Raw genomic sequence first — 55,749 nt, forward strand, 5'->3', positions numbered from 1 at the left:
TCCTAGCCATCCCTTGGATTCTCGCTTCCCCAGCATCGTGCTGGAATCAGCGTGTCCAAGATCAGGGGTCAAGCGCCGGTCGCGGGCCTCCTCGTCTTCACGTGGATCATCCTCTTCATCCGAAACGCCGCTGCCCTCGAGACTGACATCAACGCGGCGTGACAGGTATCACCGCGCGGCGGTAGACACTCGATCCGCCGGGTGATCCTCGATGATCATCTCCGGCGCCCGCGCCACGACCAGCCACGTCGGCAGGATCGCCACGCACATGATCGCGAGGATGCCGATGTCGCCGACCATGGCGACGGCGACGAACAGCGCGATCCAGCCGTCGCGGGCGATCGCGAGCGTGAACCCGAGCACGCCGCTGGCGATCGCGAGGCCGAACGGGATCGATGGCACGAGAGTCTGGGCAAGCATCCCGAACGCGACGCCGAGGAAGATCGCCGGGAACACGCGCCCACCGCGGAAACCGAAGGATGCCGCCACCACGAGAGCGGCAAGCTTGATGCCGACGACCGCGAGAAGTCCTGCCCAGCCGATCGTGCCATTCAGGGCGATCAGCTGAGCGCTCTGCTCCAGACCCTTGAAGAGCGTGAGGGGGCCGCCGAGCGCGCCGAGTCCGCCGAGCAGCAGTCCGCCGGCGATGCTCAGGAGCAGCGGGTTCGGCATCCGTCGGCGCAGGAACGGGTGTAGGGCCTTGAACGCGATGATTCCGATGAGGGCAATCGCGGCGCCGACCGCGGCGATGACGGATGCCCAGACGAGGTCGATGGCCTGCGGATCGGTGTACGGCGCGATGCTCGCGACCGCGCCGAGTCCGCCGCCGAGGACAAGCGATGTGACGGTTCCCGTCGCGGCTGCCACGAGCGGGAGGAACAGCTTGTCCCACAGCGCACCGCCGCCGGAGGCAAGGGCTCCCGTGAAGACGAGCGCTGCAGCCACCGGCGTGCCGAACAGCGCGCCGATCGTGCCGGCAGCCGTGAGGATCACGACGAGCTGCGCGGGGATCGCGGGCCACAACCGCGTCACGATCCACACCGCCAGGGCCGTGTTGATGGCGATGATGGGGCTCTCGGGGCCGAGACTCACGCCACCGATCAGCGTCAGCAGGATGACGACGATGATGCTCGGGACCGCACGCACGGGCTGGGGCGGCGCGATGAGCTCGACGGTCGCGGAGTCCTGGCCACCGTGCCCGGGCATCTTCCAGACGACGAGTCCCACGAGGAATCCGGTCAGGGCGAGGACGCCGAAGATCCACCAGGGAGATTCGCCGCTCGCGCCCAGTGACTCCGGCAGCGACTCCCACACCCACTGGGTACCGAGGTGTGCGACTTCATCCAGCGCCCAGAGCATGACCCCCGAGAGGATGCCGATGAGCGCGGCGGGGATCGAGAGGGCGACGAGCGTGCGCGAGCTTGCAGCGAATGCCCACGGGTTCGGAGTGGAATCCATGACGCTCACCCTAGGCGGAAGGCTCGCCGGTGGCCGACGGCGCCGCCCCGGTCGAAAGCGCGTCGGCGGCGTCACGGTTGGTGGCAAAAACGGGCTCTGCCGAGATGATCCCGAGCCGACGGAACCGGGGGAGCAGGTGTTCTCTGGGCCGACTGAAGGCGAGCTGGATATCTCGCGCTGCCAACCAGTCCCGCAGTCCCGTCATCGCCTCGGCGGCTGTCACGTCGGCATCCGTGACCGATTCCAGATCGATCACGACGTGGTGGACGGGCGTGCCGGCGGCGCCGACGCTTGCCTTGACGGCCCCGACGAAGCTCGCGGCGTTCGCGAAGAACAAGGGTGCCGCAAGCCGCAGGATCACCACGCCAGGAGCCGTGGTCGTGCCCGGCTCCGCCGTCTCGAGGATCGCGCCGCCGTCCTCGGCCCCGGCGAGAACATCGACCGGTGCGGATGCCGCGCGTCGCGTGACATTGATCAGGGCGAGAACGAACGCAACGGCGATTCCGGCAATCGTGCCGACCAGGAGCGTGACCGGCTGCTGTCACGAGCGAGGGCAGCTGGGACCGGGCACCGGCCTGCTCCATTGCGGCGCTGCGCGAGGTTGAAGACCCGATGGCGAAGCTACCGCTTGCCCCGCCCGCAATGTTGGTGAGACCGAAGGCGAGCAGGTCCCGATTGGGGTCGGTGCGATAGCGATGCCGCTCGCCATACGAACGCGACAGCAGCAACCCCTCGGCCACCGTGACCAGGGTGAGCGCGAGAGCCGACGGAACGAGGGCTATCCAGGTCCCCCAATCCAGGATCGGCCAGGTCAGGGTGGGCAGGCCACCGGTCACCTCGCCCAGCACATCGACCCCCGCCTGGTCGGCGTCGGTGATGGATACGACGACCGTCGAGACCACGATCACCACGAGCGCCCACGGTGCCACCCGGAGCCAGCGCCTGCCCACCAGCAGGATCACCAGCGACCCCGCCGAGATGCACAGCGCCCACACGTTCAGCTGGGGAAGCCCCTCGACCAGTTGCACGAGCTTTTCGATGAACTCGGATCCGGACGCGATCGGCACCCCCAGCATCTTCGCGATCTGCGACACCAGGATGTCGAGGGCAAGCCCCGCGACGAAGCCGACGAGGATCGGCGCCGAGAGGAAGTTCGCGAGGAACCCCAGCCGGAACACCGCCATGACGACGAAGGCGATGCCGGAGATGATCGCCTGCGCCATAGCCATGACCAGGTACTGATCAGACCCGGCGACCGCGAGCCCCCCGACGGATGAGGCGACCAGCGCAGCCGCCGCAGCGTCCGGGGAGGCGACGACGTGGCGTGAGGAGGTCACGGCAACGAAGATGATCGTCGGCACGATCAGTGCGTAGAGTCCGGCCGTCGGAGGCAGCCCCGCGATCTGGGCGTATCCGATGTTCAAGGGCACGGCGATCGCAAGCAGGGTTACTCCCGCGAGCAGTTCCCGACCGACGGAGCGGGCGGTGAGGCCGGCGAGAGGTCTGATGGTCACGTCGCGAGAGTCTACGAGCGAGCGCCACTTCGCGATTCACCCCGGAAGGGTGATGTGCCTCATTCCCCGCGGCCCGAAGGTTGTTCAGGCGCGATCGTCGCGCCGACCATGGAAGGACCCCACCCGATGAACTTTTGGGAATTCATCATCTGGATGCTCTGGGCGTACGTCTTCGTCGCTTACCTGTTCCTGCTCTTCTCGATCCTCGCCGACCTCGTGCGCGACCAGAACCTGGGCGGTTTCGCCAAGGCGGTCTGGATCATCTTCCTGATCTTCGTTCCCATCCTCACCGCGCTGATCTACCTCATCGCGCGTGGAAAGGGAATGGCTCAGCGGAGCGTCGCACAGGCTGAGGCAGCGCGTCGGGAGACCGACGCCTACATCCGGTCTGCGGCAGGCGCGAGCGCGACCGATGAGATCGCGAAGGCCGCGCAGCTGCGCGACGCCGGCACGATCACGGCGGACGACTTCGAGAAGATCAAGGCGAAGGCACTCGCCTGAGCTCGATCCAGCGGCGCCCCGCGGCATCCTCACCTCTGCTGGTGGGGAACTGTCGCGGCGGCGCCGTTGGACGCGTGGCCTGTCAACCTCAGCCCACACCGTGAGTCTCACTACTCTCAGATCATGACCGAAGAACGCTGGCAACGACTGACCTACTGGCCCCTGGTCGTCGCATCCCTCGCTTTCATCGTCGCCTACTCGTGGCAGGTGATCGCCAATCTCCAGGGGCCGGACTACGCCATCATGCGGGCCATCATGGCCGTGACCTGGCTTATGTTCGCGATCGACTATCTGGTCCGGCTCGGGCTGGCAGCGAAGAAGGGCGTCTGGTTCCGGAGTCATCTCTTCGACCTCGCGGTCGTGGTCCTGCCAGTACTCAAGCCTCTGCGGCTGGTTCGCGCGATCACCGAGATCCAGAAGATGTCCAAGGGTGACCAGCTTCGTACTCAGGCCGCCGTCTTGGCTGGCGGTACTGTCGCCATCCTGATCTGGATCTGCTCGCTCGCGGTCCTGGACGTCGAGCGCCCCGCGCCCGGGGCGAACATCCTCAACTTCGGTGACGCGATCTGGTGGGCATTCGTCACGGTCACGACCGTGGGCTACGGGGACCTGTACCCCATCACGGCCTGGGGCCGGGTCGTCGCCGTCGTGCTGATGTCAGTGGGAATCGGCGTCGTCGGTGTCGTCACCGCAACAACCGCGTCCTGGTTCGTCGAGCGGGCCGCGACGGTATCGGGAAGCGACGATCAGGAAACCGCGACCCGTGGCCAGGTTCGTGCTCTCTCGCGGCAGGTCGAGGCTCTGGTGAAGGCTCTTCCACAGGATGCCGAGAAGACCCTTCCGCACCACCGCGAGGCCGAGCCGCCTCAGACCCCCTCATGACGGCCGGTTCCGAGGGCGGCGCGGTAACCTGACGCCGTGAGTTCCGCCCCGCCCTCCGAAGTGCCCTCGAGCTCGTCGCCGATGCTGCGGGTGCTGATCGGCCTGGCGGCGGCTGTGGTCGTCCTCGTCGGGCTTTCCTGGGCCCGGGAGATCGTCGGCCCGCTGGCGCTCGCGGCAGTGATCGTGATCATCTGCCATCCCCTGCAGGGGCTGTTGCGCCGGCGCGGATGGCCGATGTGGACCGCCACGACCGCCGTCATCCTGCTCGCGTACGTGATCCTGACCGCGATGGCGCTTCTCCTTCTGTTCGCGGGAACGCAGTTCGCGCGCCTCGTCGTCAACTACGTCGCGCAGCTGCAGACCACGGTCGATGGGATCGAGCAGTGGCTCGCCGATATGGGCTGGGACCGGCAGGCTGCCGACACCCTCGCGTCCTTCCTCGAACCCTCGCGCCTGCTCAGCGTGGCGACATCGGTGTCGGGGATGGTCGTCGGGGTCGCGATCGGGTTGTTCTTCGTGCTCGCCTACGTCATCTTCATGGCCGCAGACGCTGCCCGGTACAACCGACTCCGGGCTGTCTTCGGTTCCGCGGTCGACGGGACACTCGCCCGGGTTCGCACCTTCACGGTCGGAACCCGGCGCTACTACATCGTCAACGCCATCTTCGGTGCGATCGTCGCCATCATCGACGGCATCGCGCTCGCCGCAATCGGAGTACCGGCGCCGGTGGTCTGGGCGATCCTGGCGTTCGTCACCAACTTCATCCCCAACATCGGGTTCATCCTCGGCCTCATTCCGCCAGCTGTTCTCGCGCTGGTCGTCGGGGGGTGGCCGCTGTTTCTGGCCGTCATCGCGATCTACTGCATCGTGAACGTCGTGCTGCAGGTGCTCGTCCAGCCGAAGTTCGTTGCGGATGCCGTCAGCCTCAGCCTCACGCTGAGTTTCTTCTCGGTGATCTTCTGGACGTTTGTGATCGGTCCGCTCGGGGCGATCCTGTCGATTCCGCTGACCCTGCTCGTGCGTGCGCTGATTCTGGAGGCCGACCCGAACGCGCGGGTCTTGCGGTGGCTGAGTGGAGATCGGGATGCTGCGCCGGTTGATGACTCAACAGAAGCTCCCCGCGACGACACAGGCGTCGACGCCGCCACGGAGAATGACGAAGGGTCGCCGGCCGAGTCCGCAGACGCTGCCGGCGACCCTCCCGTGTGATCTCAGGAGAGGAGCTTGGCCTTTGCCGCAGCGAACTCGTCGTCCGAGAGCACGCCTGCGTCCTTGAGCGCCGCGAGCTTCTGGAGCTCGGCAACGACATCGACAGCGGGCGCCGCCGGCGCGGCGGGAGCCGGTGCGGGAGCTGCCGCCATCTGCGCAGCGACGGCCTGCTGGGCAGCCTGCTGCATCGCAGCCTGCTGCTGAGCTGCCTGGTACTGCTCCTGCTCGTACTGCGCCTGGGCCTTCTTCTGCTGGTTGTTCGACATCGCGCCCGATACCGCACTGGCGGTGCCCGCGACGACGGCGGTGCGTGCGGCGAGGCCGATGAGGCCGGGACGGCCGACTCGTCTGATCATGTTGGATCTCCTCTTTCTCAGGCCTGTTCGGCCAGGTCCATGACGGCGTTGACAATGGGGGCGGGGATGCGTTCGGCGCTGAGGACGACGCCACCGGAGGCGGCGAGTCGGTCGGCGAGTCGGCGTGCGTAGAGCAGCTCGAGAGCGACGATTGCCGCGGACGAGCCCGGCTCGACCAGCTCGACGAGCTCGGCGATGTCCTCTTCGCCGGTGATGCCGATCTCAGCGAGCTCGATACCGCCGAAGCCATACTCCTCGGTCTGGTCTTCGATCTCGATGACCTCGACATCGCCCGACTCGGACTTCGACACGATCACGAAGTCGAGAAGGCGTACGAGACCGCCTTCCAGGAGCTCCGCGAGCGCGGAGATGGTGTCAGGGCTCGGGCGGTCGCCGTCGAAACCGACGAGGTAGAGCTCGACCGGTCCATAGCGGAACTCAGTCATGGTGGGTCCTTTCGGGTGGGTGTGAGGAATGAGGAGGAACAGGTCAGAAGTAGGTGATGCCCTTTGATAGCACGACGACACCGAGGATCAGCAGGACGAAGCCCATGATTACGGTGTGCTCTCGTTCGAGCCACGCCCGCAGCGCGTCGAGGGGCTGGTGTGCCCGATCACCCGCGACGAGGACGCCGATGATCGGGACCAGGATCGTCGATGCTGCAACGAGGACGTACACCGGGATGGCGACGGCTGCATCGCTCACGCGAACCCCGGATGAGCCGAGTGCGACTCCTGCTGCAGCGCCGAGCAGGAGATTCTTCGGATTCACCGCGGCCAGCAGGACGCCCAGCCCCACCGCGTCCCAGAACCCGAGACTGTCGATGGCGCGCATCCAGGCCGGGAGTTCTCTGTCTCCATTGCGCGTCCGGGCAGCCGAGCGGAATTGGCGAACCGACAGACCGATCAGCACGATGCCCACAACCAGGTGAATGGTTCCCGGCACGGGGCGAGTTCCACCGACGGTCGGTGAGGGGATCACCGCCGCGAAGACCAAAAAGAGCACGACGACGGTCAGGATGCCGACAATCCATCCGAGGGCGAACCCGGCGCCGGCCGTACGAGCCTTCGGGGAAACCAGCAGGAGGATGGCGGCGATGATCGGGATCGGGCTGATGGCGATGCCCACCGCGAGCGGAAGTACCGCTCCGATCGCGTCTCCCATGCTTTTCTCCCGGAACCGGCTGTCGACGCATCCGTCATGCGCCGTGGTGAGTGAATCGTCCGGGATCACCATAAGGCCGCACCCGCCCGCGGTGAAGCGCCTGCGGCCCAGAAATCCGCGGCAGCCCGATCCCCCTCGCTCATGGGTGTCATCGACTCATTCCTGACGCTGATCTCGGTCGTCGGATCGGTCCGGCTCGGTGGAGCGCCTCCCGGGACCGTTCGGGTCGCTCAGGTACAGTTGTGACGCCGCATCCCGCGGTGCGACCGCCGTTCAGCAAAGGCAGCCCCCTCTGTGACTTCCCTCGACGCGTCCGACGGCTCGCCGACCGGCGACCATACCGGTGGCGACGGCCGCCTCACCGTGCTCATCGGTGCCGATACCTTCTTTCCTGACGTCAACGGTGCCGCGCGATTTGCGGAGCGGCTCGCTGCCGGCCTCGTCGCCCGCGGGCACGACGTTCACGTCATGGCCCCGAGCAAGACCTGGGCGCAGCATGGCGTCTTCCGTGAGGTGATCGAGGGTCAGGAGATGACCGTTCACCGCATCCACTCCTACCGGTGGTACCCACACGACTGGCTGCGGTTCGTCTGGCCGTGGCGCGCGAAGCACTACTCCCGCATCGTGCTGGACGAGGTGAAGCCGGATGTCGTTCACATTCAGTCGCACATCGTGATCGGTCGTGCCCTCACCCGGATCGCGTGCGAGCGTGGGATCCCCGTCGTCGCGACCAACCACGTCATGCCCGAGAACATCCTCGACTACTCGGCGATGCCGAAGTCGTGGAACGACACGATCATCCGGTGGGCGTGGGCCGATGCGAACCGGACGTTCCAACTCACCCGCGTGATCACGACTCCCACGCGCCGCGCCGCCGACTACCTTGAGCGGGCAACGGGAATCACGGGGGTCATCCCCATCTCCTGCGGCATCGACATGAACAACTACACGCCTGACTTCACCGCTCGCCCCGACAAGCGCGTGCTGTTCGTCGGTCGACTCACCAACGAGAAGCAGATCGATGTCCTGCTGAGAGCCATGACAAAGCTCGATCCCGCCCTCGGGGCGACGCTCGACATCGTCGGTGGCGGCGACCAGCGCAAGAGCCTCGAAGCGCTAGCCAGTGATCTGGGTCTCGCGGATCGTGTGACCTTCCACGGTCACACCTCTGAGGAGGAGCTGCGGGCGCTGTACTCGCGGGCGACTGTCTTCGCGATCGCCTCGATCGCCGAACTCCAGTCGATTGCCACGATGGAGGCCATGGCCTCGGGTCTCCCGATCGTCGCGGCCAACGCCGTCGCGCTGCCACACCTCGTCCAGGACGGCGAGAACGGATACCTCTTCACCCCGGGCGACGCCGACGAGCTGGCGGCGCGCCTCACGGATGTGCTCACCGCCGAGCCCGACGAGCGCCGCCGGATGCAGCAGGCCTCCCTTGACGCGGTCGCGATCCATGACATCAACCGCACGCTCGACACCTTCGAAGCGTTGTACCGCGGCGAACCCGTTCCGGAGTAGCCATGCACGTCGTGATGTTCGGCGACCAGCACGCCGAGACGCTCGGCGGCGCACAGGTTTCGATGCGACTACAGCGCCGATTTCTCGAGAAGGCCGGTCACACCGTCACGATCGTCGCCCCGCGTCGGCACGGACCGCGTTCAGGGTTGCGCGCTGACGATCCGGGCTACGCCGATCTGCCGTCCATCCCGGTGACGCTCGATCGCGAGTACGCGATGACGTGGCCGAATGCGCGCGCCGATCGCGCCGTCGACGCGGTCATGGCCGGACGTCCACCTGTTGACATCGTGCACGTACAGGGCGATTTTTGGGGAGCTTTCCTCGGCCTGCGCTTTGCCCGCCGCAACGATCTTCCCGTGGTGTTCACGTTCCACAACCGGGTCGATGTCGGCATCCGTGCCGTTGCTCCCTTCCCGAACCTTGTGCTGCGCGTCCTGAACCGTTGGGGTCGCCGGGCGCTGTCGGAACCTGCCGATGCGGGCGCCGACGGTTGGGCGTACCTGCGGATGCTGGCATCGTCGGCCGATGCCGTCACGGCGCCCTCGGCCCACTTCGCGCGCCGCCTCGAGGCCCATCGCGTCGCTCCCCATGTCGATGTCGTGTGGAACGGCATCGACGACGACGAGCTGGCCCTGGCCCTCTCATCCCCGCGCGGGCGTGCCGAGTCCCGGCCTCCGCGCCTGGTGTGGGTGGGACGGATGAGTCCCGAGAAGCGTCTGATTCCGTTCCTGGAGGCAGTGGTTGCGTCGGGGATCGAGGCCGACATCGAAGTGATCGGCAACGGCGCGCAGCGGGCTGCCGCTCAGCGGGTGGCCGAGCGTGCCCGTGCGTCGGTGTTCTTCCTCGGATCGTTGCCGTACCGCGAAACGCTGCGACGCATCCGGTCGGCCGACGCGCTCGTCCAGACGTCCATTGGGTTTGAGACGCAGGGCATGACGATCTTCGAGGCTGCGACGCTGGGAACCCCATCGATCGTTTGCGATCCAGACCTCGTGGCAGAGCTCGGGTCGGGGGTGTGGGCGGTTCCGGATGGCGCGACCGAGAGCCTTGCTGATGTCTTGCGAACCGCCGTCGCTGATATCCGCAGCGGCGCAGCACCCGTGCCCGACCCGTCGATCGCCGAGAGATTCCGCCAGTCGTCGCGGACCGCGGCCATGCTCGAGGTGTACGAGGCAGCGAAGGTCCGGCACGCCGAGCGGTGAACCGTCGCCGTCGCCGTCACGGTACGCGGCGGGTGTCGGTCGGCTGGCGGCGAAAGCCGTCGGTGCGGACGGCGCGAATCGTTGCGAGCAAGCCCCATACGGCAAGGGCTGACACGAGAAGCAGAGTCATCATGTCAGAAACGCTATGATCAACTCATTCCGGCCACGAGTGGCGGAATGACCATACTTCGAAGGATTCATGCCACCGCAGGGTGGACTGTCGAGAGTCGAGTCATCATGATCCGCACCGTTGCAACGATCGTTCAGCCGGGGTTCGCGCCCTTCGAGTTCGGCCTGGCGTGCGAGGCGTTCGGTCTCGACCGCTCCGCCGACGGGATCCGAGGGTTCGACTTCCGCATCGTGGCGGCCGAACCGGGCCTCGTGCCGAGCAACCTCGGCTTCTCCATCACGGTCGACGAAGGCCTGGAGTTCGCACAGACCGCCGACCTCGTGATCGTGACACCGGTACCGCGCGACAGATGGCAGGAGGCTGACACTCGCGTGTCGGAGGTTGTTCGGCGCGCAGCGGAGCGCGGAGCGTGGCTCATGAGCGTGTGCAGTGGCTCGTTCGTGCTCGCGGCGGCGGGAGTTCTCGACGGTCGACGCGCGACCACCCACTGGATGTATTCCGACACCATGGCGCAGATGTATCCGCAGATCGAGGTCGACCCCGATGTTCTGTACGTGCAGGACGGTCGCATCATCACGAGTGCCGGGACGGCTGCGGGGCTGGATGCCTGCCTTCACCTGCTCCGACAGGAGCTCGGCGCGGAGGCGACCAACCGCATCGCGCGCAGGATGGTCGTCGCCCCGCAGCGCGATGGTGGACAGGCTCAGTTCATCGACAAGCCCTTGCCTGTCGCGGCATCCCATTCCTTGGCTCCTGTCACGGACTGGATGCTCGCGAACCTGCGTTCCGATCTCTCCGTGGAGCAGCTCGCTGCGCGGGCGCACATGTCGCCACGGACGTTTGCGCGACGCTTCAAGGCGGATCTCGGCGCGACGCCGGCGGCGTGGCTTGCCCGCCAGCGCATCATCCACGCGCAGCGGCTGCTCGAGCGCACCGACCTGGGGCTCGACCGCATCGCGTGGGAGAGCGGGTTCGGTTCCGCGGCGGTGCTGCGGCAGAACTTCGCGCGAGTCCTCGGCATCACGCCCACTGCGTATCGCGCTCGCTTCCCCTCGGGTTCACGGGATCTCGCACCGACGGGCTGAGGCCGTCCTCGTGGGCGGGGCAACGATCGGGCAACGAGGCCGGATGGGTCGCTGTGCCTCCGATACACTCTGGCCATGTCGAGGGGTGGGGGACACGTGGCAGCATCGCGGATGTCGGTATGGGCTGGCGTTGCCGCGCTGAGCGTTGCTCTGGTCGGGTGCGCCCCCGCGAGTGAGACCGACCCGACGCCTTCGGCATCCGTCTCGACCGCGCCGTCCCCGGATGCCACCTCCGACGGGCCACCGGTGACCGACCCGCCCGTGGACGAGATCGATCTCGACGCTCTCGTGTGCACCGATCTGCTCGATCTCGCCGTCGCACAGGCGCAGTTTGGTGCTGATGCGCAGTTCATCGCCGAGCTCGGGCCGGGGGAGTTCGCCGGCATCATGGCGGGCCCGATCGCCGAGAACGCGCTGAGCGAGGCGACACAGCAGATCGGGTGCATCTGGGGTATTCCGCAGAGCGACGGCGCCTTCACCGTCGTCGTCGCTGCGCTGCCGCAGGCATCCCGAGATACTCTCACCACTGCCCTCGGCTCCAGCGTCTTCACGGGCACGCTGATCGGTACCGCGCCGGCGTACACATGGGAGCGCGACGACGCCCTCGGTATGGTCACGACCGTCTACGCTTTTGCGTCGCCGCTCTGGGTGACGGTCACCGGTTCGGGTACAACGAGCTCGCAGACCGAGATCACCGGGGATGTGCTCAACCACCTCCGAACGATCTACCCCAGTCTCGGCAACTGAGCACTGACCGTTGCCGCCCCTGAGTGGCGGCCGCCGTCATCGGCATGACGCGGTGCAGCGGAAGCCGGCGGTAGGGCGACCGCGGCGGTACCGGAGCGCACCCGTGATGGAGGGCTCCGCAGGCGAACCCGGCCATCCCGAGCTCCCGCCCGCAGGCGAAGCCCTTCCCGAATCGACCGGGCGGTGATAAACTTGAGTCAGAACGGCTCAAGTTTGAGCCCACACAGATTTCGGCGGTCGGACCGCCACCACGTCGCCGCACAGGAGGCATCATGCAGACCACACCGATGGCTGACCAGGACGAGCAGCAGACTGCGCTCGAACAGTTCGGCATCAACCTCACCGACCGTGCCCGCCAGGGCAAACTCGACCCCGTCATCGGGCGGGATGCCGAGATCCGGCGTATCAGCCAGGTCCTGACCCGCCGCACCAAGAACAATCCCGTCCTCATCGGCGAACCGGGCGTCGGCAAGACTGCCGTCGTCGAGGGTCTCGCTCAACGCATTGTGGCGGGGGATGTTGCCGAGAGCCTCCGGGGCAAGGAGCTCATCGCGCTCGATATCTCGGCGCTGGTCGCCGGCGCCATGTACCGCGGGCAGTTCGAAGACCGTCTCAAGAAGGTGCTTAAGGAGATCACCGACTCCGAAGGTCAGATCATCACCTTCATCGACGAACTCCACGTGCTCATGGGCGCGGGCGGTGGCGAAGGATCGGTCGCGGCATCCAACATGCTCAAGCCGATGCTCGCTCGCGGTGAACTTCACATGATCGGGGCGACGACCCTCAACGAGTATCGCGAGTTCATCGAGAAGGATGCCGCGCTCGAGCGCCGCTTCCAGCAGGTCTACGTCGGCGAACCCAACGTCGAAGACACCGTCGCGATCCTCCGCGGCCTCAAGGAGCGCTATGAGGCACACCACAAGGTCGCGATCTCGGATAGCGCGCTGATCGCCGCGGCGGCGCTCTCGCACCGCTACATCCCGAGCAGGCAGCTGCCCGACAAGGCCATCGACCTCATCGACGAAGCGGCATCCCGGCTGCGGATGGAGATCGACTCGGCGCCGCTGGAGATCGACGAGCTGCGACGCCACGTCGACCGGCTGAAGCTCGAAGAGCTCGCGCTCAAGAAGGAGAAAGATGACGCGTCGCGCGAGCGCCTTGAGAAGCTGCGCGCGGACCTGAAGCGTGAGCAGGACAAGCTCTCGGAGCTGCAGGCGAAGTGGGAGACCGAACGGTCGATCCTCAACCGCGTCGGTGAGTTGAAGACGCGCCTGGATGCCGCGCGCATCGAAGCCGAGCGTGCACAGCGTGAGGGTGACCTCGAACGCGCATCGCGCTTGCTCTACGCCGAGATCCCGGCGCTGGAGCGCGGGATCATCGAAGCCGAGAGCATGGAGCCGAGCGAGGACCGCATGGTGAACGAGCAGGTCACCGAGGAGGACATCGCGGCTGTCATCGCCGGATGGACCGGTATTCCGGTAGGGCGTCTGTTGCAGGGCGAGAGTGAGAAGCTCGTGCATCTCGAGGCCGAGCTCGGCAAGCGCCTGATCGGGCAGAAGGAGGCGGTGAAGGCTGTCGCGGATGCCGTGCGCCGATCGCGCGCCGGGATCAGCGACCCTAACCGTCCGACCGGCTCGTTCCTGTTCCTCGGCCCCACGGGTGTCGGCAAGACGGAGCTCGCGAAGGCGCTCGCCGCGTTCCTCTTCGACGATGAGCACGCCATGGTGCGGATCGACATGTCGGAATACGGCGAGAAGCACTCGGTCTCACGCCTGGTCGGTGCCCCTCCCGGATACGTCGGGTACGAACAGGGCGGCCAGCTGACGGAGGCCGTGCGGCGCCGTCCGTACAGCGTCGTGCTGCTCGACGAGGTCGAGAAGGCGCACCCCGAGGTGTTCGACATCCTGCTGCAGGTGATGGATGACGGACGTCTCACCGATGGTCAGGGGCGCACCGTCGACTTCACGAACGTCATCCTGATTCTGACCTCCAACCTCGGATCGCCGATTCTCATCGACCCGACGATGCCGTTGGAGCAGAAGCGGTCACAGGTGCTGGCTCTGGTGCGCCAGGCGTTCAAGCCCGAGTTCATCAACCGGCTCGATGACATCGTCATCTTCCAGGCGCTCTCGCAGGATGACCTGGCCCAGATCGTCGAACTCACGGTCGACCGACTGCAGCAGCGCCTTCAGGAGCGTCGACTCACCCTCGCGGTCACCCCGGACGCGCGAGGGTGGCTCGCCGAGCGGGGCTACGATCCGGTGTTCGGTGCTCGTCCGCTGCGCCGTCTCATCCAGTCCGAGATTCAGGATCGCCTGGCGATGGCGCTGCTGTCGGGCGGCGTGCGCGACGGAGACATCGTCCGGGTGGATGTCGCGGTCGACGGGGACTCGTTGGTCCTGACCAGTGACGGACCGGCTGCCGCCCCGGCGCCGCGTCCGGGCGAGGATGACGACATCATCGAAGCCGAACTGATGGACGACTGAACCCAGAAACACCGCGGGGCTCGAGGTCAACTGATGACCTCGAGCCCCGCGTCTGTCTCGGACGAAATCAGGCGTCGACCAGCACAGTCTCCGACAGCGGACGACGGATGCGCGGCGCGGCCTCACGTTCGCGGACCGCGTCGTCTGCGGCGTCAAGATCGCCCAGGTTCCCGACAGCCATGACGGTGAGCGGGCGAACGGTCTCGGGAAGGGAGAACGCGGCAGCGATCGCGGCGCGATCGAACCCTCCCATCTGGTGTGTCATCAGGCCGTCGGCATGTGCCTGCACGGTGAAGTGCGCAGCGGCCTGGCCCGCGTCATACTCGGCCCACGGCAACTCCACGCCGTCATGCTCGGTGTCGGCAAGAAAGACCACGAGTGCTCCCGCATTGACAGCCCAGACCTGGTTGAAACCGGTGAGCGCATTCGAGATCTGCGAGAACGCGTCGGTGCCGCGCCGTGCGACGATCAGTCGCCACGGCTGAGTGTTTGCTGCCGACGGCGCCCAGCGCGCAGCTTCGAGAGCTGCCGACAGTGCTGACTCGTCAATCGGGCGCTCGGCATCGAAGACCCGAGTGCTGCGGCGGTTCGCGAGGACGTCGAGCAGGGCATTGGACGGGGCGATGGTGGTCATGACTTCTCCCGGTGTTGAGGATTATCGGAACGGACCCCGTCGTCCTCTTCGGTCAACACCCAATTTCGCTTGGTATTCCCCGCGCCGCGTCAGGCTCCGTTCATCCGGTCTCGCCACTCCAGCAGCGGCTTCACGGGGGAGAGGTCGTAGTCCGGCCCGTCGATCGAGGGGATGATGAAGCGCACCCCGAGCGGATGCAGCCGCTCCAGGGCATCCTGTTCCAGCAGCGGCCCGAACCCGCGCGGAGTGAAACCCGTCGCGATCTCGATGTCGGCGGGATCCCGGCCGACGCGCGCGCACCAGTCGTGAAGCACGTCGAGCTTGTGGGGGATCTTCTCAATCGGCGTGAACGTGTGCCAGATAGCGGCGTGCTCGGCCACGAGCCGGAGCGTCTTCTGCTCGCCCTGCCCGCCGATGAGGATCGGAATGTCTCGCGTCGGCGCCGGATCCAGCAGCTCCCATCGGCGACGGATACGCCCGAGGTCGTCGCGCAGATCGTTCAGGCGTGATCCGACGGTGCCGAACTCGTAGCCGTACTCGAGGTAGTCCTTCTCGGCCCAGCCCGAGCCCGTGCCGAAGATCAGCCGACCCGTCCCGCCTTTGCGCTGATGTGGTCGACGGTGCGGGCCATGTCGGCCTGCAGGTCGGGGTTGCGGTACGAACTGCAGTTGACGAGCGGGCCGAACTCCACCCGCTCGGTGAGTTCGGCGATGGAGGCGAGCATCGTCCACGCCTCGTAGTGCTCAGCCTCGAGCGGCTCAGTGAGCGGGAAGAAGTGGTCCCAGTTGAAGATCGCGTCGACCCCCAGATCTTCTGCGCGAAGGATGGCGTCGCGGATCTGAGAATAGGAAGAGTGCTGGGGTGCGAGCTGCACACCGACGCGCACGGGACGATGCTCTGCGGGGTGGGTCGTCATCCTTCGAGTATTGCCCGTACCGGTCGCGACCGGGACGCTTGCGGGACTCGGAAGTCTGCCGGTTCTTTCCGGTTACCGGTCCGCGGACGCAGCGGTACGCACGGATAGCGTCAGAGCATGACGATTGCGACGGCAGACCTGTTCGACGAACGCGGTGATGAGCTCGATTCGCTGGGCATCCAGCTGCAGGATATCGGTGGCCGGGTCGCCTTCGACGGCTCGATCCGTACGGTGCGCTGCTTTCGCGACAACGCCCTGGTGAAGGCGACCCTGGCAACTCCGGGACGCGGTGGCGTGCTCGTGATCGACGGGGGTGGCTCGCTCGATTCGGCGCTGGTCGGAGATCTCATCGCGGGATCCGCGGTCGAGAACGGTTGGTCAGGCATCCTCGTGTACGGCGCGATTCGCGACCGCGAAGCGATCGGGCGACTCGACCTCGGGGTCAAGGCTCTCGGTTCGAACCCGCGCAAGAGCGCCAAGGACGGCGTCGGCGACCTGGACGTCCCCGTGACGATCGGCGGCGTCGTGTTCACTCCGGGCAGGCACGTCTGGGCGGATGCCGACGGGGTGGTCGTGGAGCGCTGATCCCCGTCCTCGAGGCTGACGGTCCGGCTCAGTAGTCGCGGTCGGGCCAGTCGGCGGGTCCATGCGATCCCGCCGGGTAGTCCTGAAGGGGAACCTCGTCGGCTTTCCAGGCATCCAGCACGGGCTGCACGATGCGCCAGCACTGCTCGGCAGCATCACCGCGCACCGACAGGGTCGGGTCGCCGTCGAGGATCTCGGAGAGTACTTCGGCGTACGCCAGGAGCGCACCCTCACCGAGGTCGGCGCTGAGCTTTGCCCAGGTGAGCGCGAAGGGGTCGTCGGCGCCGTTGACATTCAAGCCGAGCGACATCCGGTCGGGGCCCAGGGTGAACCGCAGGCGCGAACCGTGGGTCGCACCGGTGAATCCGTCGGGCAGGTGCCGAACCGGGCGGAACCGGATGAGGATCTCCTTGACCGGATCGCCGACCGCCTTGCCCGAGCGCATCGTGATGGGAACACCCGCCCAGCGGTTGTTGCGCACTTCGAGCACGACCTCGGCGAGGGTCTCGGTCTCACGGTCGGGATCCACCCCCGGCTCGTCGACGTAGTTCGGCAGCTCACGGCCGTCGATCGTTCCGGCCGTGTATCGCCCGCGGCGCGAGGAAGCTACCGGGTCGTCGTCCCAGATGCGGGTGGCCAGCAGAGCCGACGTCGTCGCGCCTCGGAGGTCCTGCTCACCGAGGGTTGCCGGCGGCTCCATCGTCACGAGCGCCATCAGCTGCAGGAGGTGGCTCTGGATCATGTCGCGCAGTGCCCCGGCTTTGTCGTAGTAGCCGGCCCGCCCCTCGAGCCCGAGCTTCTCGTCGTAGGTGATGTCGATCGACTCGATGTGCTCAGCTGACCAGATCGGCTCGAGGACGCGGTTGGCAAAGCGCGCGCCGATGATGTTCAGCGACATCGAGCGGCCGAGGAAGTGATCGACGCGGAATACCTGGCTCTCGGGGACGAGCGCTGCGAGCTTCTCGTTGAGCGCGTGGGCGCTCTCGGCATCCGTCCCGAACGGCTTCTCAAGAGCCAGGATGAGTCCGTCGGGAAGGTCGACCGACGACAGTGATTCGCAGGCTTTGGCGGCGATTGCCGGCGGAACCGCGAAGTACAGGGCGATTCGGCCGTGCGTCTCGGAGAGCAGCGAAGTGAGGTCGTCGGGTGCGGTGATGTCGGCCTTCGTGTAGGTCGTGTCGGCGACCTTCTGGAACGCGTCCTCGGCATCCATCGACGCAAAGGCGGTGCGGACGGTCTCGCGCCAGTGCTCGTCGGTCCAGTCATCCATCCCCGCGCCGCGCAGGCGCACCTGGCGACCGGGCTGCCGCGAGAGCAGCTGGCCGAGAGCAGGCAGCAGCAACCGGGAGGTGAGGTCCCCCGATGCGCCGAGAATCATGAGCGTCGTCGTCTGGTCGGCCATGTCGCCACCTTATCGACGCTGTGTGTCCGGCAGGCAGATTCGTCGGGAAGTCGTGGGGACGAGAGGTAAGCGACACCAGCTGGGATGCCGCGTGTGCGGTCGATCTACCGCGAACCTTGCCGGGGACTGACACAATCGGGACATGGCCGCGCCGATCGAGGACTACGCGATTTTGAGCAACTGCCGCACGGCTGCTCTCGTCTCCCGCGAGGGAAGCATTGACTGGCTGTGCCTACCGAGATACGACTCTCCGTCGATCTTCGGCGCGCTGCTCGGTGAGAAGAAGCACGGTCACTGGACCATCCGCGCTGCCGACCCCGATGCCACGGTGGCGCGGTACTACGAGGACGACACGTTCGTGCTCGTCACCCGCTGGGAGACATCGACGGGTGTCGCGGAGGTGCGCGAGTTCATGCCGATCGACGGCGGTCGGGTAGAGCTCGTGCGGCGCGTCGAGGGGGTCTCGGGACACGTCGATTTCACAACTGAGTTGCGGATGCGCTTCGACTACGCTCGCGCGCTCCCGTGGGTGCGTCAGGTAGGCAGCCACGTTGAACCGGCGTTGCTGGCCATCGCGGGGCCGGATGCCGTACTGGTGCGTGGTGTCGAGATGAACCCCGACGACCATGTGCACCGCGGATCGTTCACGGTCAAAGCGCGCAGCGGGGTGGATCTGACCCTGACCTGGTTCCCGTCTCACCGGGAGGCACCGGACCCCGCCGATGTCGATCGAATGCTCACCCACACGCTGCACTGGTGGCGTGAGTGGGCGGGACGTGTCGACCACGATGGCCCGTTCGAAGATGAGGTCGTGCGCTCGCTCATGGTGCTTCGCGCACTGACGCACGAAGACACCGGCGGTATCGTCGCGGCGGCTACCACCTCCCTTCCCGAAGACTTCGGTGGAGTGCGCAACTGGGACTACCGCTACGTGTGGCTGCGCGATGCCGCGCTGACGATCGAGGCGCTCATCTCCCACGGCTTCCTGCGTGTGACGGCGCGCTGGCGGCAGTGGCTGCTGCGCGCTATCGCGGGCGACCCCAAGGATCTGCAGATCATGTACGGGCTTGCGGGAGAGCGCGATCTGGTCGAGCGCGAACTCGCGTCGCTGCCCGGATATGAGGGGTCGGCGCCGGTGCGGATCGGAAACGGTGCCTCCGACCAGTACCAGGGCGATGTCATCGGCGAAGTGATGGTGGCCCTTGAGGCGGCCCGTGTGGCTGGGGTCGAAGAGACCGACTTCTCGTGGGCACTGCAGCGGGCGATGCTCGCGTTCGTCGAGCGCCACTTCGACAAGCCTGACAACGGCATCTGGGAGATTCGTGGCGAGCCGCAGAAGTTCACGCACTCTCGAGCGATGATCTGGGCTGCGTTCGACCGCGGTGCGCGGGCGGTGCGCGACTATGGTCTTCCCGGCGACGCGCAGAAGTGGGAGAAGCTGCGTGACCAGGTGCGGGCGGAGATCGACGCGCACGGTTTCGACGCCGAGCGCGGCCACTTCGTGCAGCACTACGGGTCGACCGAAGTGGATGCCTCACTGCTGTTGCTTGCGCAGGTGGGGTTCGTCGCGCACGATGACCCGCGGATGCTGGGCACCGTCGCCGAGATGGAACGCACGCTCATGGTGGACGGACTCCTGCACCGCTATCGCACCGAGAGCGGGGTGGACGGTCTCGCGGGCACCGAGCATCCGTTCCTCGCCTGCTCGTTCTGGCTCGTGGAGCAGTATGCGAACAGCGGTCGTGTGGATGACGCGATGGCGCTCATGACCCGTCTCTGCGGCTTCGCCAACGACGTCGGCTTGCTCTCAGAGGAGTACGACGTCGAGGGCGCCCGTCAGGCGGGGAACACGCCTCAAGCTCTCTCGCACCTTGCCCTCGTCCGGGCCGCCGACGCGCTGGCTGGACACCATGGCCGCGCCGCCGACCGGGAGTAGCGCGCAACAGTCGTGATCCCCGCGACGGTCCCGCGCTCCGAGGCGGAGACGGGACCGACGCGGGATAGCCGGGGCATTCAGATCACGGGGTCTTGAGTGCCTCGCGCCATGAGACGCGTGCACCCATGCGCAGGATCGAGCGTTCGTAGATCTTTGCCGCCAGCACGATCGCAGCGACACAGGTGGCGATGAGGATGACGAGGGACAGGATCGGCTCCCACCACTGCGCCTCTCCGAGGTACAGCCGAAGCGGCATCCCGACTGGCGCCGAGAACGGCACGTACGACATCACGGTGAGCACGACAGGGTTGTCGCCTGCGAAGATCACCAGGAAGTACGGCGCCATGATGAGCATCGTCAGCGGCGCGGTCGTTGAGCCGATGTCCTCCATGCGCGAGACGAGCGAACCCGCCGCCGCGAACAGCGACGCCAGCAGCACGAACCCGAACAGGAAGAAGATCGCGAACCAGGCGATCGGGGCACCGAGCCCCTGAAGCACCTCGCTTTGCCCGGTGACGATCAGCCCAACCACGGCGATCGTGGCAAGGAGCAGGATCTGCGCCATTGCCAGGATGGTGTTCCCGATGATCTTGCCCGCCAGGAGCGTTCGCGCCGGCATTGCCGACAGGAGCAACTCGACGACGCGGGTCTGCTTCTCTTCGACGACGCTCTGGGCGATGGTCCCGCCGAAGAGGGATGCCGCCAACAGGAACACGATCCCGAACCCCAGGGAGACGAAGTACCGCAAGGCAAAGTCGACGGATGCCGGGTCCAGGAGCTCGACCGACGGCGACTCCGACAGTCCCATCAGGAGCGATGTCGGTGGCGAGTCCTCGGCGATGACGACCACACCGGTGGGCGAGGATGCGTCATCGACAACAGCCGCGCTGACCTCACCGCTGCGGACGAGAGCTTCCGCGGCATCCTGGTCGGCGACCTGCGTCACCTCGACCCCGGGGACCTTCTGCACCGCGGCTGCCGTCGATGAGGTGACCGCGACCCGCGTGGCAGACGGATTGCCGGCAGAGAACCCGCCCCAGATGACGGCGGCGAGCGCGATGAGCAGGGTGATGATTGTCGAGATCACGAAGGCGCGGCTGCGCAGCTTGGAGCCCACCTCACGTTCGGCAACGAGCCAGACATTCTGGAAGCCGCGGGGCGTGGATGTCGGAGCGGCGGTAGTCACTGGATGACCTCCTTGAAAATCTGTGCGAGCGTCGGGCGAACGGGGGCGAAGCGCTCGATGCTCGACTCGCTTGCCGCGCGCTGCAGGACGCGCTGGGCGGCGGCGTCCTCGGCCGCATCGAAAAGGGCGTTTCCGCCGTCGAACTCGACCACCGTGATACCAGGTTCCTCGCGCAGCCAGCCGAGGTCGCCGGCAGTGCGCAGTTCGTAGCGGTGCCCCGAGTGCTGCTGGCGCAGGTGCTCGCTGCTGCCGGCGGCGCGGATCTCTCCGCCGGCGATGATGACGATGTCATCGCAGAGGCGCTCGACGACGTCGAGCTGGTGCGACGAGAACAAGACGGAGACGCCGGCAGCCGCGCGGCGGTGCAAGACGTCTGCGACCACGTCGACAGCGAGGGGATCGAGCCCCGAGAAGGGCTCATCGAGGATGAGCACGTCGGGCTCGTGCACCAGCGCAGCGGCGATCTGCGCCCGCTGCTGGTTACCGAGTGAGAGTTTCTCGACGGTGTCGTTCAGGCGCTCCCCGAGCCCGAGCTGCTCGAGGAGGGCGATAGACCTCGCCTCCGCCTCGCCCTTGTCGAACCCGTGCAGCCGGGCGAGATAGGTGATGTGCTCGCCGACCTTCATCTTCGGGTAGAGCCCGCGTTCTTCGGGCATGTAGCCGAAGCGGCGCCTGTCCGCCGAGGTCAGCGCGGCACCATTGATGGTGACCGACCCGTCATCCTTGGCAAGCACCCCGAGGATGATGCGCATCGTCGTGGTCTTTCCCGCACCGTTCCCTCCGACGAAGCCGGTCAACCGGCCGGGCCTGACAGTGAACGACAGATCGTTCAGAACACGGTGCGCGCCATAACTCTTGGTCACGTGCGACAACTCGAGCATGTTGCTCCTCTCACTCGGTACCTCCAGGCTAGGAAGCCGCGCCTCGCCGCGCATCCGCCTCGAGGCGGGTCATGTCCTCCCTCGCGCGGGGGAGGCGGGTTCCCGGGTCAGGCCAGCCCGTGACGGTATGCATAGACGACAGCGGCGACGCGGTCGCGGACGCCGAGTTTGAGCAACACGTTGGAGACGTGGGTCTTCACCGTTGCCTCGCCGATGATCAGGTGCGCCGCGATCTCAGCGTTGCTCATCGCCTGCGCCATCAGACGCAGAACCTCCGACTCGCGCTCGGTGAGGTCGGCCGCTGCCGGTGGTGTCGGCGTCGGCGGTGCAGCCGCGAACCGTGCGATGACGCGGCGAGTCACCTCGGGGGCCAGCAGCGCGTCGCCGGCCGCAGCTACCCGCACGGCAGACTGCAGATCCTCGGGCGCTGCGTTCTTCAGCAAAAAGCCGCTCGCCCCAGCCTCGAGGGCCTCGAAGAGGTAGTCATCCCGATCGAAGGTGGTGACGATCACGACGGCGCACTCGAGCCCGGGGTCGGCGACGATCTGGCGCGTCGCGGCGAGCCCTCCCATCCCGGGCATTTGCACATCCATGCAGACGACGTCGGGCGCGAGCTCGGATGCCGCGCGCACAGCCTCCTCGCCGGTAGCGGCCTCCCCGACGACCTCCAGGTCGGGAGCGCTGTCGAGGATGAGGCGGAAGCCAGCGCGCATGAGCGCATGATCGTCGACCAGCAGGACCCGAGTACTCACGCGCTCACCGCCTCAGGACGGGGGATCGTCAGGCGAACCCGGAAGCCTCCGTCACGGCGTGGTGAGATCTCGAGCGAGCCGCCGGACGCGGCTGCCCGCTCGCGCATGCCGAGAAGTCCGAGCCCGCTCTGGGAGGAGAGTGAGGGTCTTCCGGAGTTCACGATCTCGACCTCGAGCGCCGCGGGTAGATACCGCACGCGGACGTCGGCCGCGGCATCCGGGCCGCCGTGACGACGGGCGTTGGTCAGGGCTTCTTGCGTGATTCGGAAGGCGTTGACCTGTACCGTGGGCGCTACTGGCGCCGGCTCACCGATGATCGTCAGAGTCGTCGGGAGCCCGTTTTCGTTGGCATGCGCGACAAGGGCAGGCAGTGCGTCCAGTCCCACTGTCGATGCGTCGCTGGGGTCGTCGTCGACGGGCGTGCGAAGTGTCTCGAGCAACTGGCGCAACTCCACGAGGGCATCACGCGCTGCCTGCTCGATGTCGATGAGGGCGCGCCGCGCGGCATCCGGATCGGCATCCCACACCGTCCGCGCCGCGGCAGCCTGCACGCCCATGGCAGAGACATGGTGGGCCACCACATCGTGCAGTTCGCGAGCGATGCGGACGCGGTCGAGGGCGACGGCTTGCGCGGCGGTCGTCTCGCGCTCCCCGTTCGAGCTCGACGGTCCGCTCGGCAAGGACCTCGCGCTGGCGGCGCGACTCGAACGTGCGGTTGCCGAAATAGTACGCACCGCCGAAGAAGGCGACGTTCACGAGGAACTGGATGAGCATGAACGCCACGTAGGGCGAGAAAAGCCCTGCGCGCGACAGTCCCTCGTCGGTGGGGGCTGTCGCATCGATGAACATCGTCACCAGCAGCCAGATGAACATCCCCACGATGATCACCATGCGCACGATGAAGGCGCGGCGCCGATCGTCTACCCACGCCCCGACCGTGTAGAAGGCGATGAAGACGGCAACGTTTCCCACGTAGAGCTCCGGGATGCGCGCCATCATGCCGAGGAAGAACGCGATCGACACCGCGACCGCGACCGTGCTGGGTAGGCGGCGCCGCCATGCGAGTGGTGCTGTGACGCCGAAGGCATACAGGAGGGCGAAACGGAGGTCGACCTCGGTCTGGCTGTAGATCCCGGCGACCGAGCCGAGGGCCGTACTCAGCACCGCCGTGACGAACAGTGCCACTGCTAGCCAGACATCGCCTCGCAGCGGAACCCACCACGAGGTGGCACGCGTCGGATCACTCACCCATCCACGCTACGTCGATCCCATGCCACGTCACATCCGTCTCATGGGGGAGGCCTCGCGCCTGCTGGAAGCGGCCAGCCACGGTCCCGATCGCAGGATCAGACGGGTGAGACGAGTCGCCAGGGGTCGGCAGTGCGGATTGATCCTGCGTTCGGCGTGCCGGGCGCGGTGTGCTGACGCGTACTGTGAGGGCATGGCGAGCCGGCAGACCTCCCCGGTCACGACAGGATTCGGGGGCCGGGTGCTCGCGTTGCTGGCGTGCTCGCATCCTGGGCCGACGGTGGTCGTCACGACGCTCGCCGGATTGCTCGCCGTCGGCGCAGGCATCGGAGTGGAGCGCATCGCCCTGACCGTCGCGGCTGTGCTCTTCGGCCAACTGTCTGTGGGATGGTCCAACGACGCCATCGACGCCCCGCGCGATATCGCCGTCGGGCGTCGCGACAAGCCGATCGCGGCGGGCGTGATCTCGCGCAGAGCGGTCGCTGCTGCAGCGGGCGTCGCGCTCGTGCTCGCGCTGGGTGTCTCCGGCGTTATCGGGTGGCAGTTCTGCCTCGCCCATGGCATCGCTCTGGCCTCGGCGTGGGCGTACAACGCCTGGCTGAAGTTCACATGGGCATCGGTGATCCCGTTCGCGGTGAGTTTCGGCATCCTGCCCTCGCTCGCAACCCTGGCAGCTGCCCTGCCTGCGGTGGCTCCGTGGTGGCAGGGAGCCGCCGGTGCGCTGCTGGGTGTGGCGGTTCACCTGACCAACGTGCTGCCGGATCTCGCCGACGACGAGGCGACGGGTGTGCGCGGACTCGGTCACCGGATCGGTGCCACGCCGAGTGCGATAGCCGCGTTCGCCGCCGTCATCGCGGGGACCGTTGTCGTGCTGGTCGGATCGTTCGGCGAGGCGCCCCCCGCCGTGGCGCTCGCTGCGTCAGCGAGCGTTGTGGCCTGCGCGGTTGCGGGCCTGCTCCGCGCTCTCCGGAAGCCGGACCGCCTGGTCTTCCGCCTCGTGATGGCGGCGGGTCTGATCCTTGCTGCTCAGCTGGTCGTCACCGCGTTCGTGGCCTGAAGTGGGGTGCCCGGGCATCCGGATCGAATCCCATCCCGTAGGCGTGTGCGAGGAGCCGCGCGGGCGCGAGACGGATGCCGGCGAGCCGCGTCGCGGCGCCCAAGCTGCCGTGGCCGCGACCGGCCACGGTGTTCAGCGCCGCAATCCGGGCTGCAGTCCTCGCGGCGGATCTTCGCCTGCGTTCCCACGCGGCAAGCTCGGCAGGAGGCTCGCCGGTTCTGCCCCACTCCGCGAGCAGCGGGGCGAGCGTCGCCGCATCGATGAGTCCGAGGTTGAGCCCTGCCCGCCGATGGGGCTCACCTCGTGGGCCGCGTCACCGATCGCGAGAACCCGTCCGCGCAGCATCCGGCGTGCGACGAATCGGCCGACCCCGAAGGTCGTCGCGGTCGTGATCATGTCGGCAGAGGATCCCGCACGCCGGCTGACGGCGTCGCGCAGGGTGGCCGCGTCGTCAGTTGCGGTAGCTGTGGAGCCCGGGCGGTGCCAGGCGACATATCGCCGCAGGCCGCCGGGCAGGGGGAAGGACTCCAGGACGCCGTCTGGATGCAGGTGAACGATGGCGCGAGGCCCGTCGTCGGTGTCATCGGGAGCATCGGCCATGACGTACCGGTCGGGGTACGCGCGGCGCTTCCCGTCCCGGGTGAGGCTACTGATGCGGCGGGAGCGAGACCCCGCCGCGATCACGACCGCATCGCCGCGCACCTCGCCGCGGTCGGTGATCACCCGACACGACGATCCCTCGTCGATCACCTCGAGCACCCGGATTCCGCGCTGTGGGGCGGCGGCGCCGTGGTCGGCCGCCGCGCCGGCGATCGCGGCCTCGGTGGCGGCCTGCGGAAGGGTTGCCACGAACGGAAAGGATGCGAGGGAGCCGGTGCGCACCGCTCCGAAGCGGATCGTGGTCACGGTCCGGCCGCCGACCCTGGCCTCGCCTTCGCGGACCTGCAGGCACGCGGCGAGGATGCGATCGGTCACCCCCGAGGCTGACATCGCCGACAGCGCAGCCGAATGGATGCCGATCGCACGGGATCCGGCGCCGGGGGCCTCACGCGCTTCGAGCGTGACGTGTTCCACTCCCAGGCGGGCAAGCTCGGCGCCCAGCAGCGTGCCCACCGGACCGGCGCCAACGATCACGACACGCATGGATCACACCCCGCCGGTGGTGCGCGAGCTTCGAGTGGCGATAACGCGGAACGGGGCCGGCGACGTCACCGTCCATCCCGGCGGGATCTCTCGCTGGAGCTCGGCGAGAGTGTATGAGCGGCGGATCGAGCGCAGTCCGTCGGTGAACAAGAAGGTCCCGGGCGCGAACGGCAGGATGCCGAGGCTGTAGAGGCCCCATGCCGTTCTGCTGCGGGCGATGTCGTTGTGCAGCGCGAGCTCGGCACCCAGCGCGTCGGTGTGCGCGAACAGCTCGTGAAGCTGGTCCCGGCTGAGGTGATGAAGGACGTGGTTCGAGACGACGACATCGAACTCTTCGCCCGCCTCGACGAGGTCTGCGGCGTACGCGCCGCGGAAGGTCACGCCGGGCTCGGATGGACGCGACCTCGCGACAGACAGGCACCGCGTGTCGGGATCGATTCCGCACACCTCCACCGCGAAGCCGTCTGCTCGGGCGCGTCGTGCGAGGGTCAGAGTGACATCGCCGCCGCCGCATCCGACGTCGAGAATCCGGACCGGTGCCTCACGCAGTTCGTCAGCTCGGGAGCGAAGGTAGGGGCGCAGACGGGATCGGTAGATCGCGCCCCACCCCGACACCGCCCGGTTGACCAGACCGAACCGGCGGACCGTGCGCAGAAGCATCCGCTCGTCGCAGCGCGGATCGTCCATCAGTTCGCGAAGGTCCGCCTCACGAACGCGCACTGGCCGCCTGTTCTTCGAGCACGCTTGCCGCTGACTCGTGAGGTTCGCGCGCAGTAACCCTGGCCGTCGCGCTCTCGACGGCCAGGCCGGGTCCGAACGCCGTGATGAGCACCTGCTGGCCCGTCTCCGCCGTGGGATCTCCGAGAAGGTCGGCGAGGATGAACAGCACGGTGGCAGAGGACATGTTCCCGTTGTCGCGCAGGATCGCTCGGGATCGCTGGAGAGCTGATTCGTCGAGATCCATCGCCTGCTCGAACCTGTCCAGGATGCTGCGCCCGCCCGGGTGCACCACCCACTGATCAATCGCGCCGGTGCGCTCGAGCACCGGCGCGAGCGCTGCGCGGACCTCGCGTCCGACGATGCGAGGAACATTGCCGGTGAGTGTCATCTCGAAGCCGTGGTCGCCGATGATCCACGCCATGTCCTGCTCGCCGTCGGTGGTGAGGGCGGTGGTGAAGCCCGTGAGTTCCAGCGCCCGGGACGGTGCGGGTAGCTCGCGAGGTTCGCCGCGTTCTGGAGGCCGGGCGGTCACGACCGCCGCTGCTGCGCCGTCGGCGAAAACAGCAGAGGCGACGATCTGATCGGGGTCGGGCGATGACCGCATGTGGATCGAGCACACTTCGGTGCACGAAACCAAGACCGTTGCCGTCGGCTCGGTGAGGCAGATGCGCCACGCCGAACGCAGCGCTGGGATCGCTGCGGCGCATCCCATGAAACCGATGTGTTCGCGCTCGACGGTGGGATCGAGTCCGAGGTCGCGGACCAGTCGGTACTCGGGTCCGGGGGCGTAGAAGCCGGTGCAGCTGGCGGTGACCACGTGGGTGATCTCGCTCGGCTGCACTCCGGCGTTGTGCAGGGCGCGCCGCGCCGCCGTCTCGGACAGCTTCGGCGCTTCGCGTGCGTAGAGCTCGTTGCGGGGGCCCGTCCCCGGACTACGGATGACACGGCTCTCCGGCTCGAGGAAGGTTCCGCCGCCACTCGCGAAGTCTTCGATGACGGTGTGGCGCCGCTCGATCGCCGAGTTGTCGTAGGCGGCGCGGATGAGCCGTGCCGTCAGGGGTGCGATATCCGGCTCAGCGAGGAACAGGTCCCTCACCTGGGATTGCGAGAGCGCGAACTCCGGCACCGCCGTCCCAATGCCGATGAGCTGCACTCTCATGCACTCACCCTAGGCGCCGGGCACCTCGGTGGGGCCGCGTCAGCCGAAGATCATCGGACGGTCATCGTCCTGGTCGTCTTCCCCCGGCGACAGCCGCGCGCGGTCGAGATCCACGACCACGGGGACGTGATCGCTCGGGGCCTCGCCCTTGCGCTCGTTGCGGTGAATGGCGGCATCCGTTACGGCATCCGCCACAGTGCGAGAGCCGAGGATGAAGTCGATCCGCAGACCCTCGTTCCGCGGGAAGCGCAGCTGCTTGTAGTCCCAATAGGTGAATCCCGTTGGAACCAGGGGCCTGACGACGTCGGCGAGTCCCGCCTGCTCGAGAGCGGTGAAGGCCTCGCGCTCGGGGGCCGAGACGTGGGTCGAGAATCCTTCAACGATCGCGGGGTCGCCGTTGTCGGCATCCGTCGGGGCGATGTTGAAGTCGCCGACCAGGGCCAGCGGCAGGTCGGGGGTCGCAGCCAGGGTGCTGGCGGTGTACTGGCGCAGCGCCTCGAGCCAGTGGAGCTTGTAGACGTAGTGGGGGTCTTCGAGGGCGCGGCCGTTGGGGACGTAGAGGCTCCAGACACGCACGCCGTCGATGGTCGCCCCGATCGCGCGGGCTTCTTGCGGAGCATCCGGACCCTCGTGCCCCTTGGCGAAGCCGGGCATCCCGGGGAAGGCGGTCTCGACCTCGGTCGGGCGGGAGCGGCTGGCGATTGCGACACCGTTCCACTGCGAGAACCCGTGGGCCTCGACGTGGAAGCCCGCCTGCTCGAACTGCTCGAACGGGAACTGCTCGACCTTGCACTTGATCTCTTGCATCGCCAGCACGTCGATGTCTTCACGCACCGCGAAGTCGACGATCCGGTCGACCCGGGCGCGGACGGAGTTCACGTTCCAGGTGGCAAGGCGCATGAACTCAGCCTAGAGTCGCCCGCCGACCTCACCGGCTCCGGGCCGGTGCTCGGTGCGTGGTGTGGCTAACTCCTGAGTTCCGGTCCCACGTCCGGTCATACCGGCGCGGGAAGGCTGTACGGCGGTCGAGATTGCTGAGTTAGCGACACCACCCGATTCTGCCTGGGGGAATTGATCCGGCCCACCTCTTCGTCCGGGGTTCGGTCGCGGCGTAGCGTGCGCCGTATGACCGGCTCGCGGTGGGTGTCGATATCGCTCCAGGTTGTCGCCTGGTTCAATCTGGCATCCGCGTTGCTGGGCATGGCAGGGCTCCCCCTCGGATTCATGCCCATCCCGGCGGAGTGGATCGAGGGGTCCGTCTTCACGTCGTATGTCTGGCCCGGCGTCATCCTTGGGGTCGTCGTGGGCGGATCGCAGGCGCTCGCGCTTGCTGCGCAGTACTGGCGTTTCCGCCTCGCGGCCGGTCTGCATGCGGCGGCCGGGCTCGTCATGATGATCTGGATCTTCGTCGAGATCGCCATCATGCTCGTGTGGTCGCCGCTTGACGGCATCTACTTCGGCACCGGCCTCGTTCAGGTCGTCCTCGCGGTGGTCGCACTCGGCGCCTGGCCACATCCGTTCCTCGCCCGCAGTCCCCGCTGACGCCGCAGAAACGGATGCTGCGCCTACAGCTCCCGCAGGATCTGCTCGACCTTCTCCTTCGCGTCGCCGAAGAGCATCTGGGCGTTCTCGCGGAAGAACAGTGGATTCTGCACGCCCGCGTAGCCCGAGGCCATCGACCGCTTGAAGACGATGACGTTGTCGGCCTCCCAGACCCGCAGCACCGGCATCCCGGCGATCGGGCTGCCCGGGTCCTCGGCGGCGGCGGGGTTGACGGTGTCGTTCGCGCCGATGACGAGCACGACGGATGTCTCACCGAAGTCGTCGTTGATCTCGTCCATCTCGAACACGATGTCGTACGGCACCTTGGCCTCGGCCAGCAGCACGTTCATGTGCCCGGGAAGGCGTCCCGCGACGGGATGGATGCCGAACCTCACGTCCACGCCGCGCTCGCGCAGCTTCGCCGTCAGCTCCGCGACCGGGTACTGTGCCTGAGCGACAGCCATGCCGTAGCCCGGCGTGATGATGACCCGGTCGGCCTCGGCGAGAAGCTCGGCGGCGCTGGTGACGTCGATCTCGCGGTGCTCGCCGGTCTCGGCATCCGTCGATCTCGGCGCCTCGATCCCGAACCCGCCCGCGATGACGGAGATGAACGACCGGTTCATGGCGCGGCACATGATGTACGACAGGTAGGCGCCGGAGGACCCGACGAGGGCGCCCGTGACGATGAGCAGGTCATTGCTGAGGATGAAGCCCGCTGCCGCGGCAGCCCAGCCGGAGTAGCTGTTGAGCATCGAGACGACAACGGGCATGTCGCCGCCGCCGATCGAGGCAACGAGGTGCCAGCCGAGCAGCAGCGCGAGGATCGTGACCACGATCAGCAGCCACAGATCCGGCGTGATGACGTACCAGACCGTCAGGCCGACGAAGGCGACGAGGGCGCCGAGGTTGAGGACGTTCTTGCCCGGCAGCATCAGCGGCTTCGAGGAGATGCGGGCCGAGAGCTTCAGGAACGCGACGATCGATCCCGTGAAGGTCACGGCCCCGATGAAGACCCCGATGAAGACCTCCGCATGATGGATGCCGAGCAGCGCACCGTCGATCTCGCCCGGGTCCAGTGCTCCGTTCCACCCCACGATGACGGCCGCAAGGCCCACGAAGCTGTGGAGGAGCGCGATGAGTTCGGGCATCCCGGTCATTTCGACGACGCGTGCGCGCCACAGCCCGATCGATCCGCCGATCAGCACCGCGACCACCAGCAGTGTGAGACCGATCGCGGCCTGCGGCTGTCCCCAGAGCTGCTCGACCGTGAGCCAGATCGTCGCGGCAATGGCGATAACCATGCCCGCGATGCCGAACAGCACACCGCGGCGGGCTGTCTCGTGCTTGCTGAGGCCGTGCAGGCTCAGGATGAACAGCAGCGCCGCGACGAGGTAGGCGGCGCCTGCGACGGATGCCGCAACCGACGCGCTCGCGGCAGAAGCCGACGCACTGCTGTGGAGAAGGACCGGCGCGGCGCTCATCGGGTCTCACCTTTCGAGTCGGTGCCCTTGGAAAACATGGCGAGCATTCGGCGGGTCACCGCGAAGCCTCCGAAGATGTTGATGCTGGCGAGAAGCACCGCGACGGCGGCGAGAATCTGAACGATGAGCTCCCCGGATGCCAGTTGCAGCATCGCGCCGACGACGATGATGCCCGAGATGGCATTGGTCACGCTCATGAGCGGCGTGTGGAGGGCGTGATGCACCTTCCCGATAACGAAGAAGCCGATGATGGTCGACAGGACCAGCACCGTGAAGTGCTGCGGGATCGGAGCCGGCGCGACCGCGGTCACGACGAACAGCAGGATTGCCGCGCCGCCGAGAAGCGCCGGGGTGCGCCAGGCTGGCGCCTTCTTCGGTTCCGGTTTCTGAGCGGGCGCTGCCGCGGCCATCGACGGCGCAGCCGAGACCTGCACGGGCGGTGGCGGCCAGGTCGACTCGCCATCGCGCACGATCGTGACCCCGCGCTGCACGATGTCGTCGAAGTCGATCGTCAGCTGCCCATCCTTGCCGGGGGTCAGCAGCGCGATCAGGTTGTAGACGTTCGTCGAGTACAGCTGGGATGCCTGCGCCGGGAGCCGCCCCGCGAGATCGGTGTACCCGAGGATCGTGACACCGTTCTCGGTCACGATCCGCTCGCCCGCGACCGATCCTTCGACGTTTCCGCCCTGCGCAGCGGCCATATCAACGATGACGCTGCCGGGCTTCATCTGTGCGACATCGGACGCCGTGATCAGCCGCGGCGCGGCACGCCCCGGGATGAGGGCTGTCGTGATGATGATGTCGACATCCGCCGCCTGTTCTGTGTAGATCTCGGCGGCGCGCCGATCATAGGCCTCGCTCGTCGCCTTGGCGTACCCGTCGGAGGACTCCATGACCTCGTCGACCTCGACGGGGAGGTACTCTCCGCCGACCGATTTGACCTGGTCGGCGACTTCGGGCCGCGGGTCGGTCGCACGGACAATGGCGCCAAGGCTTGCTGCCGTCCCGATCGCCGCCAGTCCCGCAACGCCCGCGCCAGCGACCAGCACCTTCGCCGGCGGAACCTTCCCGGCAGCTGTCACCTGGCCCGTGAAGAAGCGGCCGAACTCGTGTGCTGCTTCAACGACGGCGCGGTAGCCCGAGATGTTCGCCATGGAACTCAGCACGTCCATCGACTGCGCTCGAGATATGCGTGGAACGGCATCCAATGAGAGTGCGGTGATCCCGCGGGTCGCGAGGGACTCCCGAACCTCGGGTCGGAAGGCCGGCGCGAGCATTCCGATCACGGTCGCGCCATCTCGAAGCAACGCCACGTCCTCCGGGGTCGGCGAGCTCACCGTCACGACGATGTCTGCACCCCACGCACCGGCACGGTCGGTCACGTCGGCCCCGGCATCCGTGTAGGCGGCATCGGGGAACGAGGATGCCGCACCGGCTCCTGCCTCCACGGCGACCTCGTACCCGAGCGTGATCAACCGAACGACCGTGGGCGGAGTGAGGGAGACGCGAGTCTCGCCACCTCTCTCCGCGACGATGCCGATGCGGGTCATGTGCGCACTCCCTTGCTTCTTGCGTGCGGGTTTCGCGGACGGGCCGACTCTATCGGCGCGTTCGCAGCAGCCTCGGGACCATCGTCCTCGGCGATGAGGCGCGGCCCGAGCTACACCAATCTAGAAGCCCTCCGCCATACCCTGCTCATAGATGTCACGGAAACATTGCTCGTTCTTTCCTAGACTCGGGCTGTGACCGCTTCCTCCACGCCCGAACTCGAAGCCGACCGCCAGGCCCTGATTGCCCTGATCGGCGCCGAGGCTGTATTCCATGGCGACTTCACCCTGTCCAGCGGCAAGAAGGCCTCGTATTACGTCGACATGCGCAAGCTCACGCTCGACCATCGGGCGGCGCCCGCGATCGGCCGGATCATGCTCGACCTCGTCCGCACCGGGCTGGGAACGGATGCCGACACGATCGTCGCGGTCGGAGGCTTGACCCTTGGTGCCGACCCCATCGCTAACGCCGTGATGCACGCATCAGTCGACACCGAGCATCCGCTCGACGCCTTCGTCGTCCGCAAGGAGCCGAAGGACCACGGCCGCGGCCGTCAGGTCGAGGGCGCGGATGTCGTGGGTAAGCGCGTTGTCGTGCTCGAAGACACCTCGACGACGGGCCAGTCCGCGCTCAAGGCCGTCGAGGCTCTGCGCCGGGAGGGCGCGGAGCCGGTTGCCGTTGCCGTGATCGTCGACCGAAAGACCGGCGCGCAGGCCGCGATCGAGGACGCCGGGCTCACCTGGCTCGCGGCGATCGACCTCGACGACCTCGGCCTCGCCCCGCAGTAGAGCAGAGGCCCAAGGTTCAGTCGCGCCGTCTTGCGGGTGCTGTCGAGCTGAACCCACACTTTCGCGCGGCTGAACCTGAGTCCTGAGAGTTCGGTCGCGTCGTGTTGCGGGTTGAGGGCGAGGCACGCCGCGTTTCAGCGCTACTGAACGAGTGCTCAGTAATACCTCAGTCCTCGCCGCCGTCGCGGCTGCGCCACCACTGCCAGACGGCGACGACGAGGGCGCCGCTGATGATGATCAGTGACGTCCACAGCAGTAGCGACTGTTCGACCTCGTTCACGGCCGTCTCCCCTCGGCCGCGCTGGCGACGATCTTCGCAATACGTGCCGCGCGGGTCTCGGGGCGCTTGGCCAGCGCGATCTGTTGAAGCCCGTACTTGCGAGCAGACATCGGGAACGCATCCCAGTTCGCGCGCGCTGCGGGGTTCGCATCCAAGGCCGCGACCAGATCAGCCGGATCGATACCGGCCTCTGCCTCGTCCATCACTGTCCAGGTGCCGTTGGCCTTCGCGATCTCGACGGCGCGGATGCCGGCCTCGGCCAGCAGGCCCTGCGCCTCCAGGAGCGCGATCCGCGCCTTGTTCGTCGCTGCCCAGCCGCTGGCCGGCCGTCGTGGCGCGAACCACAGTCCGCTCCGATTCTCGTCGAACACACGCACGGGACCGTCGACCCACCCGAAGCACAGCGCCTGGAGGATCGAGTCCTCGTACTCGACGAGCGTCAGGCCCGATCCCGGCCGGGCGCGCACCAACCATGCCCCCTTCGAGGTCGCATGATTGGCCTCGAGCCAGACGCGCCAGGCCGCGGCATCCGTCGCTTCAACGCGCTCGCCGTCGTCGAGGGCTCCCATCACAGCACCTCAGGCATCTCCGACTCTTCGGGCTCCGCGGGAAGCAACTCGGCGATCGAGTCCAGGATCTCGTCGGGACGGAACGGGAAGCGGTCGATCTCGGCATGGTCACTGATGCCGGTGAGCACGAGCACCGTGTGAAGACCCGCCTCGATGCCCGCGACGATGTCGGTGTCCATCCGGTCGCCGATCATCCCTGTCGATTCCGAGTGAGCGCCGATGCGGTTCAGCGCCGAGCGGAACATCATCGGGTTGGGCTTTCCCACGACGTACGGTTCCTTGCCGGTGGCCTTCGTGATGAGGGCAGTGATCGCGCCCGTCGCCGGAAGGATGCCCTCTGCTGAGGGCCCGGTCGCGTCGGGATTCGTCGCAATGAATCGCGCTCCGCCGGCAATCGCTCGGATCGCCTTGGTGATCGCCTCGAACGAGTAGTTGCGGGTCTCGCCGACAACGACATAGTCGGGGTCGTTCTCGGTCATGATGAAGCCGGCCTCGTGAAGCGCCGTCGTGAGTCCTGCCTCGCCGATCACGAAAGCGGATGCTCCGGGAGCCTGCCCGCGCAGAAAATCCGCCGTCGCGAGCGCTGAGGTCCAGATCGCCTCTTCGGGCACGACGAGACCGGATGCCCGGAGGCGGGCGCTCAGGTCGCGCGGCGTGAAGATCGAGTTGTTCGTCAGGACGAGGAAGGGTACTCCCTGCTCGCGCCAGCCCTCGATCACCTCAGCCGCGCCGGGAACGGGGATGTTCTCGTGGACGAGCACGCCGTCCATGTCGGTGAGCCAGCATTCCACGTCTGCTCGGGTCCGCATGGCCACAGCGTATCCCGCGCGGGGAGGTCTAGTGTCGATCACGTGACGCGCAGGCGGTGGGATCCCGAGTCGCTGCCCGACCTTTCCGGACAGTCGTACCTCGTGACGGGTTCGAACGCGGGCCTCGGGTATTTCGCGAGTGAGCAACTGGCCCGAGCCGGAGCGCATGTGATCATGTCGGGCCGCAACCCCAAGCGCCTGTCCGCCGCTCGAGCAACGCTCGCCGGGCGCGTTCCGGGAGCCGACATCGAATCCCTCATCATCGACACGGCCAAGCCGGGCTCGATCCGGTCGGCGGCGGCATCCTTGCGCACCCGCGGCCCACTGGATGGCGTGCTGCTGAACGCGGGCATCGTCCATCCGCCGCGGCGCCGCGAGACGACCTCCGATGGCGCCGAGGTCGTGCTTGCCACGAACGCACTCGGGCACTTCGCGCTCGCGGGGGAGTTGCTCGTGCCACTCGCGCGCTCGGGGGGACGGATGGTGTGGCTCGGCAGCATGTCGATCTCACTGACCCCTTATGACCCGGTCGATCTGCAGCTGACCGAGGGCTACTCGGGCTGGCGTGCGTACGTGCAGTCGAAGGTCGTGACGACGGCCCTCGGGTTGGAAGCAGATCGTCGCCTGCGCGAGCACGGTGTTCCGGTCGACAGTGTGGTCGTTCACCCGGGGTACTCGACGAGCGGACGGACCATCGGGCTGCACGGCGTGAACCAACCGAGCAAGATCACGCGGTTCGTCGACAATCTGCAGACACCTTTCACCCAGTCCAAAGAGCGCGGGGCGTGGCCGCTCGTGCGGGCACTGGCCGACCCCTCGATCGGGGGTGGGCAGTTCTGGGGGCCGCGCTATCTCGTCAAGGGCGATCCCCGGCGAGCGCGCCTGCCGAAGATCGTGCGCGACCCCGAACGCCTGGCACGCATCTGGGATGCGTGTGAAGCAGCAACCCGCACCCGCTGGCCTTTCGCGGCGGCATCCGTCGCCTGCTGAGCCAGCCCTCGGGTTCGGTCGCGTCGTTGTATGGGTCGGGCGGGCTGTGACCCGCGTCAAGGCGCGACTGAACGGTCGTCGCGGTGCGGACCGGTTCAGGCGCTGAGCCAGATGGCTGCGGGCGCCGCAGCGGGCAGTGTCACCGCGCGGTCCCCGACATCGAGCAGCTCGCGGCCGCGGACGCACACGACGCTTCCCACATCGACGGATGCCTCATCCAAAGCCTCGAGCAGGCCCGGAACGCGGTCCGAGACCCGAAGTACCCGCCCACAGTGTCCGAGCGGCGCATCGGCGAGAAGAACGAACGGCTCACGAATCACCGTGCCGTCGGCATCCGGAATCGCATCGCCGTGGGGATCGAACCGGGGTCTCCCGAGGCGCGCGTCGATGCCGTCGAGGAGGCGATCGCTGATGGCGTGTTCGAGAATCTCGGCCTCTTCGTGCACGTCAGCCCACGTGTACCCGAACTCGCGCACCAGCCAGGTCTCGATGAGGCGGTGGCGACGGATGATGGCTGCCGCGCGGTGCTCGCCCGCTGCCGTCAGCGAGATCGGTCCGTACGGGCGGTGGGTCACGAGTCCTTGCGCGGCGAGCTTTCGAACCATCTCGGTCACGCTCGAAGGCGCGAGTCCGAGCTCGGACGCGAGCTGCGACGGCGTGATCCGCTCGGTCTGCCACTCCGTGTGGTGGTAGATCGTCTTCAGATAGTCGTCGATGGCCGCGGAGGACATGTCGAAACCCTACCCGTCAGTTTCGGGCGCTCGATTACGTGCCGGTGAAGACCAGCCACAGCAGCACCAGGTTGAGGGTGATCAACAGTGCCGCCGACACCACCCCCAGGACTGTCGTGGTGAGTCGGTTGCGGAACGGGCCGAGGACGCTGCGCCGCGCGGTGATCCATACGAGGGGAACCAGGGCGAACGGGATGCCGAACGAGAGTACGACCTGGCTGAGCACGAGCGCGAAGGTCGGGTCGACGCCGAATCCGAGGATCAGGAGGGCGGGTACGAGCGTGACCAGGCGCCGGATGACGAGCGGGACCCGGATGTGGAGCAGGCCGCTCATGATCTCGGCGCCTGCATAGGCCCCGACGGCTGTCGAGGCGAGCCCGCTCGCGAGCAGGCCGACGGCGAAGAGCGTCGCGATGATCGGCCCGAGCCCGTCGCGCAGGGCAGCGTAGGCGCCTTCGAGCGAGTCGGTGCCGGGGACGCCCGCGAGGTTCGCCGCGGCCAGCAGCAGGATGCAGAGGTTGACGGTGCCAGCGATGACCATCGCAATCGTGACGTCCCAGCGGGTGGCGGTCAGCAGCCGCCGCGTCGACACGCCACGCCCCGACTCGAGGCCGGCCGCCGCTGAGCCGAACGTGAACTGCTGGGCAGTCGCGACCGGCGCGAACCGATCGCGGCTGAGGGCCGAGTGTGCGTAGATTGCGTGCGGCATGACGGTGGCCCCGAGGATGGATGCCGCCAGCAGCACCGAGTCGGCGCCTTCGAACCGGGGGGCGAGGCCGGCGACGATTCCGGCGGGGTCGGGCGGTGCGACGAAGACTCCGGCGGTGAATCCGACCGCGATGAGCACCACGAGCCCGATCACGATCACCTCGAAAGGTCGGGCGCCGCGGCGTGACTGCACGATCAGCAGGCCCAGCGAAACGACGCCCGTGATCACCCCACCCCACAACAGGGGGATGCCGAACAGCAGGTTCAGGGCAACGGCGCCGCCGATCACCTCGGCAACGTCTGTCGCCATGGCTACAAGCTCTGCCTGCAGCCAGTACAGGCGCCGACCCCAGACGCTCCGGATTCGCCCCCCGAGTGCCTGGGGCAGGCTCTCGCCGGTGACCACACCGAGCTTTGCCGAGAGGTACTGGATGAGCCAGGCCATGACGTTCGCGACCACGACCACCCACACCAGCAGGTACCCGTAGCGAGCGCCGGCCGTCATGTTGCTGGCCACGTTGCCGGGGTCGAGGTAGGCGACGCCGGCGACCATCGCCGGGCCGAGGAGCCACACCAGCCGGGGTGCTCTCACCGGTGCTGAGGCGGGGGGAGTGGGAGTTGGTGGGGACTTCGGCATGCCGAAAACCCTACCGATATTTCGGTGAACCGAAAAGATGATGGCGAGCCGAAGACGGGCGCAGCCATCCGCCTCCTGCCCCGGAGTCACACTGCCGTCGGATAGATTGCTCGACGTGCACGTCGAGTCCGAGCCCGGGAGCGAGCCGGAACTCTCCCACGGGGTCGGCCCCTGGCCGGGCGGTAAGGCGGAGTGGCCAGACGATCCGCACCTGGACCCCGAACTCCTCGCCGGCGGCGACCGGCGAAACGTCGTGGACCGGTATCGCTATTGGCGGATGGACGCAATTGTTGCCGATCTCGATGAGCGGCGGCATCCGTTTCACGTCGCCATCGAGAACTGGCAGCACGACCTCAACATCGGCTCCATCGTCCGCAGCGCGAACGCCTTCCTCGCGGCCGAGGTGCACATCATCGGGCGCCGCCGCTGGAACAAGCGCGGCGCGATGGTCACCGACCGCTACCAGCACGTGCGCCACCACGAGGATGTCGCGGCCTTCGCCGCGTGGGCGGATGCCGCGAGCTTGCCGATCATCGCGATCGACAACGTCGAGGGGTCCCGGCCTCTGCCCGACGCTGACCTGCCGCAGGCCTGCGTCCTGCTGTTCGGGCAGGAAGGGCCGGGACTCTCGCCCGAGGCGCTGGCCGCGGCATCCGGCACCGTCGAAATCGCCCAGTACGGCTCGACCCGCTCGATCAACGCCGCCGCGGCTGCCGCTGTTGTGATGTACGAGTGGTGCCGCCGCTGGGCGTGAGCGACGGCACAGGCGATCGGCGCTGAGGCGGCGTAGACTGCCGCGCGTGAACGGACAGATGACGCCTGCGGGCGGATGGAGGTTGTCGACGCGCTCTGCGTCGGCGGGCACGTCGGCCTGAGGCCGCGCTCTCTTCCCCGACGGGCTCCTCTTCCGCTCCGGCTGCACTGCAGTCGCAATTCCCGTTCACTCGACGTGCTGAGCGATCTTCGCTGACGCTGGCTTCTGCCGGTCGTGGCTCGCCGCATTCGCTTCGCCGTCGCATCCTGAAAGGAACGCTTATGCGTCCCCTCACCGACACCCAGATCCGGGCATCGTTTGTCAACGCCTCGCGCAGCGAGCGCAAGGCCCTGACTCTGCCCACAGACTTCGACGCTCCCGACTGGGAGGCCCTGGATTACCTCGGCATCCGAGATCCGAAGCTCCCGAAGCTCGCATCAGTCGTGATCGATCTCGACGATGAGCCCGTCGGCATCCTGCTGCGCCAGACTGACGCGCGCCCGCTGAGCCGCCCACAGTGCTCGTGGTGCAATGACATCCAGCTCCCCAATGACGTCGTGATGTTCGCCGCCAAGCGCGCGGGCGACGCCGGCCGGCGCGGCGACACTGTCGGCATCCTTGTGTGCGAGAACTTCGAGTGCTCGGCCAATGTGCGAAAGCTCCCGCCGTCGGCGTATCTCGGTTTCGACCGCGAGGCGGCGCGCGATCGACGCATCGAGGCGCTGCGCACGAATGTCACCGAGTTCGCCCGCAGCGTGCGCGACGGGGTGTAGTCAGTCTCCGGGCTGCATGATCTCGCGCAGCCGAGCCTCACGCTCGGCCGCGAGATCGTGCAGCCGCTGGGTGAAGGCGGCGACGGATGCGGCATCCGTGGCACCTGCTGCCTGCGTAACCGGTGACCCGACCGGCGTGCCGGCAAGGACCGCGAGCGGAACGACTCCCGCCCAAACGGTGTGGTCTTCGCCATCGTCTGGGGTGTCGCCCACGCCATCGAAGCGGACCTTGACGCTTGCCTGATCGAGCGGAACCTGCAGAACGTGCGTCGCACGGACCTCTTTGCGCGTCATCTCTCGCACCTCGGCGCGCCGGCCCGGCATGAGGTGGTCCGAGACCTGCCAGAGCGCGCGCTCCCGAAGCTCGTCGGGCACGATCCTGGCGCGTCCGAACACGACGGCGCTCCGGTAGTTGGCGGAGCTCTCGAACGTGGATGCCGCAAAGACCAGCCCGTCCACGTGCGTGACGGTGACCGAGACCGGAACGCCATCGCCCGCGGCATCCAGGAACAACCCACCGCCAGTCGAGCCGTGCAGCAGCAGCACGGGCCCCTCCCCGAGGTCGCCGACCCCGTAGAGGTAGGGCAGCACGATCGGTGCGCCGCCCCGAACGAAGCCCACGTGGGCAACGATCCCTTCCGCGAGGATGCCGAACAGTACCTCGGTATCGGTGTTCTGTCTCTGCGGCTTGCGCCGCACCTGCAGCGAGGGGAGGGAGGGACTCTCGGCGCTCATACGTTGAGGGTAGAGCCGAGCCAGGTCTGGCCCCGCAATCGCCAGCCGAGCGTTGCGGCGCGCGCGAGCATGTAGACGCCGAAGAACGCGACGGCAAGCCACGCGAGCCCGGCCGCACCGCCGGGGTGGAAGACCGCAACCAGAGCCAGGGCGGGAAGGAACGGCACGAGATTGAGGGCGCCCGCGATCGCGAGATAGCGCGCGTCGCCGGCGCCGATGAGCACGCCGTCCCAGACGAAGACGATGCCGCACAACGGTTGGGCGACGGCGAGTACGAGCAGGGCAGGTTGCACGATGGCGGCGAGTTCCGGGTCGCCGGTGAAGAGGAGCCCGATGACCCCGGAGGCCGCCGCGACTCCCGCCCCGACCAGGATGCCGAACCACAGGCCCCACGCGCTGGTGCGCTGCAGCACCTTGCGTACGCGAGCGTGGTCCTTTTCGCCGAGTGACTTGCCGATGAGCGCTTGAGCCGCGATCGCGAGGGCGTCGAGAGCGAACGCGGCAGCCGAGAAGATCGTGTACGCGACCTGCCAGCCTGCGAGTTCATCGGTGCCGAGCCCGGTGGCTACGGCGACCGTCGTCAGCAGCGCGATCCGCAGCGACACCGTCCGCAGGAACAGCCAGCTGCCCGTGCGGGCAGATCCGCGGACCCCGCGGGCCGATGGGCGGACCTGGGCCGAATGCCGCTGAGCAAGCCGCCCGATGACACCGACGTAGGCGATGACCATGCCCCACTGGGCGAGCACGGTACCGACCGCTGAGCCCGCGATTCCCCACCCGAGGCCGTAGATGAACAGTGCGTTCAGCGCGGCGTTGGCGCCGAAGCCCGCGGCGGCGATCCACAGCGGTGTGACGGTGTCTTGCATCCCGCGCAGCAGCCCCGTCGCGGCGAACACGATCAGCATCGCGGGAAGGCCCCACATCGAGATGTGGAGGTAAGTCATGGCGTCGGCGGCTACTGCCTCGCTGGCGCCGAAGAGCGAGACGAGCGGTGGTGTCGCGAGGGATCCGGCGAGGGCCAGGATCGCGCCGAGTCCCAGGGCAAGCCAGAGGCCGTCGATGCCGACCGAGACCGCGGACGTCGCGTCGCCGGCGCCGAAGCGTCGGGCAACCGCCGGGGTCGTCGAGTACGCGAGGAACACCATGAGCCCGACGATCGTCTGCAGGATCGCCGAGGCGATCCCGAGGGCGGCCAGCGGCACAGTGCCCAGGTGTCCGACCAGAGCCGAATCGACGATGAGGAACAGCGGCTCGGCGATGAGAGCACCGAGCGCCGGCACCGCGAGCCGCAGGATGTCGCGGTTCAGCGTCGATGGAGCGCCGCCGGCGGGTCGAGAAGGCACGAGCCGAGCCTAGGGTTTGCTGTCGCTCAGCCGGATGACGCGCGCCGGGCTGGTCCGGCCCGTTGGCTTGCCGCAACACGCCGTGCGCGGCATCCGTCGTTCACAGTTTGCGGCAAACGAACCGTGCTGATGCCACGATGAGTAGTGCGGAAGAGGCGCCGCCGGGCGCCCGGGCAGGGGTGGGATGACGGGGAAGACGTCGTCGACCACATCTCCGGATGCCGGCAGCGGCGCTGTGCGGCAGATCGCGATCCTCATGCTGCTCGCTGCCATCGCCGGCCTCGCGGTCGGACTCATCGGGGGTGCCTTTCGCTGGTGCATCTACCAGGCCGAGCATCTGCGCATCGAGGTCTTCGCCTTCGCGCACGACCAGCCCGCATGGGGATGGTTGATCGCCATTGCCGTCACCGCGACAGGCGCGACGCTTGCTGCACTTCTCGTGAGATGGGTACCGCAGGCTGCAGGAAGCGGCATCCAGTACGTCGAGGCTGTCGAGCGCGGGCAGGAGCCACCGAGCGCCTTCGGCGTGCTCGTGGCGAAGTTCGTCGGCGGTGTGCTCGCGATCGGGTCAGGGATGGTGCTTGGTCGCGAGGGCCCCACGGTCCACATCGGGGCGGTTCTCGGGGCCGAGGCAGCTCGCCGCAGCCGCAGATCCGCGGCGGATGCCCGCACACTTCACTCCGCCCTCTCTGGTGCGGGGCTGGCGGTCGCGTTCAATGCTCCGCTCGGCGGATCGCTCTTCGTCATCGAAGAGATCGCCCAGTCGGTGAAGGCCCGCATCGTCCTTCCCACCCTGACCGGTGTCGCTGTCGCCGTCGCCACCGCGTGGATCGTCGTCGGCAATGCACCGATCTTCCAGGTGGATCCGGTGCCGTCGCCCGACCTCGCGCAGGTCGGCGTCTTCGCTGTCTTCGGCCTGCTCACCGGCATCCTCGGCGCGGGATACAACCGCCTCATCCTGGGATTCCTGACGGCCGCGCGGGCTGCTCGCCGCGTGCCGCCTGTCGCTCAGGCTGCGATCATCGGTGGCACCGTTGGTCTGCTGCTGTTCCTCGATCCGCTGGGCGCCGGAGGGGGTGACCCGATCTCGCAGGGGCTGCTCCGCGGCGAGCCGCTCATACCCCTCGTGCTTGCGGCAACCCTCGTCATCCGGTTCCTCGCCGGCCCGCTCTCGTACGCGGCCGGAACCCCGGGCGGCCTGTTCGCACCGCTGCTGGCGATCGGCGCGCTGTGGGGAGCGCTGTGCGGATCTCTGGCCAAACTGATCCTCCCGGAGGTGGCCGATACGACGGTCGTCGTGTTCGTCCTGGTCGGAATGACCGCGATGTTCGCGGCTACGATCCGGGCGCCGCTGACCGGCATCGCCGTCGTGGTCGAGATGACGGCTGTCGCAACAGTGCTGGCGCCGATGCTGGCGGCATCCGTCTGCGCGATCCTCGTCGCCGCCCTCCTGCGGACCCGCCCGATCTACGAAGACCTACGCGAACGGATGCTGCATCCACCTGCGGTTCGCTCCGTGTTCCCGCCGCGCACGGATCGCGCATAGCGGAGGTGCTTATTCTGGAGGACATGACCGACGCCCTCGCCTGCGGCCTCCCGCTCGAAGAACTTTCTGCCGACATCCGCCCGCAAGACGATCTGTTCCGCCATGTGAACGGTGCGTGGCTGGATCGCACGGAAATTCCCGACGACAAGGCTCGCTGGGGGTCGTTCCACCTCATCGCCGAACAGGCCGAGAAGGACGTGCGCGCGATCATCGAAGAGAGCACGGATGCCGAGCCCGGCACCGAGACGCGCAAGATCGGCGACCTGTACACGAGCTTCATGGACACCGAGCGCATCGCCGCGCTCGGTGCGACGCCGATCGCCGCTCAACTGGCCGCGGTTGACGCGATCTCATCGATCCCGGAGCTGCTGACGACCCTCGGCGCCCTCGAGCGCGACGGCGTCTCGGGCCTGTTCGGCCTCTACGTTGAGCCCGATCCCGGCAACCCGCAGCGCTACGTTCCGTTCATCGTGCAGGGCGGGCTGTCGCTTCCCGACGAGAGCTACTACCGGCTCGAGAACTTCGAGAAGACCCGAGGCGAGTTCCGCGCGCACGTCGAACGGATGCTGACCCTCGCAGGTGTCGCGGATGCCGCGGCGGATGCCGATCGCATCGTCGCCCTCGAGACCGAGCTGGCCTCCCACCACTGGGACAACGTGCGTAGTCGCGACGCGATGGCCACCTACAACCTGCACACCTGGATGCAGTTCCTGGAGCTGGCGGAGCTGGACCTTGCGCCGTGGCTGTCGGCGTTGGCGCCGGGCAAGGAGACGGCGTTCGACGAGGTCGTCGTGTACCAGCCGAGCTTCATCGAGTCGCTCGGTTCCCTTCTCGTTCCGGAGCGACTGGACGACTGGAAAGCTTGGCTGCGAATCGCCGTCATCCGTGGCGCCGCGCCCCTTCTCTCTGACGAGTTCGTCGCCGAGAACTTCGCCTTCTACGGAACCCAGCTCACCGGGGTGCCCACGATCCGGGACCGCTGGAAGCGCGGCGTGAGTCTGGTCGAGGGCTCAATGGGCGAGGCCGTCGGACGCGTGTACGTCGAACGGCACTTTCCGCCGGCGGCGAAGGAAGCCATGGACGAGCTGGTTGCGAACCTCATCGAGGCGTACCGGCGCAGCATCCGTTCGCTGGAGTGGATGAGCCCCGAGACTCGCGAGCGGGCGCTCGCCAAGCTCGACGCGTTCACCCCGAAGATCGGCTACCCGAGGACGTGGAAGGACTATTCAGCTCTCGAGATCGATGCCACCGACCTGGTCGGCAACGCGCGCCGTTCGCACCGGGTCGAGCACGATCGCCAGCTGGCGAAGGTCGGGAAGCCGATCGACCGCGACGAGTGGCTCATGACGCCGCAGACCGTGAACGCGTACTACAACCCGCTCATGAACGAAATCGTCTTCCCTGCGGCAATTCTGCAGTACCCGTTCTTCGACGCCAGCCGTGACGCGGCCGCGAATTACGGCGGCATCGGCGCGGTCATCGGCCACGAGATCGGCCACGGGTTCGATGACCAGGGGAGCCGCTTCGACGGTGACGGATCGCTGCGCGACTGGTGGACCGAGGCCGACCGCGAAGCCTTCGAGCAGCGCACCAAGGCGCTCATCGAGCAGTACGACACGCTGACCCCGCGGGGCCTGGACGAGAAGCATCACGTCAACGGCGCGCTCACGATCGGTGAGAACATCGGAGACCTCGGGGGTCTCGGCATCGCCATCAAGGCGTACGAGATCTCGCTCGGCGGTGAGCCGGCTCCGGTGATCGACGGATACACCGGCATCCAGCGGCTGCTGCTGAGCTGGGGGCAGATCTGGCAGCAGAAGGGGCGGGACGCCGAGACCATCCGCCTGCTCACGATCGACCCGCACTCGCCGAACGAGTTCCGCTGCAATCAGATCCTGCGCAACGTCGACGCCTTCTACGACGCGTTCGAGGTGACAGAGGCTGACCAGCTCTGGCTCGACCCCGCCGAGCGCGTCACAATCTGGTGAGGTCGATCACCTAGAATCCCCCCACCTGAACACGGGAAGGATCCCTCGGTGGGCACACCACCCAGCACGTCGCGCGCCGGTCACCGCGCCGACTCTCGGCGGACTCGTCATGCGTCTGGGCGCGCACGTTCCTTTGCTGCGACCATGCACGCTCTCGAACAGCTGGCCAGCACCGGTGCCCGTGTCTCGGTGTGCGTCACTGACCTTGATCGCGAGAAAGACCTCGTGCTGGGGGATGCGTTCGTCACGCTGCCTGTCGCTCAGCTCGGAGTGGTGCCTCTGCTGATCCAGGTGTCTGCAGCACTGGAGGCTGGCGATCTCGGCGGGGCGGCCTCCGTTGCCCGGCAGCCCCTGGTCGACGGCTCGTCGGCCGGACTGTGGCGCCACTTCGCTGCCGTCGATCTGAAGCCGGTGGATCTTGCGGTCCTCACGGCGGCGGCAGCCGACCCGTTGGCGACCAACGCGCTCATCGATCTCGTCGGGCTCGACCCGGTTCGAGAGCGCATCGAGCACCTTGGGCTCACACGGACAGCACTACTCGACCGCGTCCGTGAGGACCGGGGGCCGGATGACGCTCCGCACTTCGCGCTGTCGACGACCCGTGATCTGACGACGATGTTCTCGGCGCTCATGAACGGCAGAGCAGTATCTGCCACGGTCAGTGCGCAGGTGATCGGGTGGCTCGCGCTCAATGCCGATCTCGGACTCGCCGCTGGCGCGACGGGCCTCGACCCGCTCGCACACGCCGGCACCGGGAAGGAGCTGCTTCTCGTGAACAAGACCGGGCGCGACCGCGGCATCCGTGCCGAGGCCGGCGTGCTCGCCGGGCCCCGGGCAGGCGTCGCCTACGCGATGATCGTGCAGTTCACGGAGCACACTCCGCTCGATCGGTTGCGGGTGCAGGATGCGTTCCGGGTATTCGGCGCCGACCTGATGGAGTCCGTGCACTGAACCTGGTGCCCTCCGGGGCTCAGCTCAGACGTCGCCGTCGAGCTTGTCAACCAGATCCAGGCCGCGCTGTGCCCACGCGATCTCGCTCTTTGCCCGCTCGACAAGACCCTCGTACGCGAAGTGCTTGTACGCGACGATGCGCTCGTGTTCTTCGGCGGGGGAGGCTTTCAAGCGACGTTCGAGCATGGGGTTCGGTGGATCGATGTGATCGATCTTGCGGAGTTCGCCGTCCCACTGGGCGAGCTCGCCTTCCCACTGTTCGATGTGTCGACGAAAGAACTCTCTCGCGGCATCCGGCGACGCCGACTCCAAGTACGCGGCGCGCAGGTGGGCGGGGTCGCGTACGCGCTGATAGTCGAGCGGGGAGGCCATCCAGGCGAGGAAGGCACGGTCGCCGGCATCCGTGACGTGGTACATCCGCCGCGTGCCGCGCTCGCCCCGAGCTTGCTCTTCGGCTTCGATGAGGCCGTCGGCTTCCATCTTGCGGAGCTCTGGATAGATCTGTGAGTCCGGCGCGTGCCAGACATGACCCACGGACTGCGTGAACTGTTTGGCCAGCTCATACCCCGACAGCGGTCCGACCCGCAGCAGTGCCAACAGTGCGTAGCGAAGGCTCATCGCTGTGCTCCTTCCCTGCCGAGTCCGCTCCCGTGATGCTACCGATACGCCGCGAGACTGCCCCCGCGCCGCGAGACAGCGTGTTGCGTGTGCTGTCTCGCGGGCAGGATGCAGTCTCGCGGGTTTCTGAGGTGATCAGTCGTTCTTGTAGCCGGTGCGCCAGCCGCCCTGGTAGGTCTGGCGGGCGACCGTCGAGTAGGGCACGGGGCTCACGACAACGCGCACTTCGGTCTGCTCGTGCGGCTCGACCGACGCCTTCTTCGATCCACCGTTCGGCTCACCCCAGACCACGCGCAGCTCGGTGCCCTCGGGCACATCGGGCGACACGGTAGCCAGCGACAGGCCGCGGCGCTCGTTGGACGAGTAGCCGGTGAACATCGAGTAGCCGACGACCGTTCCATCGGCATCCACGACAGCGTCGTAGTTGGCCGAGCCGTAGTTCGCCAGCGGCAGGTCGAAGAACTTGTAGTTCGGGCCGTCGACGTTCAGCAGCGACGTCCAAACCTTGCCGAGGTCCTCGGCATTCCACGCGAGGGTGACCTTCTTGCGCTGTGCGGCCGGGTCCATCTTCTCGAGCGCGTCGCGACCGATGAAGTCGTGGTCGAACTTGACGAACGACCCGTAGCCGAGCTCCCAGGGCGTCAGGTAGTAGTCCTCGATGTTCTCGGACACGAACGACCCGGCGAGCGTTCCGGTCGCCTCGTACGAGTTCGCCGGCAGCCAGTCACGGTACGCCTGCTCCTCGGCGCCGGTGTAGATCGCGGGAAGCGGGGAAGGAATCCAGCCCGACTCGAGCGTGTTCGACGGGTAAGCCCGCGAACCGACGGGCAGGAGGCCGAACTCGGCGCCAGCCTCGACGATCAGGTCGCGGATCTTGTGGTGGTCGGCGTAGGGGCCCCAGATCTCCAGGCCGGGGGCGCCGGCCATGCCGTGACGCAGAGTACGCACGTTCATGCCGCCGATCTTCATCTCCGACATGTTGAAGAAGCCGAGCTTCTCGAGCGGTCCGCCGTTGAGTTTTTCGATCACGGCCCAGGCGTTCGGGCCCTGGATCTGGAAGCGGTAGTACTTGCGCGAGACGGCGTCACCGTACGGGCGCGAGTTCGAGCGGCGGTCGACCTCGACGTCCAGGTTCTGGTAGCCGCCGGTCTCGCCGTGGAACATGAGCCAGTTCGATGCGGGCGCGCGGCCGACATAGACGTATTCGTCTTCGGCTTCGCGGAACAGGATGCCGTCGCCGATGACGTGTCCCGAAGCCGTCGTGGGAACGTACTGCTTGGCCTTGTTGACGGGGAAGTTCGCGACGGAGTTGATGGCGGTGTCGGAGATCAGCTTGATGGCATCCGAGCCCTTGAGGAACACGTTGTCCATGTGGTGGGACTGGTCGTAGAGCACGGCGGTGTCGCGCCACGCCTTCTGCTCCTTGATCCAGTTGGTGAAGTCAGCCGGCACGACGGGATAGATGTACGAGCCGATCTGGGAGTTGCGCAGCAGCTCGACCGGCGAGCCCGCCGCGTCGATGACTTCCTGCAGATTCTGAGGTGCCACGATGAACCTTTCTTCAGTGGTGCGGGCAATCCCGCGGTGGTGGGTGGGTAGGTCAGAAGACGACGGTGTGGTTGCCGTGTCGGATGACGCGGTCTTGTGCGTGCCAGAGCACGGCGCGCGAGAGGACTGCCCGTTCGACATCGGCGCCGCGCCGCTGCAGGTCGGCGGCCGAGTCCGCGTGAGTGACTCGCACGGCGTCCTGCTCGATGATGGGTCCTTCGTCGAGGTCCTTGGTCACGTAGTGGCTCGTTGCGCCGATCAGCTTCACGCCGCGTTCCTTCGCCTTGCGGTACGGTCCCGCGCCGATGAAGGCGGGAAGGAACGAGTGGTGGATGTTGATGACCGGGACGGCGACGTCGTCGATGAAGTTCTCGGAGAGGATCTGCATGTACCGCGCGAGGACGACGAAATCGACGTTGCCCGCGAGCAGCTTGACGATCTCGGCTTCGGCAGCAGACTTGTCCGGACCCTGTGAGGGCACGTGGAAGAACGGGATGCCGAAGCTTCGGACGTCCTCGGCCATGTTGGTGTGGTTGGAGATCACCATCGGGATAGACACCGGGAGCTCGCCGCGGCGGTGGCGCCACAGCAGATCGAGAAGACAGTGGTCGGAGGTCGAGGCGAGCACTGCCATGCGCTTCGGAACCGATTGGTCGGTGAGGCGCCACGTCATCCCGTACGGCTCGAGAGTCTTGGCGATGTCGTTCTCGATCTCTTCGAACGCCGCAGTCAGGTTCGGCCGGTGGAAGACGACGCGCTGGAAGAATGCGCCCCCTTCGGGGTTGTCGGAGTACTGGTCGAGACTCACGATGTTCGCCTTGTGGCGCGTGATCAGACCCGTGACCGCCGCGACCAGGCCGGGCTGGTCGGGTCCGTGGACGATAAGGCAGGCGTGATCGCGCAGTGCTTCGTTGTGTACCGTCATGGCGTCGACTCCTTCCGGCTCACTTCGCGATGAAATCGCGGGCCCACGTCGCCGTGGCCTCGAGGCCGCCGAACGTGTACATGTGGAGCTTCACGGCGCCCACCGACGGGTCGGCATCGAACAGGGCCGCGAGATCGGAGACGAACTTGTCGGGTCCCGCGGAGCCCATCAGGTTCGTGAGGGAGAAGCCGTACTTCTTCACGATCATCGCGTTGGCTCCCACGCCGAAGCGGGACGCGAACGAGATGAGGCGCTTGATGCCGGCGGGACCGGGTGTGCCCAGGCGGATCTGGGTGTCGATGCCCCGGTCGCGAACACCCTTGATCCACGCCATCACCGGGTCGGTGTCGAAGCTGAACTGCGTCAGGATGACGGCATCCAGCCCGGCATCCTTGAGGGCGGCGGACTTGTCTTCGAGGTGCTGCCACAGGACGTCGGTGGGGATATCAGGGTGGCCCTCGGGGTAGCCGGCGATCGACACCTCCTTGACGCCGTACTGTTGCAGAACTCCCGAGCGGATCATCGTCAGCGCGTCAGGGTAGGGGCCCTCCGGCGTTGCGGGGTCGCCGCCGACCGCGAACACGTGCTCGGTGGCGCCGATCTCGGCAAGGGCGCTGAGGAACTCTTCGAGCTGGGCCTGGGACGCGATGCGGCGCGCGGAGATGTGCGGAACGGGAACGAACCCGAGCTCCTTGACGGCCTTGGCCGCTGCGACACGCATCGGAAGGTCTTCGTTCCCGAGGAAGGTCACGTTGACCTTCGTGCCGGCTGGGATGAGCGAGGCGGCCTCGGTGAGACCGACGACGTCTTTCTCTTTTCCGGTGATCTCGAGGGAGTAGCCCTCGACGAGACGTTTGGCCGACTCGGTCGTCGGTGTGGTGTGTGCCATGGCGAGTGGTCCTTTCCGCTGCCAGGAGTGCGTCATTGCAGTATGTGGCGATTTTACCTATGGACATAGGCAATGTCCATAGGGGTGGAAACGAGGAGGGGATACCGACACGTTGTCAGGTATCCCCTTCTCGGAAGGCGTGATCAGCGCGCTTGGTTTGCGGCTGTCTCGTTCTCGAGGATCTGGAGCTCCCGCGCATCGACCAGCATGCGCTGCAGCAACGCGTTGAGGTTCGTGATCTCTTCGTGCGAGAGGTGGGCGAGAACGATGTCCTGGCCCCTCATCGAGATCGGCAGCATATCGTCGTGCATCTGGACGCCCTCGGTCGTCAGATACATCGGCCGTGATCCCCGCGGGCCGTCCAGCAGAACGATCAGACCGCGGCCCACGAGCGTGTTGACGCTTTTGGAGACCACTGCCTTGTTGACTCCGATGAACTCGGAGACCTCTGTCGCAGAGAATCCGGGGTTGAGCGCTAGGACCGAGATCACGCGCCAGTCGTTGGTGCCGAGGCCGAATCGGCGCCTCAGCTCGTTCGATTCGCGCCACACGAGCGCGTTCGACAGCAGCGCCAGCAGGCGCGGCGTGAAGTTATCGGGGTCGACGGTGTTCTGGAGGGGTTCCCACTGGATGCGTGGATCGAGCCGGTCCATGTGGTCCTTCGCGCGTCGGATGATGTTCGGGTTGGAAGTGACGGTAGTAGACGATCGGGGCCGAGCGAGGAATCTGCCCGGCCCCGATCGAGTGAGGGTAGTTCTCAGTGAGCCATCGCCGCGAGGGCTTCGGGGTCGATGGTTGCGATCGAGCGGGTGTCCTGGAAAGCGCGGATGCCTTCGATACCCTGCTCGCGACCGATGCCGGACTGCTTCATGCCGCCGAACGGTGCGCGCAGGTCAAGGCGGGTCGCGCCGTGGTCGTTGACCCAGACGTACCCGCACTCGAGGGCGCCGCCGACGCGCTGCGCAGCGTCGGGGCTTCCCGTCCACACCGATCCGCACAGGCCCGCCCACGTGTCGTTGGCGAGGCGGATGGCCTCCTCTTCGGTGTCGAAGGGGATGATGGGGATGACGGGGCCGAACTGTTCCATCGTGACCACGCGCAGGCTCGGGTCGGGGTCGACCACGATCGCGGGGCGCATGAAGTTGCCGCCCGCGAGCTCACCGCCGGGGAGTTCGCCGAACTCACGAACATCGGCGCCGGCATCCTTCGCCTCCTGGATGAGCTCTTCGACGAATGCCTTCTGCGCCGAGGAGTGCAGGGGGCCCATCGTGGTGCCCTCGTCCAGGCCGTAGCCGATGACAGCCTTGTTGAGGCGGTCGGACAGACCGTTCACGACCTCGTCGAGGCGTGAGCGGTGCACGTAGACGCGCTTGGCATTCATGCAGATCTGCCCGGTGGTGTCGTAGATCGCCGCGTACAGGCGGTCCAGGTGGGTGTCGTCGATGACGGCATCCTCGAGGAAGATCGCGGCGTCGTTCCCACCGAGCTCGAGCGTGACGCGGGTGAGGGTCTTGGAGGCCATCTCCATCATCCGCTTGCCGCCGTTAACGGAACCGGTGAAGCACACCTTGGCGATATCGGTGTTCTGGATCAGGCCCGACATGTTCTCGTCCTTGCCGGTGACGATGTTCAGCACCCCGGGCGGGAGCTTTTCGGCGACGCGCTGCACGAGCTTCGCGGTGGCAAGCGGCGCGGTCAGCGGCGGCTTGACGATCGCGGTGTTGCCGGCAAGCAGCGCGTGGGGGAGAGCCGCGCCGAGGATCGCGATCGGCCAGTTGAACGGCACGATGATCGTGGTCACGCCCAGCGGCTGGTATGACACCTTCGTGTCGACCGGGATCGCACCAGGAACCGCGGGCAGCGTGTGGTCGGTGTCGACCTCGTCAGCGAGCATGAGCGCGAGGTTCCAGCGGATCTCGAACACGAGCGCGTCAACCCAGGCCTCGAAACGGACCTTGCCGTTTTCCTGCGACAGGATCGCTGCGTCGTCGTCGCGGTCATCCGCGATTCCGGCGATCGCCTCTGCCATCAAACGGGCGCGCTCTTTCGCGCCCAGGGCCGCCCACGCCGGGAAAGCCTCCTTCGCGGCAGCCACCGCGTCCGCGACATCCTGTTGCGAAGCTGCTGCTGCCTCGCCGACAACCGCGCCCGGCTTCCCGGGGTCCGCGATCTTCAGCGTCTCGTCGGTGAACCGCTCGGTTCCCCCGATGAACAGTCCGGTCCGTACACCGGCCTGCGTCAACGTGTCAGACATCCTGCACCTCTCTGTGTGTTGTCTTCCCTGATTCGGATGCCGAAGCACCCGCCCCGCGCCGGGCGGCGCGCGAGTCCATTGTGCAGCGTCACTGGACCCCCCGGGATCCTTTTCTCGGATTGGGGCGACCTCATCGACCGCACTTCGCCCCTCTGCGAAGGGCTGCATTCGGTGTCAGTGAGCGCTGAATCGAGTTTAGGTGCATTCCTGTTTACTTGTAAATGAGTTTGTGTTAGCGTCACTCGCATCGCCCCGAGCGCGAGGGTGCCTCGGTGCGCGTCGTCGACATGTTCACGCTCAAGCCGATCGACGCTGACCTGATCGCGCAGTGCGCCGAAGAAACCGGAGGTCGCTTCGTCGTTCTCGAAGACCACCTCGCCTACGGCGGACTCGCCTCGCGCGTCGCCGACGTGGTGGCCGACCGCGGCATCCACCTCACCGCCTTCGAGCGTCTGGGCATCCCCCAGGTCTACGCCGGGTTCGGCGAAGACGAACAGCTGCGCGACAAGCACGGGTACGGACTCTCGGCGACAGTATCGGCGCTGCGCCGAGCCCTCGCCGCCCGCTGATCCACCCCGCTCACCGGAGAGACGAATGAAGACCGTAGCTGTCACCCGCATCGGAAGCCTGCGTGACCCCGACGAGAGCGCACGCGGCCGCGTCGAGGTCGTGGACTTCCCCGAGCAGGAACTCGGGCCGGAGGACGTCCGCGTCCGGGTCGCCTACTCGGCGATCTGCGGATCTGACCCCCACCTGGCCGAGGGTTACTTCGGCACCGACGTGCCGATTGGCTTGGGCCACGAACTATCGGGCGTCGTCGAAGCACTCGGCGAGCGCGCGCACCGCAATGGGCTGCAGGTCGGTGACCGCGTCGCGGGCAACTTCCTGCGCTTCTGCGGCACCTGCCGCCCCTGCCAGGAAGGCAAGCAGCAGTTCTGCGAGCACATCCAGGAGTACAACCGCCCGGGGATGGCCGAGACGATCACGTGGCACGAGTCGCAGCTCTACAAGCTGCCTGACTCGGTCTCGCTCCTGAAGGGGTGTCTGCTGGAGCCGACCTCGGTCGCAGTCCGGATCGCCGACAAGACCCGTATTCGCGTCGGCGATCGGGTTGCGATCGTCGGTGGCGGACCGATCGGCCAGCTCACGCTGCAGGTCATGCGGATGGCTGGCGCGACGTCGCTCACGATGATCGAACCGATCGCCGAGCGACGAGCGATGGCAGCCCGCCACGGCGCCGAGTTCGTCATCGATCCCGTCGCCGAGGATCAGTTCGCGCGGACCGATGAGATCACCGACGGGCGGGGCTACGACGTCGTCATCGACGCCTCCGGCTCGACCCGTGCCGTGAAGGGGATTCTCGACATCGCCGCCAAGGGAGGCACCGTCGTCTACGGTGCGATGTATCCCGCGCAGTTCGAGATGCCGCTCAACCTCTCGGACTATCTGTACCTGAAAGAACTCACGCTCACTGGCGTCTTCGTCTCGCCCTACGCTTTCCCGAGGGCGCTGCAGATCCTGCCGCATCTGGACGTTGACGAGCTCACCGCGGCGGTCTTCGATCTGGATGACGCGTCCGAGGCTTTCGCGGTCCATGTCAGCGGTGTGCACCCGAAGGTCGTCATCCGTTGCAACCGCTTCGAGGAGTCAGAATGACCCTGCTAGAAGAGCGCCCCGAGGTGCGTCCGGTCGACGTCCCGGCGCTCGCCGCGCACGATATCGACAAACGTTTCGACGGCGTCCACGCGCTCGAGAGGGCGCAGTTCTCGGTTCTTCCGGGCGAGATCCACGCGCTGCTCGGCGAGAACGGCGCGGGTAAGTCGACACTCATCAAGATCCTCACCGGCGTGTATGCGCCTGATGGCGGCACGATCTATCGCAACGGCGAGAAGGTCGAGTTCGCCAATGTGCGCGTCGCGAACGCGGCGGGCGTGGTGGCGCTCTATCAGGAGCTGTCGATCATCCCGACTATCAGCGTCGCCGAGAACATCCTGCTCGGCGAGCAGACCCCCAGCCGCGGCGGCATCGTGCAATGGGGTCAGATGCGAAAGCGTGCGAAGGCGCAGCTCGAGAGCATCAACCAGCGCAAGATTCCCCTGAACGCGCTCGCCGGTGACCTCTCGCCCGTGCAGCAGACGATGGTGGCGTTCGCTCGCGCCCTCGCGACCGACGCCAAGGTCCTCATCCTCGACGAGCCGACGGCCTCGCTGACCGACACCGAGATCGTGGAGCTGTTCTCGGTTCTGCGCGCGCTGCGGGATCGCGGTGTGGCGATCGTCTACGTGTCGCATCGTCTTGAAGAGGTGTTCCAGCTGTGCGATCGGCTCACGATCATGCGCAACGGCACCCACATCGTCACGAAGGGTGTCGCTGACTCCCACATCGACGAAGTCATTTCGCTGATGGTCGGCCGCAACGCCAGTGAGATGTTTCCCGAGCGCGGCACCGCAACCGACGAGGTCGCCATCGAGGTGCGCCACCTGGACGGGCGCCGGGTGAAGGATGTCTCGTTCGTCGCCCGCAAGGGTGAGGTCCTCGGTATCGGCGGCCTCGCCGGGTCCGGGCGCAGTGAGCTGCTGCGCATCCTCTCGGGTGCCCAGAAGCACGTGGGCGGCGAGATCGTCGTCGGCGACACCGTCCTTCCCTCCTCGCCCGGAGTCGGCAGGGCCCTGGAAGCCGGGATCGCGCTCGTTCCGGAAGAGCGTCGCAGTCAGGGTGTCATTCTGGCCGCCTCGATCCAGGACAACATTGCGGTGGCCAACATCCCGACGATCAGCACGGCCGGCATCGTGTCGGGCGCGAAGATGTCCACGATCACCAAGCGCGGCATCGCTGATCTCAAGATCAAGGCGCGAAGCCCCCGCCAGCACGTCGGCGAGCTCTCCGGCGGGAACCAGCAGAAGGTGGTCCTCGCGAAGATGCTCGCCCGAAAGCCCAAGGTTCTGCTCATGGATGAGCCGACCCGAGGCATCGATGTCGGTACCAAGGCGGAGATCTACCGGCTCATCCGGCAGCTCGCTGCCGAGGGCACCGCGATCATCGCCGTCAGCTCGGAGCTTCCTGAGCTGATCGGGATGAGCGACCGGATCATCATCCTCCACGAAGGCGAGATCAGCGGCACGGTCCCCGCTGAGGGCGCCGACGACGAACTCCTCCTCTCCTACTGCTACGGGAAGCCCCAGTCATGACCTCCACCGACAACCAGAAGTCCCCGACGACCACGTCGATCGTGGTCGGTCACGCCAGCAATGCCGGCAGATGGATGCTGCAGGGCGGCACGATCGTCGCCCTGATCGTGCTCGTGCTGTTCTTCTTCCTGATGCGCCCCGACGTGTTCCTCACGTTCGTGAATGTGAAGAACATCCTGTATCAGGTCTCGATCCTCGCGATCATCGCCGGTGCGCAGACCGTTGTCATGGTCGTCGGCGACTTCGACCTGTCGGTCGGAGCCACCTCGGCCCTGGCCGGCGC

At 67.1% G+C, this 55,749-nt stretch carries 54 protein-coding genes and 2 pseudogenes (1 of these 56 only partly in view); 23 read left to right on the forward strand and 33 right to left on the reverse strand.

Annotated elements, in window-relative coordinates:
• Positions 1-168: 168 nt before the first annotated feature.
• The 3 genes and pseudogenes from ACQVDU_RS07710 to ACQVDU_RS07720 all read right to left on the reverse strand — a co-directional run.
• Entirely contained in the window at positions 169-1,458 is a 1,290-nt protein-coding gene (locus tag ACQVDU_RS07710) for an ion channel protein (protein WP_443476763.1), read from the reverse strand.
• A 10-nt stretch (positions 1,459-1,468) separates the two neighbouring features.
• Positions 1,469-1,822 (reverse strand): sodium-independent anion transporter, encoded by a 354-nt coding sequence (locus tag ACQVDU_RS07715; protein WP_443476931.1) that lies wholly within the window; start codon positions 1,820-1,822, stop codon positions 1,469-1,471.
• Between the two features lie 232 nt (positions 1,823-2,054).
• Positions 2,055-2,972: pseudogene (locus tag ACQVDU_RS07720) on the reverse strand (SulP family inorganic anion transporter); the annotation flags it as partial.
• A 126-nt stretch (positions 2,973-3,098) separates the two neighbouring features.
• Here ACQVDU_RS07720 and ACQVDU_RS07725 point away from each other — a divergent pair.
• From ACQVDU_RS07725 to ACQVDU_RS07735, 3 genes are all read left to right on the forward strand, one after another.
• Complete coding sequence (locus ACQVDU_RS07725) at positions 3,099-3,473, forward strand: SHOCT domain-containing protein (RefSeq protein WP_292707164.1); 375 nt, start codon at positions 3,099-3,101, stop codon at positions 3,471-3,473.
• Positions 3,474-3,596: 123 nt separating this feature from the next.
• Positions 3,597-4,355 (forward strand): potassium channel family protein, encoded by a 759-nt coding sequence (locus tag ACQVDU_RS07730; protein ID WP_443476764.1) that lies wholly within the window; start codon positions 3,597-3,599, stop codon positions 4,353-4,355.
• Positions 4,356-4,391: 36 nt separating this feature from the next.
• On the forward strand, positions 4,392-5,564 hold the full coding sequence (locus ACQVDU_RS07735; RefSeq protein ID WP_443476765.1) for an AI-2E family transporter: 1,173 nt from the start codon (positions 4,392-4,394) through the stop codon (positions 5,562-5,564).
• A 2-nt stretch (positions 5,565-5,566) separates the two neighbouring features.
• On the opposite strand, the gene ACQVDU_RS07740 is transcribed toward ACQVDU_RS07735, so the two are convergent.
• Genes ACQVDU_RS07740 through ACQVDU_RS07750 form a run of 3 tightly spaced genes read right to left on the reverse strand, consistent with a single transcriptional unit; the run spans position 5,567 to position 7,084 of the window.
• Positions 5,567-5,920 carry an SHOCT domain-containing protein gene (locus ACQVDU_RS07740; protein WP_300593503.1) on the reverse strand — a complete coding sequence of 118 codons (354 nt, stop codon included), beginning with the start codon at positions 5,918-5,920 and terminating at the stop codon, positions 5,567-5,569.
• Positions 5,921-5,937: 17 nt separating this feature from the next.
• The gene (locus ACQVDU_RS07745) at positions 5,938-6,366 is read right to left on the reverse strand and encodes a DUF6325 family protein (RefSeq protein ID WP_300593500.1); all 429 of its coding nucleotides are present in this window, start codon (positions 6,364-6,366) and stop codon (positions 5,938-5,940) included.
• Positions 6,367-6,409: 43 nt separating this feature from the next.
• On the reverse strand, positions 6,410-7,084 hold the full coding sequence (locus ACQVDU_RS07750) for a GAP family protein (protein ID WP_300593497.1): 675 nt from the start codon (positions 7,082-7,084) through the stop codon (positions 6,410-6,412).
• Between the two features lie 294 nt (positions 7,085-7,378).
• Here ACQVDU_RS07750 and ACQVDU_RS07755 point away from each other — a divergent pair, with 294 nt between their 5' ends.
• The 5 genes from ACQVDU_RS07755 (at position 7,379) to ACQVDU_RS07775 (ending at position 14,252) form a co-directional block, all read left to right on the forward strand.
• A complete protein-coding gene (locus ACQVDU_RS07755; protein ID WP_443476766.1) occupies positions 7,379-8,602 on the forward strand; it encodes a glycosyltransferase in 1,224 nt (407 codons plus the stop codon).
• A gap of 2 nt (positions 8,603-8,604) precedes the next feature.
• Entirely contained in the window at positions 8,605-9,804 is a 1,200-nt protein-coding gene (locus ACQVDU_RS07760) for a glycosyltransferase (protein ID WP_443476767.1), read from the forward strand.
• A gap of 237 nt (positions 9,805-10,041) precedes the next feature.
• Complete coding sequence (locus tag ACQVDU_RS07765) at positions 10,042-11,019, forward strand: GlxA family transcriptional regulator (protein WP_292707190.1); 978 nt, start codon at positions 10,042-10,044, stop codon at positions 11,017-11,019.
• 75 nt (positions 11,020-11,094) lie between these two features.
• Entirely contained in the window at positions 11,095-11,766 is a 672-nt protein-coding gene (locus tag ACQVDU_RS07770) for a hypothetical protein (RefSeq protein ID WP_443476768.1), read from the forward strand.
• 272 nt (positions 11,767-12,038) lie between these two features.
• Complete coding sequence (locus tag ACQVDU_RS07775) at positions 12,039-14,252, forward strand: ATP-dependent Clp protease ATP-binding subunit (protein WP_443476769.1); 2,214 nt, start codon at positions 12,039-12,041, stop codon at positions 14,250-14,252.
• 67 nt (positions 14,253-14,319) lie between these two features.
• Here the strand turns inward: ACQVDU_RS07775 and ACQVDU_RS07780 are convergent, their stop codons facing one another.
• The 3 genes from ACQVDU_RS07780 to ACQVDU_RS07790 form a co-directional block, all read right to left on the reverse strand.
• Entirely contained in the window at positions 14,320-14,886 is a 567-nt protein-coding gene (locus tag ACQVDU_RS07780) for a nitroreductase family protein (RefSeq protein ID WP_292707198.1), read from the reverse strand.
• 89 nt (positions 14,887-14,975) lie between these two features.
• Positions 14,976-15,554, reverse strand: a complete 579-nt coding sequence (locus ACQVDU_RS07785) for an LLM class flavin-dependent oxidoreductase (RefSeq protein ID WP_363498959.1) — start codon at positions 15,552-15,554, stop codon at positions 14,976-14,978.
• Positions 15,467-15,802: an LLM class flavin-dependent oxidoreductase gene (locus tag ACQVDU_RS07790; protein WP_443476770.1), complete on the reverse strand. Its 336-nt coding sequence runs from the start codon at positions 15,800-15,802 to the stop codon at positions 15,467-15,469. Before ACQVDU_RS07790 ends, ACQVDU_RS07785 begins: the two co-directional genes overlap by 88 nt.
• Before the next feature lie 117 nt (positions 15,803-15,919).
• Here ACQVDU_RS07790 and rraA point away from each other — a divergent pair, with 117 nt between their 5' ends.
• Positions 15,920-16,387, forward strand: a complete 468-nt coding sequence (gene rraA / locus ACQVDU_RS07795) for a ribonuclease E activity regulator RraA (protein WP_443476771.1) — start codon at positions 15,920-15,922, stop codon at positions 16,385-16,387.
• A gap of 28 nt (positions 16,388-16,415) precedes the next feature.
• On the opposite strand, the gene ACQVDU_RS07800 is transcribed toward rraA, so the two are convergent.
• Positions 16,416-17,789 carry a glucose-6-phosphate dehydrogenase gene (locus ACQVDU_RS07800; RefSeq protein ID WP_443476772.1) on the reverse strand — a complete coding sequence of 458 codons (1,374 nt, stop codon included), beginning with the start codon at positions 17,787-17,789 and terminating at the stop codon, positions 16,416-16,418.
• 142 nt (positions 17,790-17,931) lie between these two features.
• On the opposite strand from ACQVDU_RS07800, the gene ACQVDU_RS07805 reads away from it, so the two are divergent.
• Entirely contained in the window at positions 17,932-19,725 is a 1,794-nt protein-coding gene (locus ACQVDU_RS07805; protein WP_443476773.1) for a glycoside hydrolase family 15 protein, read from the forward strand.
• Between the two features lie 82 nt (positions 19,726-19,807).
• Here the strand turns inward: ACQVDU_RS07805 and ACQVDU_RS07810 are convergent, their stop codons facing one another.
• From ACQVDU_RS07810 to ACQVDU_RS07830, 5 genes are all read right to left on the reverse strand, one after another.
• Positions 19,808-20,911, reverse strand: coding sequence for an ABC transporter permease (locus tag ACQVDU_RS07810; protein WP_443476774.1), 1,104 nt, complete (start codon positions 20,909-20,911; stop codon positions 19,808-19,810).
• Positions 20,908-21,792: an ABC transporter ATP-binding protein gene (locus ACQVDU_RS07815; protein WP_443476775.1), complete on the reverse strand. Its 885-nt coding sequence runs from the start codon at positions 21,790-21,792 to the stop codon at positions 20,908-20,910. Before ACQVDU_RS07815 ends, ACQVDU_RS07810 begins: the two co-directional genes overlap by 4 nt.
• A gap of 107 nt (positions 21,793-21,899) precedes the next feature.
• On the reverse strand, positions 21,900-22,544 hold the full coding sequence (locus ACQVDU_RS07820; protein WP_443476776.1) for a response regulator: 645 nt from the start codon (positions 22,542-22,544) through the stop codon (positions 21,900-21,902).
• Complete coding sequence (locus ACQVDU_RS07825; RefSeq protein ID WP_443476777.1) at positions 22,541-23,101, reverse strand: sensor histidine kinase; 561 nt, start codon at positions 23,099-23,101, stop codon at positions 22,541-22,543. The genes ACQVDU_RS07820 and ACQVDU_RS07825 overlap by 4 nt, the downstream gene beginning before the upstream one ends.
• A complete protein-coding gene (locus tag ACQVDU_RS07830; protein WP_443476778.1) occupies positions 23,007-23,792 on the reverse strand; it encodes a DUF7134 domain-containing protein in 786 nt (261 codons plus the stop codon). The genes ACQVDU_RS07825 and ACQVDU_RS07830 overlap by 95 nt, the downstream gene beginning before the upstream one ends.
• A gap of 193 nt (positions 23,793-23,985) precedes the next feature.
• Between ACQVDU_RS07830 and ACQVDU_RS07835 the strand changes: the two genes are divergently transcribed.
• Positions 23,986-24,849, forward strand: coding sequence for a UbiA family prenyltransferase (locus tag ACQVDU_RS07835; RefSeq protein WP_443476779.1), 864 nt, complete (start codon positions 23,986-23,988; stop codon positions 24,847-24,849).
• A gap of 132 nt (positions 24,850-24,981) precedes the next feature.
• Here ACQVDU_RS07835 and ACQVDU_RS07840 read toward each other — a convergent pair whose 3' ends face one another.
• From ACQVDU_RS07840 to ACQVDU_RS07855, 4 genes are read right to left on the reverse strand one after another with little or no spacing between them, the layout of a single operon-like run.
• Entirely contained in the window at positions 24,982-25,992 is a 1,011-nt protein-coding gene (locus tag ACQVDU_RS07840) for an FAD-dependent monooxygenase (RefSeq protein WP_443476780.1), read from the reverse strand.
• Positions 25,993-25,995: 3 nt separating this feature from the next.
• Complete coding sequence (locus ACQVDU_RS07845; RefSeq protein WP_443476781.1) at positions 25,996-26,712, reverse strand: methyltransferase domain-containing protein; 717 nt, start codon at positions 26,710-26,712, stop codon at positions 25,996-25,998.
• Positions 26,699-27,871 (reverse strand): type III polyketide synthase, encoded by a 1,173-nt coding sequence (locus ACQVDU_RS07850; RefSeq protein ID WP_443476782.1) that lies wholly within the window; start codon positions 27,869-27,871, stop codon positions 26,699-26,701. Before ACQVDU_RS07850 ends, ACQVDU_RS07845 begins: the two co-directional genes overlap by 14 nt.
• A gap of 39 nt (positions 27,872-27,910) precedes the next feature.
• Positions 27,911-28,771: an exodeoxyribonuclease III gene (locus ACQVDU_RS07855; RefSeq protein WP_331791993.1), complete on the reverse strand. Its 861-nt coding sequence runs from the start codon at positions 28,769-28,771 to the stop codon at positions 27,911-27,913.
• 225 nt (positions 28,772-28,996) lie between these two features.
• Between ACQVDU_RS07855 and ACQVDU_RS07860 the strand changes: the two genes are divergently transcribed.
• Positions 28,997-29,413, forward strand: coding sequence for a hypothetical protein (locus tag ACQVDU_RS07860; protein ID WP_443476783.1), 417 nt, complete (start codon positions 28,997-28,999; stop codon positions 29,411-29,413).
• Between the two features lie 23 nt (positions 29,414-29,436).
• On the opposite strand, the gene pntB is transcribed toward ACQVDU_RS07860, so the two are convergent.
• Together pntB and ACQVDU_RS07870 are read right to left on the reverse strand one after the other, a co-directional pair.
• Complete coding sequence (gene pntB, locus ACQVDU_RS07865) at positions 29,437-30,894, reverse strand: Re/Si-specific NAD(P)(+) transhydrogenase subunit beta (RefSeq protein ID WP_292707243.1); 1,458 nt, start codon at positions 30,892-30,894, stop codon at positions 29,437-29,439.
• On the reverse strand, positions 30,891-32,444 hold the full coding sequence (locus ACQVDU_RS07870; protein WP_443476784.1) for a Re/Si-specific NAD(P)(+) transhydrogenase subunit alpha: 1,554 nt from the start codon (positions 32,442-32,444) through the stop codon (positions 30,891-30,893). Before ACQVDU_RS07870 ends, pntB begins: the two co-directional genes overlap by 4 nt.
• Positions 32,445-32,636: 192 nt before the next feature.
• On the opposite strand from ACQVDU_RS07870, the gene pyrE reads away from it, so the two are divergent.
• Complete coding sequence (gene pyrE / locus ACQVDU_RS07875; protein ID WP_331791989.1) at positions 32,637-33,230, forward strand: orotate phosphoribosyltransferase; 594 nt, start codon at positions 32,637-32,639, stop codon at positions 33,228-33,230.
• 276 nt (positions 33,231-33,506) lie between these two features.
• On the opposite strand, the gene ACQVDU_RS07880 is transcribed toward pyrE, so the two are convergent.
• Positions 33,507-34,079, reverse strand: a complete 573-nt coding sequence (locus tag ACQVDU_RS07880) for a YdeI/OmpD-associated family protein (protein ID WP_331791988.1) — start codon at positions 34,077-34,079, stop codon at positions 33,507-33,509.
• Positions 34,079-34,888 carry an HAD-IIA family hydrolase gene (locus ACQVDU_RS07885; RefSeq protein ID WP_292707255.1) on the reverse strand — a complete coding sequence of 270 codons (810 nt, stop codon included), beginning with the start codon at positions 34,886-34,888 and terminating at the stop codon, positions 34,079-34,081. Before ACQVDU_RS07885 ends, ACQVDU_RS07880 begins: the two co-directional genes overlap by 1 nt.
• A 42-nt stretch (positions 34,889-34,930) precedes the next feature.
• On the opposite strand from ACQVDU_RS07885, the gene ACQVDU_RS07890 reads away from it, so the two are divergent.
• Positions 34,931-35,878, forward strand: coding sequence for an SDR family NAD(P)-dependent oxidoreductase (locus tag ACQVDU_RS07890; protein WP_443476785.1), 948 nt, complete (start codon positions 34,931-34,933; stop codon positions 35,876-35,878).
• Positions 35,879-35,973: 95 nt separating this feature from the next.
• Here ACQVDU_RS07890 and ACQVDU_RS07895 read toward each other — a convergent pair whose 3' ends face one another.
• Together ACQVDU_RS07895 and ACQVDU_RS07900 are read right to left on the reverse strand one after the other, a co-directional pair.
• Positions 35,974-36,609 (reverse strand): metal-dependent transcriptional regulator, encoded by a 636-nt coding sequence (locus tag ACQVDU_RS07895; RefSeq protein ID WP_292707261.1) that lies wholly within the window; start codon positions 36,607-36,609, stop codon positions 35,974-35,976.
• Between the two features lie 34 nt (positions 36,610-36,643).
• Complete coding sequence (locus tag ACQVDU_RS07900) at positions 36,644-37,954, reverse strand: Nramp family divalent metal transporter (RefSeq protein ID WP_443476786.1); 1,311 nt, start codon at positions 37,952-37,954, stop codon at positions 36,644-36,646.
• A 40-nt stretch (positions 37,955-37,994) separates the two neighbouring features.
• Here ACQVDU_RS07900 and ACQVDU_RS07905 point away from each other — a divergent pair, with 40 nt between their 5' ends.
• Positions 37,995-38,708: a TrmH family RNA methyltransferase gene (locus ACQVDU_RS07905; protein ID WP_443476787.1), complete on the forward strand. Its 714-nt coding sequence runs from the start codon at positions 37,995-37,997 to the stop codon at positions 38,706-38,708.
• Positions 38,709-38,989: 281 nt separating this feature from the next.
• Entirely contained in the window at positions 38,990-39,481 is a 492-nt protein-coding gene (locus ACQVDU_RS07910) for an FBP domain-containing protein (RefSeq protein ID WP_300591844.1), read from the forward strand.
• Here ACQVDU_RS07910 and ACQVDU_RS07915 read toward each other — a convergent pair whose 3' ends face one another.
• Positions 39,482-40,216, reverse strand: coding sequence for a pyridoxamine 5'-phosphate oxidase family protein (locus tag ACQVDU_RS07915; protein WP_443476788.1), 735 nt, complete (start codon positions 40,214-40,216; stop codon positions 39,482-39,484).
• Positions 40,213-41,559: an MATE family efflux transporter gene (locus ACQVDU_RS07920; protein ID WP_443476789.1), complete on the reverse strand. Its 1,347-nt coding sequence runs from the start codon at positions 41,557-41,559 to the stop codon at positions 40,213-40,215. Before ACQVDU_RS07920 ends, ACQVDU_RS07915 begins: the two co-directional genes overlap by 4 nt.
• Before the next feature lie 184 nt (positions 41,560-41,743).
• Here ACQVDU_RS07920 and ACQVDU_RS07925 point away from each other — a divergent pair, with 184 nt between their 5' ends.
• From ACQVDU_RS07925 to ACQVDU_RS07935, 3 genes are all read left to right on the forward strand, one after another.
• Complete coding sequence (locus ACQVDU_RS07925) at positions 41,744-43,105, forward strand: ClC family H(+)/Cl(-) exchange transporter (RefSeq protein ID WP_300591850.1); 1,362 nt, start codon at positions 41,744-41,746, stop codon at positions 43,103-43,105.
• A 23-nt stretch (positions 43,106-43,128) separates the two neighbouring features.
• Positions 43,129-45,093, forward strand: coding sequence for a M13 family metallopeptidase (locus tag ACQVDU_RS07930; RefSeq protein ID WP_443476790.1), 1,965 nt, complete (start codon positions 43,129-43,131; stop codon positions 45,091-45,093).
• A gap of 144 nt (positions 45,094-45,237) precedes the next feature.
• Entirely contained in the window at positions 45,238-46,044 is an 807-nt protein-coding gene (locus ACQVDU_RS07935) for a serine hydrolase (RefSeq protein WP_443476791.1), read from the forward strand.
• A 24-nt stretch (positions 46,045-46,068) separates the two neighbouring features.
• Here the strand turns inward: ACQVDU_RS07935 and ACQVDU_RS07940 are convergent, their stop codons facing one another.
• The 6 genes from ACQVDU_RS07940 to ACQVDU_RS07965 all read right to left on the reverse strand — a co-directional run bounded on the left by ACQVDU_RS07940 (position 46,069) and on the right by ACQVDU_RS07965 (position 52,278).
• Entirely contained in the window at positions 46,069-46,662 is a 594-nt protein-coding gene (locus ACQVDU_RS07940; RefSeq protein WP_300591854.1) for a PadR family transcriptional regulator, read from the reverse strand.
• Positions 46,663-46,797: 135 nt separating this feature from the next.
• Positions 46,798-48,210 carry a vanillate/3-O-methylgallate O-demethylase gene (gene ligM, locus ACQVDU_RS07945; RefSeq protein ID WP_443476792.1) on the reverse strand — a complete coding sequence of 471 codons (1,413 nt, stop codon included), beginning with the start codon at positions 48,208-48,210 and terminating at the stop codon, positions 46,798-46,800.
• Positions 48,211-48,262: 52 nt separating this feature from the next.
• Positions 48,263-49,135 (reverse strand): formyltetrahydrofolate deformylase, encoded by an 873-nt coding sequence (purU, locus tag ACQVDU_RS07950; RefSeq protein WP_443476793.1) that lies wholly within the window; start codon positions 49,133-49,135, stop codon positions 48,263-48,265.
• A gap of 19 nt (positions 49,136-49,154) precedes the next feature.
• Positions 49,155-50,024 carry a methylenetetrahydrofolate reductase gene (locus ACQVDU_RS07955; protein ID WP_443476794.1) on the reverse strand — a complete coding sequence of 290 codons (870 nt, stop codon included), beginning with the start codon at positions 50,022-50,024 and terminating at the stop codon, positions 49,155-49,157.
• Between the two features lie 143 nt (positions 50,025-50,167).
• Positions 50,168-50,677 carry a MarR family winged helix-turn-helix transcriptional regulator gene (locus ACQVDU_RS07960; protein ID WP_300590486.1) on the reverse strand — a complete coding sequence of 170 codons (510 nt, stop codon included), beginning with the start codon at positions 50,675-50,677 and terminating at the stop codon, positions 50,168-50,170.
• A gap of 104 nt (positions 50,678-50,781) precedes the next feature.
• Positions 50,782-52,278 carry an aldehyde dehydrogenase family protein gene (locus ACQVDU_RS07965; RefSeq protein WP_300590487.1) on the reverse strand — a complete coding sequence of 499 codons (1,497 nt, stop codon included), beginning with the start codon at positions 52,276-52,278 and terminating at the stop codon, positions 50,782-50,784.
• Positions 52,279-52,544: 266 nt separating this feature from the next.
• Here ACQVDU_RS07965 and ACQVDU_RS07970 point away from each other — a divergent pair.
• From ACQVDU_RS07970 to ACQVDU_RS07985, 4 genes and pseudogenes are all read left to right on the forward strand, one after another.
• A pseudogene (locus ACQVDU_RS07970) lies at positions 52,545-52,847 on the forward strand (transketolase C-terminal domain-containing protein); the annotation flags it as partial.
• A 25-nt stretch (positions 52,848-52,872) separates the two neighbouring features.
• Entirely contained in the window at positions 52,873-53,934 is a 1,062-nt protein-coding gene (locus ACQVDU_RS07975; RefSeq protein ID WP_443476795.1) for a zinc-dependent alcohol dehydrogenase, read from the forward strand.
• Positions 53,931-55,466, forward strand: a complete 1,536-nt coding sequence (locus ACQVDU_RS07980) for a sugar ABC transporter ATP-binding protein (RefSeq protein WP_443476796.1) — start codon at positions 53,931-53,933, stop codon at positions 55,464-55,466. Before ACQVDU_RS07975 ends, ACQVDU_RS07980 begins: the two co-directional genes overlap by 4 nt.
• Positions 55,463-55,749: the beginning of an ABC transporter permease gene (locus ACQVDU_RS07985; RefSeq protein WP_341578062.1), read on the forward strand. 709 nt of this gene lie beyond the right edge of the window; the window shows 287 of its 996 coding nt (coding positions 1-287); the start codon lies at positions 55,463-55,465; its stop codon lies beyond the right edge, outside the window. The genes ACQVDU_RS07980 and ACQVDU_RS07985 overlap by 4 nt, the downstream gene beginning before the upstream one ends.

The sequence above is a fragment of the Microbacterium sp. F2 genome (genome assembly GCF_052274505.1).
Classification (GTDB): Bacteria; Actinomycetota; Actinomycetes; order Actinomycetales; family Microbacteriaceae; genus Microbacterium.

Bases quoted from the DNA above. Each gene is read 5' to 3' on its own strand.
- ACQVDU_RS07840 (WP_443476780.1), bottom strand. From the start codon at position 25,992: ATGCGTGTCGTGATCGTTGGCGCCGGTCCGGTGGGCACGCTGCTGGGC.
- ACQVDU_RS07850 (WP_443476782.1), bottom strand. From the start codon at position 27,871: ATGAGAGTGCAGCTCATCGGCATTGGGACGGCGGTGCCGGAGTTCGCG.
- ACQVDU_RS07915 (WP_443476788.1), bottom strand. From the start codon at position 40,216: ATGAGCGCCGAGAGTCCCTCCCTCCCCTCGCTGCAGGTGCGGCGCAAG.
- ACQVDU_RS07880 (WP_331791988.1), bottom strand. From the start codon at position 34,079: ATGGGAGCCCTCGACGACGGCGAGCGCGTTGAAGCGACGGATGCCGCG.
- ACQVDU_RS07905 (WP_443476787.1), top strand. From the start codon at position 37,995: ATGGCGAGCCGAAGACGGGCGCAGCCATCCGCCTCCTGCCCCGGAGTC.
- ACQVDU_RS07895 (WP_292707261.1), bottom strand. From the start codon at position 36,609: ATGTCCTCCGCGGCCATCGACGACTATCTGAAGACGATCTACCACCAC.
- ACQVDU_RS07910 (WP_300591844.1), top strand. From the start codon at position 38,990: ATGCGTCCCCTCACCGACACCCAGATCCGGGCATCGTTTGTCAACGCC.
- ACQVDU_RS07965 (WP_300590487.1), bottom strand. From the start codon at position 52,278: ATGTCTGACACGTTGACGCAGGCCGGTGTACGGACCGGACTGTTCATC.
- ACQVDU_RS07885 (WP_292707255.1), bottom strand. From the start codon at position 34,888: ATGCGGACCCGAGCAGACGTGGAATGCTGGCTCACCGACATGGACGGC.
- ACQVDU_RS07925 (WP_300591850.1), top strand. From the start codon at position 41,744: ATGACGGGGAAGACGTCGTCGACCACATCTCCGGATGCCGGCAGCGGC.
- purU (WP_443476793.1), bottom strand. From the start codon at position 49,135: ATGACGGTACACAACGAAGCACTGCGCGATCACGCCTGCCTTATCGTC.
- pntB (WP_292707243.1), bottom strand. From the start codon at position 30,894: ATGAGCGCCGCGCCGGTCCTTCTCCACAGCAGTGCGTCGGCTTCTGCC.
- ACQVDU_RS07825 (WP_443476777.1), bottom strand. From the start codon at position 23,101: ATGGGCGTGCAGGCTGCCGCGGCGCGGACGGTGTGGGATGCCGATCCG.
- ACQVDU_RS07765 (WP_292707190.1), top strand. From the start codon at position 10,042: ATGATCCGCACCGTTGCAACGATCGTTCAGCCGGGGTTCGCGCCCTTC.
- ACQVDU_RS07860 (WP_443476783.1), top strand. From the start codon at position 28,997: ATGACCGGCTCGCGGTGGGTGTCGATATCGCTCCAGGTTGTCGCCTGG.
- ACQVDU_RS07855 (WP_331791993.1), bottom strand. From the start codon at position 28,771: ATGCGCCTTGCCACCTGGAACGTGAACTCCGTCCGCGCCCGGGTCGAC.
- ACQVDU_RS07725 (WP_292707164.1), top strand. From the start codon at position 3,099: ATGAACTTTTGGGAATTCATCATCTGGATGCTCTGGGCGTACGTCTTC.
- rraA (WP_443476771.1), top strand. From the start codon at position 15,920: ATGACGATTGCGACGGCAGACCTGTTCGACGAACGCGGTGATGAGCTC.
- ACQVDU_RS07775 (WP_443476769.1), top strand. From the start codon at position 12,039: ATGCAGACCACACCGATGGCTGACCAGGACGAGCAGCAGACTGCGCTC.
- ACQVDU_RS07975 (WP_443476795.1), top strand. From the start codon at position 52,873: ATGAAGACCGTAGCTGTCACCCGCATCGGAAGCCTGCGTGACCCCGAC.
- ACQVDU_RS07750 (WP_300593497.1), bottom strand. From the start codon at position 7,084: ATGGGAGACGCGATCGGAGCGGTACTTCCGCTCGCGGTGGGCATCGCC.
- ACQVDU_RS07960 (WP_300590486.1), bottom strand. From the start codon at position 50,677: ATGGACCGGCTCGATCCACGCATCCAGTGGGAACCCCTCCAGAACACC.
- ACQVDU_RS07800 (WP_443476772.1), bottom strand. From the start codon at position 17,789: ATGGCCGACCAGACGACGACGCTCATGATTCTCGGCGCATCGGGGGAC.
- ACQVDU_RS07780 (WP_292707198.1), bottom strand. From the start codon at position 14,886: ATGACCACCATCGCCCCGTCCAATGCCCTGCTCGACGTCCTCGCGAAC.
- ACQVDU_RS07815 (WP_443476775.1), bottom strand. From the start codon at position 21,792: ATGCTCGAGTTGTCGCACGTGACCAAGAGTTATGGCGCGCACCGTGTT.
- ACQVDU_RS07790 (WP_443476770.1), bottom strand. From the start codon at position 15,802: ATGACGACCCACCCCGCAGAGCATCGTCCCGTGCGCGTCGGTGTGCAG.
- ACQVDU_RS07955 (WP_443476794.1), bottom strand. From the start codon at position 50,024: ATGGCACACACCACACCGACGACCGAGTCGGCCAAACGTCTCGTCGAG.
- ACQVDU_RS07980 (WP_443476796.1), top strand. From the start codon at position 53,931: ATGACCCTGCTAGAAGAGCGCCCCGAGGTGCGTCCGGTCGACGTCCCG.
- ACQVDU_RS07940 (WP_300591854.1), bottom strand. From the start codon at position 46,662: ATGAGCCTTCGCTACGCACTGTTGGCACTGCTGCGGGTCGGACCGCTG.
- ACQVDU_RS07760 (WP_443476767.1), top strand. From the start codon at position 8,605: ATGCACGTCGTGATGTTCGGCGACCAGCACGCCGAGACGCTCGGCGGC.
- ACQVDU_RS07745 (WP_300593500.1), bottom strand. From the start codon at position 6,366: ATGACTGAGTTCCGCTATGGACCGGTCGAGCTCTACCTCGTCGGTTTC.
- ACQVDU_RS07930 (WP_443476790.1), top strand. From the start codon at position 43,129: ATGACCGACGCCCTCGCCTGCGGCCTCCCGCTCGAAGAACTTTCTGCC.
- ACQVDU_RS07805 (WP_443476773.1), top strand. From the start codon at position 17,932: ATGGCCGCGCCGATCGAGGACTACGCGATTTTGAGCAACTGCCGCACG.
- ACQVDU_RS07710 (WP_443476763.1), bottom strand. From the start codon at position 1,458: ATGGATTCCACTCCGAACCCGTGGGCATTCGCTGCAAGCTCGCGCACG.
- ACQVDU_RS07900 (WP_443476786.1), bottom strand. From the start codon at position 37,954: ATGCCGAAGTCCCCACCAACTCCCACTCCCCCCGCCTCAGCACCGGTG.
- ACQVDU_RS07770 (WP_443476768.1), top strand. From the start codon at position 11,095: ATGTCGAGGGGTGGGGGACACGTGGCAGCATCGCGGATGTCGGTATGG.
- ACQVDU_RS07935 (WP_443476791.1), top strand. From the start codon at position 45,238: ATGCACGCTCTCGAACAGCTGGCCAGCACCGGTGCCCGTGTCTCGGTG.
- ACQVDU_RS07740 (WP_300593503.1), bottom strand. From the start codon at position 5,920: ATGATCAGACGAGTCGGCCGTCCCGGCCTCATCGGCCTCGCCGCACGC.
- ACQVDU_RS07870 (WP_443476784.1), bottom strand. From the start codon at position 32,444: ATGACCCGCATCGGCATCGTCGCGGAGAGAGGTGGCGAGACTCGCGTC.
- ACQVDU_RS07730 (WP_443476764.1), top strand. From the start codon at position 3,597: ATGACCGAAGAACGCTGGCAACGACTGACCTACTGGCCCCTGGTCGTC.
- ACQVDU_RS07835 (WP_443476779.1), top strand. From the start codon at position 23,986: ATGGCGAGCCGGCAGACCTCCCCGGTCACGACAGGATTCGGGGGCCGG.